The sequence below is a fragment of the Microbacterium sp. NPDC055312 genome, from assembly GCF_053645675.1.
This window is the reverse complement of the sequence record NZ_JBSHMU010000001.1, coordinates 114,646-170,944: the sequence shown is the minus strand read 5'-3', so window position 1 is coordinate 170,944 and position 56,299 is coordinate 114,646. Positions and strand designations below refer to the sequence as shown.

55 protein-coding genes and 1 tRNA gene (2 of these 56 running past the window's edge) are annotated in these 56,299 nt (G+C 69.7%); 18 read left to right on the top strand and 38 right to left on the bottom strand.

All coding sequences use genetic code 11. From position 1 onward, the window contains the following. Positions 1-1,717 carry the 3' portion of a chorismate-binding protein gene (locus ACWIDW_RS00785; RefSeq protein ID WP_454122162.1) on the top strand. Its footprint begins 164 nt before the window's first position, so the window shows 1,717 of its 1,881 coding nt (coding positions 165-1,881); its start codon lies off the left edge, out of view; its stop codon occupies positions 1,715-1,717. Positions 1,718-1,756: 39 nt separating this feature from the next. Here ACWIDW_RS00785 and ACWIDW_RS00780 read toward each other — a convergent pair whose 3' ends face one another. Next, a complete protein-coding gene (locus ACWIDW_RS00780; protein WP_454122160.1) occupies positions 1,757-3,070 on the bottom strand; it encodes a M50 family metallopeptidase in 1,314 nt (437 codons plus the stop codon). Positions 3,071-3,156: 86 nt separating this feature from the next. On the opposite strand from ACWIDW_RS00780, the gene ACWIDW_RS00775 reads away from it, so the two are divergent. Then, entirely contained in the window at positions 3,157-4,767 is a 1,611-nt protein-coding gene (locus tag ACWIDW_RS00775) for a Mur ligase family protein (protein WP_454122158.1), read from the top strand. Positions 4,768-4,795: 28 nt separating this feature from the next. Here ACWIDW_RS00775 and dxr read toward each other — a convergent pair whose 3' ends face one another. Together dxr and ACWIDW_RS00765 are read right to left on the bottom strand one after the other, a co-directional pair. Next, a complete protein-coding gene (gene dxr / locus ACWIDW_RS00770) occupies positions 4,796-5,878 on the bottom strand; it encodes a 1-deoxy-D-xylulose-5-phosphate reductoisomerase (RefSeq protein WP_454122157.1) in 1,083 nt (360 codons plus the stop codon). A 61-nt stretch (positions 5,879-5,939) separates the two neighbouring features. After that, positions 5,940-6,854, bottom strand: coding sequence for an FKBP-type peptidyl-prolyl cis-trans isomerase (locus ACWIDW_RS00765; RefSeq protein ID WP_454122155.1), 915 nt, complete (start codon positions 6,852-6,854; stop codon positions 5,940-5,942). Between the two features lie 161 nt (positions 6,855-7,015). On the opposite strand from ACWIDW_RS00765, the gene ACWIDW_RS00760 reads away from it, so the two are divergent. Continuing rightward, positions 7,016-7,804: a lysophospholipid acyltransferase family protein gene (locus ACWIDW_RS00760; protein WP_454122153.1), complete on the top strand. Its 789-nt coding sequence runs from the start codon at positions 7,016-7,018 to the stop codon at positions 7,802-7,804. A gap of 2 nt (positions 7,805-7,806) precedes the next feature. Here the strand turns inward: ACWIDW_RS00760 and ACWIDW_RS00755 are convergent, their stop codons facing one another. After that, on the bottom strand, positions 7,807-8,295 hold the full coding sequence (locus ACWIDW_RS00755; RefSeq protein WP_454122152.1) for an OsmC family protein: 489 nt from the start codon (positions 8,293-8,295) through the stop codon (positions 7,807-7,809). A 40-nt stretch (positions 8,296-8,335) separates the two neighbouring features. Between ACWIDW_RS00755 and ACWIDW_RS00750 the strand changes: the two genes are divergently transcribed. After that, on the top strand, positions 8,336-9,331 hold the full coding sequence (locus ACWIDW_RS00750; RefSeq protein WP_454122150.1) for an asparaginase: 996 nt from the start codon (positions 8,336-8,338) through the stop codon (positions 9,329-9,331). Between the two features lie 10 nt (positions 9,332-9,341). On the opposite strand, the gene ACWIDW_RS00745 is transcribed toward ACWIDW_RS00750, so the two are convergent. From ACWIDW_RS00745 to prmC, 17 genes are all read right to left on the bottom strand, one after another. Then, on the bottom strand, positions 9,342-12,110 hold the full coding sequence (locus tag ACWIDW_RS00745; RefSeq protein ID WP_454122148.1) for an FtsK/SpoIIIE domain-containing protein: 2,769 nt from the start codon (positions 12,108-12,110) through the stop codon (positions 9,342-9,344). A gap of 58 nt (positions 12,111-12,168) precedes the next feature. Then, a complete protein-coding gene (locus ACWIDW_RS00740; protein WP_454122146.1) occupies positions 12,169-12,993 on the bottom strand; it encodes a PP2C family protein-serine/threonine phosphatase in 825 nt (274 codons plus the stop codon). A 68-nt stretch (positions 12,994-13,061) separates the two neighbouring features. Next, entirely contained in the window at positions 13,062-14,045 is a 984-nt protein-coding gene (locus ACWIDW_RS00735) for an aldo/keto reductase (protein ID WP_454122145.1), read from the bottom strand. 113 nt (positions 14,046-14,158) lie between these two features. Beyond that, a complete protein-coding gene (locus ACWIDW_RS00730) occupies positions 14,159-14,977 on the bottom strand; it encodes a large exoprotein (RefSeq protein WP_454122143.1) in 819 nt (272 codons plus the stop codon). A 121-nt stretch (positions 14,978-15,098) separates the two neighbouring features. After that, on the bottom strand, positions 15,099-15,839 hold the full coding sequence (locus ACWIDW_RS00725; protein ID WP_454122141.1) for a YaaA family protein: 741 nt from the start codon (positions 15,837-15,839) through the stop codon (positions 15,099-15,101). Positions 15,840-15,915: 76 nt separating this feature from the next. Beyond that, positions 15,916-16,176 carry a F0F1 ATP synthase subunit epsilon gene (locus ACWIDW_RS00720; protein ID WP_454122140.1) on the bottom strand — a complete coding sequence of 87 codons (261 nt, stop codon included), beginning with the start codon at positions 16,174-16,176 and terminating at the stop codon, positions 15,916-15,918. 2 nt (positions 16,177-16,178) lie between these two features. Then, the gene (gene atpD, locus ACWIDW_RS00715; RefSeq protein WP_454122138.1) at positions 16,179-17,633 is read right to left on the bottom strand and encodes a F0F1 ATP synthase subunit beta; all 1,455 of its coding nucleotides are present in this window, start codon (positions 17,631-17,633) and stop codon (positions 16,179-16,181) included. Positions 17,634-17,658: 25 nt separating this feature from the next. Further along, entirely contained in the window at positions 17,659-18,552 is an 894-nt protein-coding gene (locus ACWIDW_RS00710) for a F0F1 ATP synthase subunit gamma (protein WP_454122136.1), read from the bottom strand. Between the two features lie 19 nt (positions 18,553-18,571). Further along, complete coding sequence (atpA, locus tag ACWIDW_RS00705; protein WP_454122134.1) at positions 18,572-20,212, bottom strand: F0F1 ATP synthase subunit alpha; 1,641 nt, start codon at positions 20,210-20,212, stop codon at positions 18,572-18,574. 50 nt (positions 20,213-20,262) lie between these two features. Continuing rightward, complete coding sequence (locus tag ACWIDW_RS00700) at positions 20,263-21,051, bottom strand: F0F1 ATP synthase subunit delta (protein ID WP_454122133.1); 789 nt, start codon at positions 21,049-21,051, stop codon at positions 20,263-20,265. Beyond that, entirely contained in the window at positions 21,051-21,593 is a 543-nt protein-coding gene (locus ACWIDW_RS00695) for a F0F1 ATP synthase subunit B (protein WP_452321455.1), read from the bottom strand. Before ACWIDW_RS00695 ends, ACWIDW_RS00700 begins: the two co-directional genes overlap by 1 nt. Before the next feature lie 27 nt (positions 21,594-21,620). Beyond that, positions 21,621-21,857, bottom strand: a complete 237-nt coding sequence (gene atpE, locus ACWIDW_RS00690; RefSeq protein WP_071642243.1) for an ATP synthase F0 subunit C — start codon at positions 21,855-21,857, stop codon at positions 21,621-21,623. Between the two features lie 43 nt (positions 21,858-21,900). Beyond that, positions 21,901-22,641: a F0F1 ATP synthase subunit A gene (gene atpB / locus ACWIDW_RS00685; protein WP_454123224.1), complete on the bottom strand. Its 741-nt coding sequence runs from the start codon at positions 22,639-22,641 to the stop codon at positions 21,901-21,903. Between the two features lie 179 nt (positions 22,642-22,820). After that, the gene (locus ACWIDW_RS00680) at positions 22,821-23,330 is read right to left on the bottom strand and encodes a hypothetical protein (RefSeq protein ID WP_454122131.1); all 510 of its coding nucleotides are present in this window, start codon (positions 23,328-23,330) and stop codon (positions 22,821-22,823) included. Beyond that, the gene (locus ACWIDW_RS00675) at positions 23,327-24,511 is read right to left on the bottom strand and encodes an MraY family glycosyltransferase (RefSeq protein ID WP_454122130.1); all 1,185 of its coding nucleotides are present in this window, start codon (positions 24,509-24,511) and stop codon (positions 23,327-23,329) included. Before ACWIDW_RS00675 ends, ACWIDW_RS00680 begins: the two co-directional genes overlap by 4 nt. After that, on the bottom strand, positions 24,508-25,239 hold the full coding sequence (locus ACWIDW_RS00670; protein ID WP_454122128.1) for an L-threonylcarbamoyladenylate synthase: 732 nt from the start codon (positions 25,237-25,239) through the stop codon (positions 24,508-24,510). Before ACWIDW_RS00670 ends, ACWIDW_RS00675 begins: the two co-directional genes overlap by 4 nt. A gap of 66 nt (positions 25,240-25,305) precedes the next feature. Beyond that, on the bottom strand, positions 25,306-26,163 hold the full coding sequence (gene prmC / locus ACWIDW_RS00665; protein WP_454122126.1) for a peptide chain release factor N(5)-glutamine methyltransferase: 858 nt from the start codon (positions 26,161-26,163) through the stop codon (positions 25,306-25,308). 116 nt (positions 26,164-26,279) lie between these two features. Here prmC and cysK point away from each other — a divergent pair, with 116 nt between their 5' ends. Then, complete coding sequence (cysK, locus tag ACWIDW_RS00660; RefSeq protein ID WP_071642237.1) at positions 26,280-27,218, top strand: cysteine synthase A; 939 nt, start codon at positions 26,280-26,282, stop codon at positions 27,216-27,218. Positions 27,219-27,232: 14 nt separating this feature from the next. Continuing rightward, complete coding sequence (epsC, locus tag ACWIDW_RS00655; protein WP_454122125.1) at positions 27,233-27,796, top strand: serine O-acetyltransferase EpsC; 564 nt, start codon at positions 27,233-27,235, stop codon at positions 27,794-27,796. A 9-nt stretch (positions 27,797-27,805) separates the two neighbouring features. Here the strand turns inward: epsC and prfA are convergent, their stop codons facing one another. The 5 genes from prfA to lysA all read right to left on the bottom strand — a co-directional run bounded on the left by prfA (position 27,806) and on the right by lysA (position 34,985). After that, a complete protein-coding gene (gene prfA / locus ACWIDW_RS00650) occupies positions 27,806-28,882 on the bottom strand; it encodes a peptide chain release factor 1 (RefSeq protein WP_454122123.1) in 1,077 nt (358 codons plus the stop codon). Positions 28,883-28,906: 24 nt separating this feature from the next. Continuing rightward, a complete protein-coding gene (rho, locus tag ACWIDW_RS00645) occupies positions 28,907-31,066 on the bottom strand; it encodes a transcription termination factor Rho (protein ID WP_454122122.1) in 2,160 nt (719 codons plus the stop codon). Positions 31,067-31,233: 167 nt separating this feature from the next. After that, entirely contained in the window at positions 31,234-32,154 is a 921-nt protein-coding gene (thrB, locus tag ACWIDW_RS00640; RefSeq protein ID WP_454123222.1) for a homoserine kinase, read from the bottom strand. 65 nt (positions 32,155-32,219) lie between these two features. Then, on the bottom strand, positions 32,220-33,536 hold the full coding sequence (locus ACWIDW_RS00635) for a homoserine dehydrogenase (RefSeq protein WP_454122120.1): 1,317 nt from the start codon (positions 33,534-33,536) through the stop codon (positions 32,220-32,222). 57 nt (positions 33,537-33,593) lie between these two features. Then, a complete protein-coding gene (gene lysA / locus ACWIDW_RS00630) occupies positions 33,594-34,985 on the bottom strand; it encodes a diaminopimelate decarboxylase (protein ID WP_454122118.1) in 1,392 nt (463 codons plus the stop codon). A 97-nt stretch (positions 34,986-35,082) separates the two neighbouring features. On the opposite strand from lysA, the gene ACWIDW_RS00625 reads away from it, so the two are divergent. Continuing rightward, positions 35,083-36,135 carry a YhjD/YihY/BrkB family envelope integrity protein gene (locus tag ACWIDW_RS00625; protein ID WP_454122117.1) on the top strand — a complete coding sequence of 351 codons (1,053 nt, stop codon included), beginning with the start codon at positions 35,083-35,085 and terminating at the stop codon, positions 36,133-36,135. A gap of 295 nt (positions 36,136-36,430) precedes the next feature. On the opposite strand, the gene ACWIDW_RS00620 is transcribed toward ACWIDW_RS00625, so the two are convergent. From ACWIDW_RS00620 to argS, 3 genes are all read right to left on the bottom strand, one after another. Then, on the bottom strand, positions 36,431-36,739 hold the full coding sequence (locus tag ACWIDW_RS00620; protein ID WP_071640608.1) for a GIY-YIG nuclease family protein: 309 nt from the start codon (positions 36,737-36,739) through the stop codon (positions 36,431-36,433). Positions 36,740-37,022: 283 nt separating this feature from the next. Further along, on the bottom strand, positions 37,023-37,790 hold the full coding sequence (locus tag ACWIDW_RS00615; protein WP_454122115.1) for an LmeA family phospholipid-binding protein: 768 nt from the start codon (positions 37,788-37,790) through the stop codon (positions 37,023-37,025). Between the two features lie 5 nt (positions 37,791-37,795). After that, complete coding sequence (gene argS / locus ACWIDW_RS00610) at positions 37,796-39,460, bottom strand: arginine--tRNA ligase (protein ID WP_454122114.1); 1,665 nt, start codon at positions 39,458-39,460, stop codon at positions 37,796-37,798. A 183-nt stretch (positions 39,461-39,643) separates the two neighbouring features. On the opposite strand from argS, the gene ACWIDW_RS00605 reads away from it, so the two are divergent. Genes ACWIDW_RS00605 through ACWIDW_RS00585 form a run of 5 tightly spaced genes read left to right on the top strand, consistent with a single transcriptional unit; the run spans position 39,644 to position 44,794 of the window. Continuing rightward, complete coding sequence (locus tag ACWIDW_RS00605) at positions 39,644-40,570, top strand: MurR/RpiR family transcriptional regulator (RefSeq protein WP_454122112.1); 927 nt, start codon at positions 39,644-39,646, stop codon at positions 40,568-40,570. 57 nt (positions 40,571-40,627) lie between these two features. Continuing rightward, a complete protein-coding gene (gene ngcE / locus ACWIDW_RS00600) occupies positions 40,628-42,046 on the top strand; it encodes an N-acetylglucosamine/diacetylchitobiose ABC transporter substrate-binding protein (protein ID WP_454122111.1) in 1,419 nt (472 codons plus the stop codon). A gap of 26 nt (positions 42,047-42,072) precedes the next feature. Beyond that, positions 42,073-43,062: a carbohydrate ABC transporter permease gene (locus tag ACWIDW_RS00595; protein WP_454123221.1), complete on the top strand. Its 990-nt coding sequence runs from the start codon at positions 42,073-42,075 to the stop codon at positions 43,060-43,062. Beyond that, complete coding sequence (locus ACWIDW_RS00590) at positions 43,059-43,973, top strand: carbohydrate ABC transporter permease (protein WP_454122109.1); 915 nt, start codon at positions 43,059-43,061, stop codon at positions 43,971-43,973. Before ACWIDW_RS00595 ends, ACWIDW_RS00590 begins: the two co-directional genes overlap by 4 nt. 26 nt (positions 43,974-43,999) lie before the next feature. After that, positions 44,000-44,794 (top strand): SGNH/GDSL hydrolase family protein, encoded by a 795-nt coding sequence (locus tag ACWIDW_RS00585; protein WP_454122107.1) that lies wholly within the window; start codon positions 44,000-44,002, stop codon positions 44,792-44,794. Between the two features lie 11 nt (positions 44,795-44,805). Here ACWIDW_RS00585 and ACWIDW_RS00580 read toward each other — a convergent pair whose 3' ends face one another. From ACWIDW_RS00580 to ACWIDW_RS00550, 7 genes are all read right to left on the bottom strand, one after another. Continuing rightward, the gene (locus ACWIDW_RS00580) at positions 44,806-45,336 is read right to left on the bottom strand and encodes a DUF488 domain-containing protein (RefSeq protein WP_454122106.1); all 531 of its coding nucleotides are present in this window, start codon (positions 45,334-45,336) and stop codon (positions 44,806-44,808) included. 3 nt (positions 45,337-45,339) lie between these two features. Then, complete coding sequence (locus tag ACWIDW_RS00575) at positions 45,340-45,555, bottom strand: hypervirulence associated TUDOR domain-containing protein (protein WP_413633555.1); 216 nt, start codon at positions 45,553-45,555, stop codon at positions 45,340-45,342. 74 nt (positions 45,556-45,629) lie between these two features. Further along, positions 45,630-45,702: transfer RNA gene (locus ACWIDW_RS00570), tRNA-Arg, on the bottom strand. A 66-nt stretch (positions 45,703-45,768) separates the two neighbouring features. After that, positions 45,769-46,155 carry a DUF1304 domain-containing protein gene (locus tag ACWIDW_RS00565; RefSeq protein ID WP_454122104.1) on the bottom strand — a complete coding sequence of 129 codons (387 nt, stop codon included), beginning with the start codon at positions 46,153-46,155 and terminating at the stop codon, positions 45,769-45,771. Positions 46,156-46,235: 80 nt separating this feature from the next. After that, the gene (locus tag ACWIDW_RS00560) at positions 46,236-47,054 is read right to left on the bottom strand and encodes a CPBP family glutamic-type intramembrane protease (RefSeq protein WP_454122103.1); all 819 of its coding nucleotides are present in this window, start codon (positions 47,052-47,054) and stop codon (positions 46,236-46,238) included. Next, complete coding sequence (trmB, locus tag ACWIDW_RS00555) at positions 47,051-47,776, bottom strand: tRNA (guanosine(46)-N7)-methyltransferase TrmB (protein ID WP_454122102.1); 726 nt, start codon at positions 47,774-47,776, stop codon at positions 47,051-47,053. Before trmB ends, ACWIDW_RS00560 begins: the two co-directional genes overlap by 4 nt. A 71-nt stretch (positions 47,777-47,847) precedes the next feature. After that, on the bottom strand, positions 47,848-48,687 hold the full coding sequence (locus tag ACWIDW_RS00550) for a DUF3097 domain-containing protein (RefSeq protein WP_454122100.1): 840 nt from the start codon (positions 48,685-48,687) through the stop codon (positions 47,848-47,850). A gap of 122 nt (positions 48,688-48,809) precedes the next feature. On the opposite strand from ACWIDW_RS00550, the gene ACWIDW_RS00545 reads away from it, so the two are divergent. The 4 genes from ACWIDW_RS00545 to ACWIDW_RS00530 all read left to right on the top strand — a co-directional run bounded on the left by ACWIDW_RS00545 (position 48,810) and on the right by ACWIDW_RS00530 (position 52,939). Continuing rightward, entirely contained in the window at positions 48,810-50,801 is a 1,992-nt protein-coding gene (locus tag ACWIDW_RS00545; RefSeq protein ID WP_454122099.1) for a TPM domain-containing protein, read from the top strand. 72 nt (positions 50,802-50,873) lie between these two features. After that, entirely contained in the window at positions 50,874-51,614 is a 741-nt protein-coding gene (locus tag ACWIDW_RS00540) for a PspA/IM30 family protein (protein WP_454122097.1), read from the top strand. A gap of 57 nt (positions 51,615-51,671) precedes the next feature. Beyond that, positions 51,672-52,478, top strand: a complete 807-nt coding sequence (locus ACWIDW_RS00535) for an arginase family protein (RefSeq protein WP_454122095.1) — start codon at positions 51,672-51,674, stop codon at positions 52,476-52,478. Continuing rightward, entirely contained in the window at positions 52,475-52,939 is a 465-nt protein-coding gene (locus ACWIDW_RS00530) for a Fe-S oxidoreductase (RefSeq protein WP_454122094.1), read from the top strand. Before ACWIDW_RS00535 ends, ACWIDW_RS00530 begins: the two co-directional genes overlap by 4 nt. Here ACWIDW_RS00530 and ACWIDW_RS00525 read toward each other — a convergent pair. Both ACWIDW_RS00525 and ACWIDW_RS00520 read right to left on the bottom strand, forming a co-directional pair. Beyond that, complete coding sequence (locus ACWIDW_RS00525) at positions 52,918-53,379, bottom strand: SIP domain-containing protein (protein ID WP_454122092.1); 462 nt, start codon at positions 53,377-53,379, stop codon at positions 52,918-52,920. The genes ACWIDW_RS00530 and ACWIDW_RS00525 overlap by 22 nt on opposite strands. A gap of 50 nt (positions 53,380-53,429) precedes the next feature. After that, positions 53,430-54,134 (bottom strand): tyrosine-protein phosphatase, encoded by a 705-nt coding sequence (locus tag ACWIDW_RS00520; protein ID WP_454122091.1) that lies wholly within the window; start codon positions 54,132-54,134, stop codon positions 53,430-53,432. Positions 54,135-54,331: 197 nt separating this feature from the next. Between ACWIDW_RS00520 and ACWIDW_RS00515 the strand changes: the two genes are divergently transcribed. Both ACWIDW_RS00515 and ACWIDW_RS00510 read left to right on the top strand, forming a co-directional pair. Then, complete coding sequence (locus ACWIDW_RS00515) at positions 54,332-55,243, top strand: alpha/beta fold hydrolase (protein WP_454122089.1); 912 nt, start codon at positions 54,332-54,334, stop codon at positions 55,241-55,243. 30 nt (positions 55,244-55,273) lie between these two features. Beyond that, positions 55,274-56,299 carry the 5' portion of an ABC transporter substrate-binding protein gene (locus tag ACWIDW_RS00510; protein ID WP_454122087.1) on the top strand. The gene runs 501 nt beyond the window's last position, so only the first 1,026 of its 1,527 coding nucleotides appear in the window; the start codon lies at positions 55,274-55,276; its stop codon lies beyond the right edge, outside the window.

Here is a 56,299-nt window from a genome sequence, read left to right as displayed (position 1 = left end):
GGTGTTCGCCATGGTCCCCTACCGCCAGGTGCGCGAGCGCGGATTCGAGGCGCACGACGACGGCACCCCCCTGCGCTGCCTGCTCGTCACCGAGCACCTTCAGCTCGACCGCGCCGAGCTGATGGATGTGCTCCCCCAGGCCCCGATCGCGCTGAACGACGGCGGGTTCGACATCTCCGACGACGACTATGCCGAGATCGTCGAGCGCGTCATCGCCGACGAGATCGGTCACGGCGAAGGGGCGAACTTCGTGATCCGGCGCGACTATCGCGCGCGATTCGAGGCCGACGACCGCACGGCCGCCCTCACCTGGTTCCGCGCCCTGCTCGCCCACGAGCGCGGGGCGTACTGGACGTTCGCAGTCATCACCCCTGACCAGATCGCCGTCGGGGCCAGCCCCGAGGCGCACGTCGTCGCTCGTGACGGCATCGTCACCATGAATCCGATCTCGGGCACCTTCCGTCACCCGGCGGGCGGCGCGACCCGCGAGTCTCTGACCGAGTTCCTCTCGTCCACCAAGGAGACCGAGGAGCTGTTCATGGTCGTCGACGAAGAGCTCAAGATGATGAGCCAGGTCTGCTCGGACGGCGGCCGGATCACCGGCCCGCATCTGAAGGAGATGTCGCGACTCACCCACACCGAGTACATGCTGCGCGGGCGCAGTCGCCTCGACCCGCGCGACATCCTGCGCGAGACGATGTTCGCCCCCACCGTCACCGGCTCGCCCATGCAGAACGCGTGCGCGGTGATCCGCAGGCACGAGCGGTCCCCCCGCGGGTACTACTCGGGTGTCGCGGCGCTGTTCACCCCGAACGATGAAGGCGGACACGATCTGGACGCGCCGATCCTCATCCGCACGGTCTACCTCCACGGCGGACGGCTGCGCGTGCCCGTCGGCGCCACGCTCGTGCGCCACTCCGACCCGCACGGCGAGGTCAGCGAGACGCACGGCAAGGCGGCAGGTGTGCTGGGCGCGATCGGCGCCATCGAGCGCGACCGCGCGGCCGAGGCTCGAGACGACGATGCGCCGGGTGAGGTGCGGCTCGCCGACGATCCCGAGATCGCCGCTCTGCTGGCATCGCGCAACACCCGCCTCGCGGACTTCTGGATGCAGCCGCAGGATGCCCACCCCGGCGGCCGCTTCGCGGGCCGCCGCGCGCTCGTCGTCGACGCCGAGGACCGTTTCACCACCATGCTCGCCCACCAGCTGCGCCACCTGGGGCTCGAGGTCGAGATCGCCTCGTGGGACGCCGTGACCGACACCGCGATCGACACCGCAGACCTGGTCGTCGCAGGTCCCGGGCCCGGCGATCCCCGCGACACCGCCTCGCCGCGCATCGCGCGCATGCAGCAGGTCGTGGCGCGACGCCGCGACGCGGGAGCCCCGCTGCTCGCCGTGTGCCTGAGCCATCAGATCCTCGCCGACCGGCTCGGCATCGATCTGGTGCCGCTCGATGCCCCTCATCAGGGCGTGCAGAAGACGGTTCCCGTCTTCGGGCAGGACGCGTCAGTCGGCTTCTACAACACCTATACCGCCCGGGTCGTGCCCGGTACGACGGCTGTGCCGGATGCCGAGGTGTCGGCGGATGCCGCCACCGGCGACGTCTACGCGCTGCGCGGCGAGGGCTTCGCGTCGGTGCAGGGACACCTCGAGTCGATCCTGTCACGTGACGGCCTGGAGACGCTGGAGCGGCTCACCGCCCACGCCCTCGCCTGACGCCGGCGGATCGGGCCCGGCAGGCGGAGCCGCGCAGGATCAGCCCAGCAGGCTCATCGGCTTGACGAGGTCGGCCACGATCAGCAGCGCACCCATTCCGATCAGCAGCACGGCGACGACGACGGTCACCGGCACCAGCCGGGTCGCGTCGACGGGCTTCGGGGCGGCACGCCCCGTGATCTTCGCCCAGGTGCGCTTCAGACCCTCCCAGAGCGCGACGACGACGTGCCCGCCGTCGAGCGGCAGCAGCGGGATGAGGTTGAACACGAACAGGGCGATGTTCAACGCCGCGAGCAGGTTCATCAGCACGACGAGGCGGTTCAGCACCGGGGCATCCGTCGCCGCCACCTCACCGGCCAGGCGACCCACCCCGACCACGCTGAGCGGACCGTTCGGGTCGCGCTCGGCTCCCGTCACGAGCGAGACGCCGACGTTCCACAGCTTCTCGGGCAGGTGGATCACGAGGGAGGCGACAGCTCCGGTCTGCTGCATCGCAAGCTCCGGCCCCGTGCCGATCGGCTGCGGCACGTACTCGCTCTGCGCGAAGATGCCCGCGTATCCCACGGTGCGGGTGACCGGCTCACCCTGAGCATCGAGCACCGGCCGGCCCTCGGCATCCACTTCTCCGCGCTGGGCCGCGACCGGAGTGAGGGTCAGATCGACCCGCTTGCCCTCGCGCTCGACGACGACGTCCAGCCGCTCGCCCGGCGAGCGCTGGATGATCGCCGAGACCTCGGCGAAGGTCTGCACCTTCTCGCCTCCGACGCTGACGAGCACGTCGCCGGGTTCGAAACCCGCCTCGGCCGCAGGGGCGGCGGGATCGTCACTCGCGCAGCTCTGCTGCGTCGTGCCGGCGGGCAGAACGCACTCGGTCACCGAGGCGACGGTCGTGCTGGCCTGCTGAATGCCGATTCCGGATGCCATGATCGTGAAGATCGCGATGGCGAGGATGAGGTTCATCGCCGGCCCGCCCAGCATGATGATCACGCGCTTCCAGACCGGCAGGCGGTAGAAGACGCGATCCTCGTCGCCGTCTGCGATCGTCTCGTCGTTGGCGGTGCGGGCATCCTGCACGAGAGAGGCGAACAGGCCCCGGGCGGGGGTGCTCTTCGCCGACGGCGGGTACATGCCCGACATCGAGATGAAGCCGCCGAGCGGCAGCGCCTTCAACCCGTATTCGGTCTCGCCGATCCGCTTCGACCACAGCCGCGGCCCGAAGCCGATCATGTACTGCCCGACGCGCACGCCGAACAGCTTCGCGGGCAGCAGGTGCCCCACCTCGTGCAGCCCGATCGACAGGCCGAGGCCGATCAGCATGAACACGATGCCGCCCAGGTACAGCAGTATCTCCACCCGTCCACGCTAGTGCCAGCGCTGAGGAATCCCCTGGATCTCCGAACGCCGGCAGCCTCCGGGCCGCGTGAGATCATGGACGGGATATGACCACGACATCGCTGCCCCCTGTGCTCCGCCCGGCCGACCCACCCCGTCGTGCGCTGACCGAGCTGGCCGAACGCTTCGCTCGAGACGTCCGCGGTGACATCGCCGGCGTGCAGCTGAGCGGCATCACCCTCGCCACCGCCGACCTGCGTGCGGGCGAGGCCTTCGTCGCCATCCAGGGCGTGAACCGGCATGGCGCCGAGTTCGCGCAGACGGCGGCCGAGAAGGGCGCGGTCGCGGTGATCACCGACGAGGCGGGCGCCGGGATCGCCGGCCCGGCTGGCCTGCCGGTCATCGTCGTGGATGACCCGCGCGGGGTGCTCGGCGCGCTGAGTGCCTGGGTGTACGGCACCGGTGCGGACGACCCGCTGCCGCTGCTGTTCGGCACCACGGGCACCAACGGCAAGACGAGCGTGTCGCACCTGCTGCAGGGCCTGCTGGATCAGATCGGTGTCGTGTCGGGTCTGTCGTCGACTGCAGAGCGGCACATCGCCGGCGAGGTGATCGTCTCGCGCCTGACCACCCCCGAGGCTTCCGAGATGCACGCGCTGCTCGCCCTGATGCGCGAGCGCGAGGTCGAGGCCGTCGCCGTCGAGGTCAGCGCGCAGGCGCTGTCGCGGCACCGCGTCGACGGCATCATGTTCGACGTCGCCGGGTTCACCAATCTCTCGCACGACCACCTCGACGACTACGCCGACATGGAGCAGTACTTCGAGGCGAAGCTGCCGCTGTTCACCCCCGAGCGCTCGCGCCGCGCCGTGGTGAGTGTGGATTCGGCATCCGGATCGATCGTCGTCGAGCGCGCGACCGTGCCCGTCGTCACCGTCGGCACACCCGCGATCGCCGCCGATCCGGATGCCGCCGCCCGCGCCGACTGGGTCGTCTCGGTCGACGACGAGCGTCCCAGCGGCACCGCGTTCACCCTCACCGGCCCTGACGGGCGCACCCTGTCGACCGTCGTGCCCGTCATCGGACCGCACATGGCGGCCAACGCGGGGCTCGCGATCGTCATGCTGCTGGAGGGCGGATACGACTGGGAGCGCATCGTCGGCGCGCTCGACCGCGACGGGCGCATCGTCGCGCATCTGCCCGGGCGCACCCAGTTCATCTCGGGCGAGACCGGTCCCGCGGTGTACGTCGACTTCGCGCACTCCCCCGACGCCTTCGAGAAGACCCTCGCCGCCGTGCGGCGCGTCACCCCGGGCAAGGTGCTCATGCTGTTCGGCGCCGACGGCGACCGCGACGCCACGAAGCGCTTCGACATGGCCCGCACCGCCGTCGAGGGCAGCGACATCCTCGTGATCACGGATCACCACCCTCGGTTCGAGGACGCCGCGTCGATCCGCGCCACCCTCGTCGAAGGCGCCCGTCGCGCGCGACCGGATGCCGAGATCCACGAGGTGTCGCCTCCGGAGGACGCGATCGTGACCGCCGTGGGTCTGGTCGGCGAAGGGGATGCCATTCTCTGGGCGGGACCGGGGCATCAGGACTACCGCGACATCCGCGGCGTCCGCACACCGTACTCGGCCCGCGAGCTCGCCCGTCGCGCGCTCATCGCCGCGGGGTGGCCGGCACCTGACTCGCACTGGCCGGTCCCCTACATCGACTGACGTGCAGAGGTCGCCGGGCGAGCCCTGATCAGGACGCGGCGATCAGGGCGTCCGCCGTGGCGCGCGCCCAGGACTCGGCCTCGTCGAGCGCCTCGATCGTCAGCTTCTCCGGGGCATCGTGCGCGTCGACGACCCGACGCACGGTGTCGACGATGCCGAGGAACGACAGCCGCCCCTCGTGGAACGCGTGCACCGCCTGCTCGTTCGCGGCGTTGTACACCGCGGGGAACGTGCTGCCGGCGCGGCCGACGGCCTTGGCGAGGGCGACGGCGGGGAACGCCTCGTCGTCGAGCGGCTCGAAGGTCCAGCTGGTCGCCGTGCTCCAGTCGAGGGGCCGTCCGACCCCGCCGACGCGATGCGGCCAGTCCAGTCCGAGTGAGATCGGCAGCCGCATGTCGGGCGGAGACGCCTGCGCGATCGTCGAGCCGTCGACGAATTCGACCATCGAGTGCACGATCGACTGCGGATGCACGACAACCTCGATGTCGTCGTACGGCACGTCGAACAGCAGATGCGCCTCGATGACCTCGAGCCCCTTGTTGATGAGCGTGGCGGAGTTCGTGGTGACCATGCGCCCCATGTCCCAGGTGGGGTGTGCCAGGGCCTGAGCAGGGGTGACCTCGGCCAGGTCGGCGCGGGAGCGGCCGCGGAACGGCCCGCCGGATGCCGTGACGACGAGCCTTCTGACCTCGGCGCGCGTGCCGGCGCGCAGCGCCTGCGCGAGCGCCGAGTGCTCCGAGTCGACCGGGACGATCTGGTCGGCAGCCGCTGCCGCGCGCACCAGCTCACCGCCGACGATGAGAGACTCCTTGTTGGCCAGGGCCAGCGTGCGTCCCGCCTCGAGAGCGGCGAGCGTCGAGCCGAGCCCGATCGAGCCGGTGATCGCGTTGAGCACCACATCCGCCTCGACGTCGCGCACCAGCTGCTCGGCCTCGGCCGCGCCGAGAGCGGTGTGCTCGACCTGGAACTGCGCAGCCTGCTCGGCGACCAGTTCGGCGTTGCTGCCCGCCGCGATGCCGACGAGTTCGAAGCGGCGGGGGTGTGCGCGGATCACATCCAGCGCCTGGGTGCCGATGGAGCCTGTGGAGCCGAGGACGATGACGCGACGCATCCCGTCAGCCTATGCGAGAGGGCGGCGACCCTGCCGGATCGCCGCCCTCTCGTTCAGCGCGTCACTGCGCGGCGGGCGCGTGCTGCGTCGCGAGGATGTCGATGACGAAGACGAGCGTCTTGCCACCGAGCTCATGACCCTCGGGGTCCTCGCCGTAGGCGAGCGCCGGCGGGATGACCACGAGCACCTGCGAGCCGACCCTCTGGCCGGCGAGCGCCTGCACGAAGCCGGGCACGTACGTGTTGCCCGGTGCGGCGTAGGGCGCACCCCGCGACCACGAGGAGTCGAAGCTCTCGCCGCTCTCCCAGTCGACGCCGTAGTACTGCAGCAGAGTGGTGTCGCCGTCGGCGACCTCGGGTCCGTCGCCCTGCTTCAGCACCGAGATCTTCAGCTCGCCGGGAGCGTCACCGGTGGGAACGTCGACGTCGGGCTCGCCGTCCTTGGCGAGCGTGACGGTGGGCATGCCGTCGGCGGGTTCCTGCTTCTCGCCCCACGCCGCGGTGGGCACGGTGTCGAGCACGTCGATGATGTACAGCTGCGAATCCGCGCCCTCGGAGGCCGGCAGCGCGAAGGCGACGCGCGTGCCGACCGGGGCGCAGCCGACCGCCTCGGCGAGCGCCTGGTTCGCCAGCGCGTCCTGCGGAAGCAGCTCGCCCTCGGTATACCCGATGTCACCCAGGTGATCACCGGTCTTGGAGTCGAAGGCGCTCATCGCGTAGGCGATGTAGTCGCCGGCCTTGACCTTCTTGCCCTCGCCCTCGGAGATGACGGTGCGCTGCACCTCGTCGACCTTCTGGTCCTTCTCCACGGTGATCTTGGCGGGCTGACCGAACTCGCCGCTGACGTCGACGCTGTCGGTGAGCGCCCCGGGAGAAGCCACCTGCGCGCACACGTCGTCGCTGCCCTTCGAGTCGGGCGACGTCGACGGATTCTTCGCGCCGGAGCATCCGGTGAGCAGAAGTGCGGTGACGGCCACGGTGGACGCAAGGGTGAGGGGGCGCAGACGCAAGATGAGACCTCGGATTCGCGGAACGGGAAGATCTCATCCTGACGCACCCTGCTTTGCCGATGCTGAACGCGCGATCAGGACACCGCGTCATTCCGCGACCGGCATGCACCGGAGGATAAGCTCTCCCGGTGAGTTCTGAGCAGTCGGTCACCCCCGTGGATCCCGGATCGGAGACGTCGGCGCACCCCTCGCCCCGCCGTGCGGGGTTCAAGTACAAGGTGGGGCGGATGATCGCCGGCTCGGTGGCGCGAGTGGTCTACCGGCCCCGCATCGAAGGACGCGAGAACGTCCCGCTGACCGGCGCGGTGATCCTCGCCAGCAACCACCTGTCGTTCATCGATTCGATGGCGATCCCGATCGCCGCTCCCCGACCGGTGCACTTCCTGGCGAAGTCGAGCTACTTCGAGGGCACCGGACTCAAGGGCGCCATCTCGCGCGACTTCTTCACCTCGGTCGGCGCGATCCCGGTGCGCCGCGGCGCAGGGCAGGCCGCGCTCGATGCGCTGGATCAGCAGCGCCAGCTTCTCGACGACGGCCTGGCCGTCGCGCTCTACCCGGAGGGCACGCGCTCGACGGACGGCCGGCTGTACAAGGGACGCACCGGCGTGGCCTTCCTGGCCCTGCAGACCGGCGCTCCGGTCGTGCCCGTGGGCCTCATCGGCACGGACAAGGTGATGCCCAGGGGTGCGAAGATGCCCGTGCTCAGCGAGCGCGTGACGGTGCGCTTCGGCACGCCGATCGATGTGTCCAGGCACGGTCCGGCGACGAGCGGACGAGCCCGCCGACTGGCCACCGACGAGATCATGGCCGCCATCCACGCCCTGAGCGAGCAGGAGCTCGCCGGCGTGTACAACGAGCCGCCGGCGCAGACGCCGATCGAGAAGCTCAAGCAGGTGCTCCCCCACGAGCGCCGCTGAGCTCAGGCGGATTCGGACCCCACCACCACGGTCGCCTCGTGGTGCACCGGGAAGTTCACCGAGTTCGCGATGAAGCACCACTCGTGAGCGGTGTGGTGCGCTTGCTGTGCCGCCTCGAGCATCGACTCGTCGGCGACCCTCACCCGCGGTCGCAGCGTCACCTCGGCGAACGCGCCTGCGCCCCGGCCGTCCTCGCGCATGACCCCCGTGGCCTCGTCGAGGTAGGCGGTCACGACGACCCCGGCCGTGACGCAGGCGTGCAGATACGACAGCAGGTGGCATTCCGACAGCGCCGCCACGAGCAGATCCTCCGGATTCCACCGGGCCGGGTCACCGCGGAACGGCTTGTCTGCCGACGCCAGCAGGTCGGGTTTGCCCGGGATGCCGATCGTGACGTCGCGCGCGTAGTCGCGGTATCCGCTCGTGCCGGTGCCGCGGTTGCCCGTCCAGGTGGTCGTGAGCGCGTAGTGGTGTTCACCGAGGGGAGCCATGGCGCCAGTCTGCCACCGTGCGGCGCATTAGGCTTGTCTGGTGCTCGAGACTCTCACCATCGCTGATGCCGTCGAACTCGCGATCGTGGAGCGCAACGGCTTCGTCGAATCCCGCCATGCGGGCGCCGCGGTCGTGCTCTCCCCCGACGGGGAGGTCATCGCTCAGCACGGCAACGCCGACGCGCTGATCCTGCCGCGCTCCAGCCTGAAGCCACTGCAGGCGATCGCCAGCGTGACCGCCGGCGCAGCTCTGGAGGGCGAACAGCTCGCGCTCGGCACGGCCAGCCACGGCGGCACCGACCGGCACGTCGAGGTCGTGCGCGAGATGCTCGCCGCGGGCGGGCTCAACGAGGACGACCTGGGATGCCCCGCGGCGTGGCCCTCCGACGCGACGGCACGTCGCGACATGATCCGCGACCACGCCGACAAGGCCCGCGTGCGGATGAACTGCTCGGGCAAGCACGCGCTGATGCTCCGCGCCTGCGTGGCGACCGGATGGCCGACCGAGGGCTACCTCGACACCGCACATCCGCTGCAGGTGCACATACGGGATGTCGTCGAGCGCCTCGCCGGCGAGAAGATCGCGCACACGGCGATCGACGGCTGCGGTGCACCGGTGCATGCGATCACTCTGCTGGGCCTCGCCCGGGCGATCCACCGGATCGGCTCGGCATCCGAGCGCTCCCCGTTCGCCCTGCACCGGGTGGCCGGCGCACTCGTGCGCGCGGTGCGCGAGAACCCGTGGACGATCGCCGGCCCCGGCGAGCCGGACACCATCGCCATCGAGACGCTCGGCGTGTTCGCCAAGCACGGCGCCGAGGGCGTGATGGTGATGGTCGCGCCCGACAACACGACCGTGGCGCTGAAGACCCTCGACGGCAGCAGCCGCGCGTCGGCGATCGTCGCCGCGACTCTGCTCGCGCGTGCCGGTGCGCTCACCGAAGCGGATGTCGCCGCGCTCGCGACGGCTCTCCCGCTCGACGTGCTCGGCGGCGGTCACCCGGTCGGCATGATCCGCCCGGGCTCCGGCATCTGACACCGCCGGCTCACATCAGCCGCACCCGCCGCGGCCTGCCACCGGACGCCACCACCCACGCCCGGCCCTCGTGGAGCCGCGCGAACGGCGGGGTGTCGCGCACGCCGGCGAGCTGACGCAGCTCGGTCGCGCACTCGGCAGCGACGACGAGCTCGCCGCCGCTGCGGACGCCTTGCAGCAGCGACCACTGAGCACGCCACTGCTCGGGATCGCCGACGATCACCAGCGGCGCACCGTCGCCATCCCGATCGATCCCCGCCGAGGCGGTCTCCGCGAGGGTCGTCACCCGGAATCCCGGGTGAGCGTGGGCGAGCGCGCTCCGGGTCTCCTCGACGGCCGACGTCACCACACCGGCGAGCGTCTGCCGAGGCCGCCAGCCCTCCGCGCCGCGGCCGCGTCCACCCTCCCGTCGCCCGCTGCCGGTCCTTTTGACGGTCGTCGCTCCGAGACCGGCCGGTTCGCCGCCCGCCGCGACCGCATCGGTCCAGCAGAGCTGCACGTCGCGGCCGTCGACCGCTCCACGCCCAGGCGGCCGATGCGGATCGAACGCGGCGGCCTCGCCGCCGGCGGCGATGTGCTCGACTCGGCTGCTGAGCCGCAGCAGCGCGCGGCGCGGAAGCCCGTCGAGCAGCCGGCCGACCGGGCCCGACGCTCGCGAGGCGGTGATGACCGCACCGGCAGGGTCCCGCACGATGTGCTCCCAGCGGCTCATGAAGAGCTGCGCATGGTCGGCCGGGTACTGCGCGAGCAGAACGTCGAGATCGTCGCAGAGCACCATTCCGTGGCGGCCGGTCGACAGCTCTGCCACGGCATCCCACGCCTCCTCGGCGTCGCTCGGGATGACGACGGCATCCGGTGCCTGGGACTGCACCGTGCGGATCAGCGTGCTCTTGCCCGAGGCCGGGCCACCGAGCACGCCGAGTCCGTCGCCTCGTGCGAGGTGCACCCACGGCTGGCTCTGCTGCTCGGGCTCGTCCGCGCGGCCGAGCACGATGTCGCCGGCCGCGGAGACGCTCCCGCCCGCGGGCACGTCGATCACGCGAGGCAGCGGCGGCAGCCACGGGCTGGCCGGTGCCTCGACCCCGGCCCACCGGAGCGCCACCGCAGCCAGGTCGTGCGGCGCGGTGAGGGCGACGCGCATGGCGTGCGGCTCGTCGTCCTCGGGCCGTCGCACGTACACCAGGCCGCGCGATGCGGGTCCGCCGGGCACGGCGGCGGCAGCATCCGACCCGATCACCAGTCGGCTGTCGGCCGGTTCCGCCACACGCAGGCTCAGCCGCAGCGGGCAGTTCGCCGCCAGGGCATCCCGGATCACACCGCCGGCACGCTGCGTGCCGAGGACGAGATGCATTCCCAGCGCGCGGCCGCGTGCGGCGACGTCCGTGAAGATCTGCGCCAGGTCGGGATGCTCCTGCACGAGAGCGGCGAACTCGTCGACGACGATGACGAGTCGAGCGAGCGCGGGGCACTCGCTCACGTCCCGCGCACCGGCCGACGCCAGGGCCGCCTCCCGGCGCCGCAGTTCGGCGCTGAGGCTTCCCACCCCGCGCCGGGCACCGGCCGCGTCGAGGTCGGTCACGACGGCGACGACGTGCGGCAGGGCGCGCAGCGGGTCGAACGCCGTGCCGCCCTTGAAGTCGATCAGCACGAAGGTCACCTCCTCGGGTGCGTGCGCCACGGCGATCGCGGCGACCCAGCTGATAAGCAGCTCGCTCTTGCCCGTGCCGGTCATGCCGGTGACGATCGCGTGAGGCCCGTCGTCGACGAGGTCGACGAGCACATCGCCCTGCTCCCCTCGCCCGAACCGCGCGCGGAGCCGGCCGTCGCCGCCGGCGGCCGCCTCGAGCTCGCCCAGCGCCACGGCATCCGGCACCTGAGCGTCGTCCTCCGATCTGCTCGCCACTCCGGCCGCGATCAGGGCGATCTGCTGCATCGACACCGCCTCCAGGGCGACATCCCGCAGCCCCTCCACCGTGCGTGCCACCGCCCTGGACGGCGCGACGCACTCCAGCACGGTCGTGACGCCCTCCGGCGGCTCCTCTCCCGGCAGCCGCACGCAGATCATCGCATCCGCCGGCTCGGCTCCGTCGCCGACCCTCAGCCGGAGCCGTGCGCCGCGACGACCGACGTGCGGAAAGCCTCCGAGACCCCAGTCGGCGACGCCGCAACCGTGCAGGCTCAGCTCCGACGGCCCGAACCGCAGGCACAGCTGCGCCACGAGCGCTCTGACGACGGCACTCGCGATCGGGCCCGGAGCACGGACGCACACCCCGCCGCCGAGTTCGACGACGATCGGAGCGTCGGCCAGCTGCTCGGCGCGTTCCCGGAAGGCGCGCGATCGATCGTCGTCGCCGCCCGAGGCGCGCACCCGACTGTCGACGCGGCCCCGCCCGATCACCAGCTCGGTGGCCGAGCTCAGCGGGGTGCGGCCGCGCAGCGGCGGGTCGAGCAGACACCGGGCGGCATCCGGTGAGCGATGCCAGCGCATCCGGTGCTCCTGCGCATGCAGGCGACCGAGCTCGTCTTCGGCGCGCTGCCAGGCAGCGTCGGATTCGCCCTCCGCCCGTCGCCGGGCTCTGCGTCGCGATCGCATGCCGTCCGCGAATGAGGCGAGCAGCATGAGCGGGCCGAGGGCTGCGAAGCACAGCGCGAAGAGCGATCCCGTGATCAACCAGAGCACCACTCCCGCGATGACGGGGACGATCGCGGCGAGCAGCGGGAGCGGTGGCCGCCCGGGCAGCGCGGGAGCTGCGGGCAGGACGATGGTCGTGGCATCCATCCGCCCATCTCAGCTCATCGCGGGGGCGGGATCCGGCCTGTCCACAGGCCGGACCGGCTCACTCCTCGATCGCGGGGTCTGTGGAGGACGACTCGTCTGCGACGGCCAGGGGCTGGGCGGCACCGCCGCTGAAGCGCACGTTGAGGACGATCAGCGTCACGTTGTCGCGTCCGCCGTTCTCCAGCGCGGCGTCGACCATCGCGTTCACCGCCTCGGCGGGGTCGGCGTTCTCACGCAGGAAGTGCAGGATGCCGTAATCGGTGAGCTCTTTGGTGAGACCGTCGGAGCAGATGATGAAGCGGTCGCCGTCGACGACGTCGACCGCGACGTAGTCCGGCGAGACGAGCTCGTTCGCCCCGACCGCGCGCGTGATCACGTTGCTGTAGGGGTGCGCGTCGGCCTCTTCCGGGCTGATCTTTCCCGACGCGATGAGCTCCTGCACGACGGAGTGGTCGGTGGTCACCTGGATCAGGCGGCCGTCACGTTCGAGATACACCCGGGAATCGCCGATGTTCAACGCGATCCAGCGCCAGCCGTCGTCACCGCGGTCGAGGTACACGCCGGTCAGGGTCGTGCCGGTTCCCTCGTCGGTCGTCTCGGGATGCCGGTGGATGTCGTCGACCGCCAGCTGCAGCGCCGCGACGATGCGCTCGTCGTCGATCTGCCCCGAGTCGACCATGTCGGAGAGGCGGTCGACGGTGGCCTGGCTGGCGATCTCGCCGCCGGCGTGCCCGCCCATGCCGTCGGCGACGATGAACAGCGGATACTTCGCGAGGAAGGAGTCCTGGTTGTTCTCGCGGCGTCGCCCTCGGTCGGTCACACCTGCCCAGCTGAGCTCGAGGTCATCGTTGACGCGGAAGGTCTGCGTCGTGGTCTCAGGCACGTGGGCACTCCATCGGGCGGTGGGACGGCCGAACGGCCGCGGGAATCATCATCATCGTAGTGGTGCCGTCACATCCGGTCGGCGGGATCGTCGATCAGCGGGAACAGCGCATCGATCGCGGCCAGATCGGCTGCCGACGGGGTCCACGCGTCGGCGGCCGCCGCATTCGCCTCCACCTGCTCCGGCGTGGTCGCCCCGGCGATGACGCTGGAGACACCCGGCTGCGCCAGCAGCCAGCCGAAGGTGGCCTGCAGCATGGTGATGTCGCGCTGATCGCAGAAGGCCTGGTACTGCTCGAGTGCGTCCCAGGGCGCATCCGCCCAGATCTGCTGACGCGTGCCCATGATCCGGCTGCCTGCCGGCCCGCCCTCGCGGGTGAACTTGCCGGTGAGCAGTCCGTTCTTCAGCGGGAAGAACGGGAAGAAGCCGAGGTCGTAGCGGTTCACCGCCGGCAGCACCTCCCGCTCGGATGCCCGCGCCAGCAGCGAGTAGTGGTTCTGGGCCGAGATGAAACGTCCCGTCGAGCGCGCCCGCGCGGTGAACTCGGCTTCGGCGATCTGCCAGCCGGTGAGGTTCGAATGCCCGTAGTAGCGGATCTTCCCCTCGTCGACGAGTTCGTCGAGCGCGTCGATGGTCTCGGCGATCGGCGTCTGCGGGTCGGGCAGGTGCAGCTGGTACAGGTCGATCCAGTCGGTGCGCAGACGGCGCAGGGAGTGCACGACAGCGTGACGCACGTATCGGCGCGACCCGCGTCCGCCGGGGAAGTCGTAGCCCATATCCCGTTCGTGCCCGAACTTGGTGGCAAGCACCACGCGATCGCGGCGGCCCTCGAGCACCTCGCCCATGAGCTCTTCGCTGCGGCCCGCCTCGGCACCGTACATGTCGGCGGTGTCGAAGAAGAACACCCCGTTCGCGAGGGCCGCGTCGATCACGGCGCGCGTGCCGTCGAGGGTCTCGGTCACGGTTCCCGCGCGACCGAAGTTGTTGCACCCGAGGCCGGCTGCGGAGACGACGAGTCCGGATGCGCCGACGCGACGCTGCGAGGTGACCATGCATCCACACTATCGGGGCGCCGCACGTGCTCGGACCGGCCCGGCGGGTCGGCAGCGTCGCCCGCAGACGCGAGAAGGCCCCCGACGTCCTCGGGGGCCTTCTCGTGATCAGGTCAGGGACGCGGCTGCGTCGGGTCCTCGGGCGAGGCGGGAGGCGCGGGCGGGACCGGCGGGGCGGCCGGAGGTGCGGCCGGCGGCGCCGGGGGCGCCGGCGGGGTGGCCGGAGGGGGCACGGGCGCGCCCGGTGCCGGCGGAACCGGCGCCGAGGGGTCGTACGGCGCGCCGTAGCCGGGCTGGGTCGGCTGACCGTAGCCGGGCTGCGCGGGCGGGGCGTAGCCCTGCGGGGCAGGCGGGGCGTAGCCCTGCGGGGCAGGCGGGGCGTAGCCCTGCGGAGCGCCGTAACCGGTGGCCGGGGCGACGTTCTGGCCAGGCTGCACGGGGACGCCGTCCCAGACGGTCCGGTCGCCGAGGAACCCGTTGCCGGCCCACGGAGCAGGGGCGATGTTCGGGTTCCAGCGCGAGCGGTCGAATGCGGCGATGCCCATCCACACGATGTTCAGCAGCACGAAGAGGATGACCCAGGCCGCTTCCTTCTGCAGCTTCAGCCCGACACGCCAGCCGGCCATCGCGAACAGCGCGGTGAAGACCAGACCGAACAGGCCGCCGATGCCGGTCCACGACAGCAGGATGGTCGCACCCAGGGTGTACAGCACGAGCCACGGGCTCATGTCGCCGAGCTTGAAGAAGATCATCTCCCGGTAGACCGGAACCCAGGCGCGCCATTTGCCGACGACGCCGGCCTTCTCGAAGATCTTCATCATGAAGATCGACGAGACGACGTACATGATCGGGCCGAGGATGAGCAGCAGCACCGTCACCAGCCCGATGATCGCAGCGAAGGCGGTGTAATCGCCGTAGTCGTCGTATCCCATGGATGAACCACTTCTCTCGTCGAGAGGAAGCGGTAGTGCTCCCCCGTGCGGATCTCGTGCACCGCACATGCTAGCGAAGCAGCAGGACGGCGGGCAACGAGCCACCCCGTCGTCGGGGAGATCAGCCGGTGACGACGAGCTCGAGAACGGCGGCGTCCGCGGTCTTCTGCAGCCGGATGCCGTGCTCATCCGCCCACTGCACGAGCGCGCGCACGGAGCTGCCCCTCGGGCGTGTCGTGGCGAGGGCGCGCACGAGCTCGCCCTTGGCCTTCTTGTTGAAGTGGTTCAGGGCCCGCCCTGTATCGGTGACGACCCGCACATACGCCGACGGCACCACCCCGGCGACCGGCCCGAGCGCGACGTACGACTCGCTGCGCAGATCGAGCACGAATCCGGCATCCGCGAGTGCGGCGGACGTCGCCTCCGCCCAGTGCCGGCGCAGCGGGCGGATGCCGGGCAGCGACGTTCCGGCGGCCAGCCGGTATGCCGGGATCTCATCGAGCGCGCCGATCGGTCCGAACGGGGCCGAATGGATCAGCACGTGCTCGCCGAGCCAGCGCCGCGCGACCCTGTCGAGGGAGGGTGCGTCGAGAGCGTCGTAGAGCACGCCCGTGTACCGGTCGATCGCGGCCATCGTGGGCGCCGTGCGCAGCATCCGGTTGTGCGCAATGTCGCCGGACTGCCGGTCGCTCAGCTTCAGCACGCGACGGGCGACCGACTCGTCGGCGCTGAGCGCGATGAGGGCTTCGACGAGCTCGGTGCGATGCGGCGTCAGCGATGGCAGCGCGAGCTCGTCGAGGCGCATCGGGGCGCCGGAGCCACCGGGACGCTTGGTCTCGGACGGGGGCAGAAGGATCTTCATGGTCTCCACACAGACGAAGCGTCCGCTCCGGGTCGTGCGGGGCACGATCCGGAGCGGACGCCGGGTGGTTCTGCGCTCAGGCGATCAGTGCGGCGTTGCCGGCCACGATGGTGAGCGTGTCGCCCTCCATCGAGAGGAAGCCGTCCTGCGCGTTCGCGAGCACCTTGCTGCCGTCTTCCTGAGTGATGCGGACCTCGCCCTGGGCGAGGATGGCCAGCACCGGCTCGTGACCAGACATGATGCCGATCTCGCCCTCGACGGTCCTGGCGACGACCAGCGACGCCTCTCCCGTCCAGACCTCCGCGTCAGCGGAGACGAGGCTAACGTGCAGCGCCATGATCAGGCGTTCTCCTTCTGGATCCTCGCCCATGCCTCTTCGACGTCGGAGATGCCGCCGACGTTGAAGAACGCCTGCTCGGCGACGTGGTCGAAGTCACCGCGGCAGATCGCGTCGAACGACTCGATGGTCTCCTTCAGCGGCACGGTCGAGCCCTCGACGCCGGTGAACTTCTTCGCCATGTAGGTGTTCTGCGAGAGGAACTGCTGGATGCGGCGTGCACGCGACACGACGATCTTGTCCTCTTCGGAGAGCTCGTCGACACCGAGGATGGCGATGATCTCCTGCAGCTCCTTGTTCTTCTGCAGGATCTGCTTCACCGTGGTGGCCACGCGGTAGTGGTCCTCACCCAGGTAGCGCGGGTCCATGATGCGCGACGTCGAGGTGAGCGGGTCGATGGCCGGGTACAGACCCTTCGACGCGATCTCACGTGAGAGCTCGGTCGTGGCGTCGAGGTGCGCGAACGTGGTCGCGGGCGCCGGGTCGGTGTAGTCGTCGGCCGGCACGTAGATCGCCTGCAGCGACGTGATCGAGTGGCCGCGCGTCGAGGTGATGCGCTCCTGCAGGAGGCCCATCTCGTCCGCGAGGTTCGGCTGGTAGCCCACAGCCGAGGGCATGCGGCCCAGCAGCGTGGAGACCTCGGAACCGGCCTGCGTGAAGCGGAAGATGTTGTCGATGAAGAGCAGCACGTCCTGCTTCTGCACATCGCGGAAGTACTCCGCCATGGTCAGCGCCGACAGTGCGACGCGCAGACGCGTCCCCGGCGGCTCGTCCATCTGGCCGAAGACGAGGGCGGTCTTGTCGAAGACGCCCGCCTCCTCCATCTCGTGGATGAGGTCGTTGCCCTCACGGGTGCGCTCACCGACACCGGCGAACACCGACACACCACCGTGGTCCTGGGCGACGCGCTGGATCATCTCCTGGATGAGCACGGTCTTGCCGACACCTGCACCACCGAACAGACCGATCTTTCCACCCTGCACGTAGGGGGTCAGCAGGTCGATCGACTTGATGCCGGTCTCGAACATGGTGGTCTTCGACTCGAGCTGGTCGAAGTTCGGCGCCTTGCGGTGGATCGGCCAGCGCTCGGTGACCTCGATGGTCTCGCCGGGCTCGGCGTTGAGGACCTCGCCGATCACGTTGAAGACCTTGCCCTTGGTCACGTCGCCGACGGGAACCGAGATGGCCTCACCGGTGTCGCGCACCTCCTGGCCGCGGACGATACCGTCCGTCGGCTTCAGGGCGATGGCGCGGACGAGGTCGTCGCCGAGGTGCTGTGCGACCTCGAGCGTGATCTCGGTGGAGTCCTCGCCGATCGTGATGGTGGTCTTGAGTGCGTTGTAGATGTCGGGGATCGAGTCGTGCGGGAACTCGATGTCGACAACCGGACCGTTGACGCGTGCGACGCGTCCGACGACCGCGGTCGCCGGCTGCTCAGCCATGGCGGTGGTGGTCATTTCTCGTCTCTTCTCCTGATGTGTGTCAGCTGGACGACAGGGCGTCGGCGCCGCCGACGATCTCTGCGATCTGCTGGGTGATCTCGGCCTGGCGAGCGTTGTTGCGCAGGCGGGTGTAGTCGGTGATCAGCTTGTCGGCGTTGTCGCTGGCCGACTTCATCGCCTTCTGCGTCGCGGCCTGCTTGGCGGCCGACGACTGGAGGAGGGCGTTGAACACGCGGCTCTGGATGTACACCGGCAGGATCGCGTCGAGCACGGTCTCGGCGTCGGGTTCGAACTCGTAGAGCGGGTACACGGCGGCGGTCGCCGCGTCCTCGGCCTCTTCGATCTCGAGCGGCAGCAGACGAAGAGCGGTGGGCTCCTGCGTCATCATGCTCACGAACCGGTTGTAGACCAGCACGATCTCGTCGACGCCCTCGGAGTCGCCGCCGCGCAGGAAGGCCTCCTGCAGCGTGTGCGCGATCTCCTCGGCGGTGTGGAACGACGGCGTGTCGGTGTCGCCGATCCACTCGGCCGCGGACTCGATCCGGCGGAACTGGAAGTACCCGACGGCCTTGCGACCGACCAGGTAGTACACCGGCTCACGACCGAGCTCGCGCAGCCGCTCGCCCTGCTCGAGCCCCTCGCGGATCACCTGCGAGTTGAACGCGCCGGCGAGGCCGCGGTCACTCGAGAAGATGACGACCGCCGTACGACGGATCGTCTCTGCCTCGCGGGTGAGCGGGTGGTCGACGCTGGAGTGCGTCGCGACGGCGGACACGGCCCTCGTCACGGCCCGCGCGAAGGGGCTGGACGCCTTGACGCGTGCCATCGCCTTCTGAATGCGCGAAGCCGCGATGAGTTCCATCGCCTTCGTGATCTTCTTGGTCGTTTGAGCAGAAGAGATCTTCTGCTTGTAGACCCTGAGTTGAGCGCCCATGAATCAGTACCTCACGCGGTTACCCGCGACGACCCTTGACGATCTTCTCCTGGCTGACGTCACCGGCGTCCTCGGCAGAGACCTGCTCGTTGCCCGGGGTGCCGATCGACTGGCCCTTGCCGCCCTGGAACTCCAGGATGAAGGCGTCGGTCTGCTTGTCGAGCTCTGCGACCGTGGCGTCATCGAGGACGTTGGTCTCGCGCAGCGTGTCGAGGATCGACGTGTTGCGGCGCAGGTAGTCGAGAAGGTCGCGCTCGAAGCGGAGCACGTCCTCGACCTCGATCGAGTCGAGCTTGCCGTTCGTGCCGGCCCAGATCGAGACGACCTGCTCCTCCACGGGGTACGGCGAGTACTGCGGCTGCTTGAGCAGCTCGGTCAGTCGCGCACCGCGGGCGAGCTGACGACGCGATGCCGCGTCGAGGTCGGATGCGAACATCGCGAACGCCTCGAGGGAGCGGTACTGCGCAAGCTCCAGCTTCAGTGTTCCGGAGACCTTCTTGATCGACTTGACCTGAGCGTCACCGCCGACTCGCGAGACCGAGATTCCCACGTCGACCGCAGGACGCTGGTTGGCGTTGAACAGGTCGGACTGCAGGAAGATCTGGCCGTCGGTGATCGAGATCACGTTGGTCGGGATGTACGCCGAGACGTCGTTCGCCTTGGTCTCGATGATCGGCAGACCCGTCATCGAACCCGCGCCGAGCTCGTCGGACAGCTTCGCGCAGCGCTCGAGCAGACGCGAGTGCAGGTAGAAGACGTCACCGGGGTACGCCTCGCGCCCCGGCGGGCGGCGCAGCAGCAGCGACACGGCACGGTAGGCCTCGGCCTGCTTCGACAGGTCGTCGAAGATGATCAGGACGTGCTTGCCGCCGTACATCCAGTGCTGGCCGATGGCCGATCCGGTGTACGGGGCGAGGTACTTGAAGCCGGCCGGGTCGGAAGCGGGAGCCGCGACGATGGTGGTGTACTCCATCGCACCGGCCTCTTCGAGCGCACCGCGGACGCCCGCGATGGTCGAGCCCTTCTGGCCGATCGCGACGTAGATGCAGCGCACCTGCTTGCTGACGTCGCCCGACTCCCAGTTGGCCCGCTGGTTGATGATCGTGTCGATCGCCAGCGCGGTCTTGCCGGTCTGGCGGTCGCCGATGATCAGCTGACGCTGACCGCGGCCGACGGGGATCATGGCGTCGATCGCCTTGACACCGGTCTGCATCGGCTCGTGCACCGACTTGCGCTGCATGACGCCGGGCGCCTGCAGCTCGAGGGCACGGGAGCCCTCGGTCGCGATGGAGCCGAGTCCGTCGATCGGGTTTCCGAGCGGATCGACGACGCGACCCAGGTAGCCGTCGCCGACCGGGACCGAGAGGACCTCGCCGGTGCGGGTGACCTCCTGGCCGGCCTCGATGCCGGTGAAGTCGCCGAGGACGACCACGCCGATCTCGTGCTCGTCGAGGTTCAGTGCCAGGCCCTTCGTGCCGTCCCCGAAGGTGACGAGCTCGTTGGCCATGACGCCCGGCAGTCCTTCGACGTGCGCGATGCCATCGGCTGCGTCGATGACGGTGCCGACCTCGGTCGCCGCGGCGCCGGTGGGCTCGTAGGCGGCGGCGAAGTCCTTCAGCGCGTCACGGATGACGTCGGGGCTGATCGATAGTTCTGCCATTGTCTTCCCTTTGTGTGTCTGGGTGTGCGCGGTTCCCCGCGTCGAGTAGTTCAGCTCGCGAGCTTCTGGCGAAGGTCGGCGAGGCGGGCGGAGATGCTGCCGTCGATGACGTCATCGGCGATCTGCACACGCAGGCCTCCGACGACGGATTCGTCGATCACCTGGTTGATGGAGATCTCGCCGCCGTAGCGACGGGCGAGCGCGTCGCGCAGGCGCGCTTCCTGCGCGGCCGGGATCGGAGCGGCGGTGTACACCGTCGCGACCGAACGGCCGGCCTGTGCGGCGACGATGCGAACCGCGCGGCTGAGCACCTGGCGGACGCGACGCTCACGCGGACGCGGGACCAGGGACGTGGCGATGAGCATGGTCGCGGGTGACACCGCGCCACCGAGCACCCGCTCGACGAGCGCGAGCTTCGCCGCGTCACCGCCGAGACGGCCACCGAGTGCGAGCTCGAGCTCGGGGTTCGCCGCGACGACGCGCGAGAAGCCGAACAGCTCCGTCGCGACGTCGTCACCGGGAGCCGCCGCAGCCGCTGCGCGGATGGCGAGCTCTTCGACACCGTCGACGAGATCGGACACCGACGACCAGCGCTGCGCCGCGACCGTGGTCAGCAGCGAGCGCACCGGAGCCGAGACACCCGCGAACACCGCCGAGACGAGCGCGCTGCGCGCCTCGGCCGGGGCTGCAGGATCGGCGAGCGCGCCGCTCAGCTGAGCCGACTCCCCGATGGCGCGGGCTGCAGCGAAGAGCTCGGCCGCGCTGTCGAGGGTCAGGCCCGACGCTGCGGCAAGCGCGTCCGTCGATGCCGCGAGTGCCTGAGTGGTCGCGCTGCCCATTACTTGGCCTTCTCGAGGTCGGCGAGGAAGCGGTCCACGACGGCCGTCGCACGGGCGTCGTCGCTGAGGGTCTCCCCCACGACGTTGCCGGCGAGGTCGATCGCGAGCGTGCCGACCTCGCTGCGCAGCGAGACGAACGCCGCCTGGCGCTCGGCCTCGATCTGCGAGTGAGCGGCTGCGGTGATGCGGCCGGCCTCGGCGACAGCGGTCTCCTTGGCCTCGGTCACGATCTTCTTGCCGTCCTCACGGGCGGCCTCGCGGATCTCACCGGCCTCGGTGCGGGCCTCGGCGAGCTGGCGGGTGTACTCCTCCAGCGCGGCCTCGGCCTGCTTCTGCGCCTCATCGGCCTTGGCGATGTTGCCTTCGATGGCGGCTGAGCGCTCGTCGAGGATCGCGGTCAGGCGAGGAAGGGCGACCTTCCACACCACGATGAGGATGATGAGGAACCACAGGCCCGACCAGATGATGTCGTACCACGCGGGGATGAGCGGGTTCTGCGCCTCGGTCTCCGCCGCGAGGTTCGTGACAAGAGCGTTCAGCATCCTGTCTCCTTCAGAAGTCGGTGCGGATTACGGGAAGGGGATGAAGGCGACGGCGATGCCGACGAATGCGAGCGCCTCGGTGAAGGCGATGCCGATCCACATGAGGACCTGGAGACGGCCGGCCAGCTCGGGCTGACGGGCGACACCCTCGATGGTCTTGCCGACGACGATGCCCACGCCGATGGCCGGTCCGATGGCTGCGAGGCCGTAGCCGACCGCACCGATGTGACCGTTGATTTCAGCGAGAACCGTAGTAGCGTCCACGGGTTTTTCCTTTCGTTGGGTGGGGCGGCAGTTGCCGACCCGCTCAGTGCTCTTCTGCGACCGCGAGCTGGATGTAGATCGCGGTGAGGACGGTGAAGACGTAGGACTGCAGGACGACGACCAGGATCTCGAAGAGAGTGAAGGCGCCGCCGAAGGCGAGGGTGCCGACGCCGAGCGCCGCCCAGCCGCCACCTGCAGTGAAGAAGAAGAAGTGCGTGGCCGCGAAGCACAGCACGAGGATCATGTGACCGACGACGAGGTTCATCATCAGACGCAGGGTGAGGGTCACCGGGCGGATGATGAAGGTGGAGATGAACTCCAGCGGGGTCACGATGATGTAGACCGGCCACGGCACGCCCGACGGGAAGAGGGAGTTCTTCCAGAACCCGAGCGGGCTCTTCTTCATGCCGGCGTAGATGAAGGTCACGTAGCTGATCACGGCGAGCGTGAGCGGCACGGCGATGATCGCGGTTCCCGGCATGTTCAGGAACGGGATGATGCCGGTGATGTTCATGAACAGGATCATGAAGAACATCGTCACGAGCAGCGGGGCGAACCGCTCGCCGTCCTTGCGGCCGAGCAGGTCGTGGCCGATGCCCGTGCGGACGAAGCCGATTCCCATCTCGACGAGACTCTGGAAGCGACCGGGCACGACGGTCATGCGACGCGTTCCGAGCCACATGATCAGCACGACGGCGATGACCGAGATCAGCTGGATCAGGTGGATGCGGTGCATCGGCACACCGAACACGGTGAACAGGATGTCCGGGAAGAACTCACCCATCGACGGGCCGTGGAATTCACCGTCACCGGCGATCGGACGAAGGGTCAGGGTCGCAACGGGATTCAACAGCGCGGGCTCCAGCTTCGGGTCACCGGCGAGAACCGGGGCGACGAGGGACGTTGTGCATCAGCGCAAGCGCTCGCGAGACGAGCGGCGGGCACGGATAAACACTACCAGATTCATCGGTCGCTCTCGGTCCCGCCGCGCGCATTCCGGGCATCGCCGTCGGGCTCGTCCTCGGGGTTGACGGTCGGCAGATCGATGTCACTGACGTGCGGCAGGCGCATGCGGACGAGCACGAGCGCGTCGACCACCAGGGAGAGCACCACTCCCGCGACGATGGAGAGGAAGAAGACGAGCGGCGAGATCCACGGCTGACCGCTGAGGACGATCATGATCACCAGGAACAGGCCGAGCTTGAGCAGCCAGCCGCCGAGCACGATCGCGAAGAACAGCTGCACGTAGATCGGATCGCCGAACCAGCGGTTCGCGAACAGGATGCTGCCGGCGGTGATCCCAAGGAAGAGGAACGCGAGCAGCACGCCGATCAGGCCGCTCCACAGCCCGCTCGTGCCGTCGACGGCGTATCCGATGCCGGCTGCGGCGAGGGCGAGCACCAGCGCGGCGCCGGCCGACCACGTCAGCGTGCGCCGCAGGATGGGTGTGCTGGAGACGGGGCTCGGGGTCATCGGGGCTCCATGTGCTCGGTGTCGGGTGGGGTCGGATCGGCGGCGGCCGCCGCTCGGCGTCGCACGCTGTGCGGCGTGCGCGTGACGATCAGGCAGGCGACGACGCCCACGACGCCGAACGCGACCGCGGCGAGATACCCGCCCGGCCAGTCCTGTCGTCCGGCGATGTACATCAGCAGCACGGTCAGCGAGATGATCGCCGTCCAGGCGTAGAAGATGAGCACGGCGTCGCGGTGGCGGTGGCCGAGGTCCAGCATCCGATGGTGCAGATGCTTGCGGTCGGGCGAGAAGGGTGATTTGCCGGCACGCATCCGGCGCGACACCGCGAGACCGAAGTCGAGCAGCGGAAGCATCACGATCACCAGCGGAAGCACGATGGGGAGGAACGCGCCGAGCAGCTGCGAGCGGCCGAAGCGCTCGGGGTCGAACGCGTTGACGTCGCCCTGCGTGGTCAGCGCGATCGTCGAGGTCGCCATCAGCAGGCCGAGCACGAGAGCGCCCGAGTCGCCCATGAACAGCTTCGCCGGGCTCCAGTTCAGCGGCAGGAAGCCGAGACAGGCGCCGATGAGCACGGCCGCGAGGAACGTGGCGAGGTTGAAGTAGCTGGTGGCGCCGGAGTCGCGGGTGAGGATGTACGCGTAGACGAAGAACACGCCGTTCGCGATGAGGCAGACTCCCGCGACGAGCCCGTCGAGCCCGTCGATGAAGTTGACCGCGTTCATCACCACGACGATCGCGAACATCGTGATCGCGATGCTCACCCAGCTGGAGACGAGGATCATGTCGCCGACCGGCAGCGAGAGGATCTGCAGTCCGCCGCCGACCGTGATGATGCCCGCGGCGAGGAACTGCGCGGCGAGCTTGATCATCCAGTCCAGGTCGATCAGGTCGTCGACCACGCCGATGACCGCGATCAGCAGCGCCGCGCCGAGGATCGCCCACAGCGTGTTCGGCGGCGACCACATCCGCTCGAAGAACGGGTTGGCCGCGGAGATGAGAACCGCGCTGGCGATGCCGATGAACATGGCGACGCCGCCGAGACGCGGGGTCGGGGTCTTGTGCACATCTCGTTCACGGATGCCCGGATAGAGCTTGAACCTCAGGCTCAGCCGCCACACCGCCCACGACAGCGCGAAGGTGATCGCCGCCGTGAGGATGATCGTGAACAGATACTGCTTCACTCTTCGTCGACCGGGCTCTCGTCGGCCTGCTCGGGCTCGACGTCGCCGGGCCTCTCCTCGGGCTCGAGGAGGTCGCCGAGCACCTCCGACAGCTGCTCCCTGGTCACCGCCCCCTCACGCAGGATGCGCACCATCGGGGTCTCGCCGTCGGGAGCCGCGACGAGCGAGGTGGCGTCGACGATCGTCGAGGGCACGCCGGTCTCGCTGTACCCCTCTTCGAGGTAGACCGCGACGCTGTCGCCGAGCATCGCCTCGGCATCGGAGGCGATGATCGCGGCATCCCGGCCGGACAGGTTCGCGCTCGACACGGCGAGCGGTCCGGTCTCGGCCAGCAGCTCGAGCGCGATGCGACGATCGGGCATCCGCACGGCGACGGTGCCCTGGGTCTCGCCGAGGTCCCAGGTCAGGGACGGCTGGGCGGGCAGCACGATCGTGAGACCGCCGGGCCAGAACGCGTCGACGAGGCTCTGCACGGGTGCAGGCACCGTCTCGACGAGGGCCTTGAGCATGTCCTGCCCGGCGACGAGCACGGGCGGCGGCATGTCGCGGCCGCGGCCCTTCGCGTCGAGCAGTCGCTGCACCGCGGCGGGCGAGAAGGCGTCGGCGGCGATGCCGTACACGGTGTCGGTGGGCAGCACGACGAGCTCGCCCCGGGCGATCGCCTGACGGGCGTGGCGCATGCCGGCGAGGATCTGGGAGTCGTCGCGGCAATCGAAGACAGTTGACATGGCCTCTTAGTCTACGACGGCGTTCTCCGTGCCCACGGGTCGAGGGCGCACGCGCGCCCGCCTCGTTCAGGCCCTCAGGGCCGTCGTCGCGCGGTCACGGCGGGTGAGATCCTGATGCGTCGCCGCTGCGCGCCATCCGTCGGCGGTCAGGATCTCCCGGATGGCGTGGCCCTGCAGCTCGCCGTGCTCGAGCACGAGCAGGCCGCCGCTGTGCAGCAGTTGCTGGGCCCGGGAGCTGATCACGCGCACCACGTCGAGGCCGTCCGCCCCGCCGTACAGTGCCTGTGCCGGGTCGTGCAGGCGCACCTCCGGGTCGCGGGGGATCGCGTCGTCGGGCACGTAGGGCGGGTTCGAGATGACCACGTCCACGGTGCCGCGCAGCTCGTCGAACGCGGTGGCGAGGTCGCCGAGCACCAGGGTCAGGTTGCCCACGCCGCGTGTGTTGCGCTCGGCCCACGCGTGCGCGTCGGCGGACCGCTCCACGGCGTGCACCCTGGCATGCGGCACCTCCGTGGCCATCGCGAGGGCGATGGCTCCGCTGCCGGTGCCGAGGTCGACGCCGATCGGCGGCGCGGACGCGCTCTCCAGGAGCGCGTCGATCGCGAACTGCACGACCGTCTCCGTCTCCGGGCGCGGCACGAAGACTCCCGGGCCCACAGCCAGCTCGAGGTGGCGGAACGCGGCCCGACCGGTGAGATGCTGCAACGGCTCGCGGGCGGCGCGCCGCTCGACGAGGAGGGCCAGTCGCTCGGCATCCGGTTCGGCGATCTCGGCCCCGCGCACCACCGCGGCCTGCAGCTCGCCACGGCCCAGCCCGAGCACGTGTCCGATGAGCAGCTCGGCGTCGACGAGCGGGTCGGGAACACCCGCATCGGCGAGCCGCTGCGCGACGGCGCGCAGCTGCGCCGAGATGAGAAGGGGCATCCTCTCAGCGTAGGCGGTGCGCGCAGCCGGTCACATTCCGTCATCATCCAGGCCACGCCCCGTAGGCTGATCTCGCTGAACTCCCGCACGAGAACTCCGCTCACGAAAGGTCTGCCATGACCGGCATCCACAACGACATCACCAGCACTTTCGGCAACACCCCTCTGGTGCGGCTGAACCATCTGACCGAGGGCCTCGACGCCACCGTTCTCGTCAAGCTCGAGTCGTTCAACCCTGCCTCGAGCGTGAAGGACCGCATCGGCATCGCGATCGTCGACGCCGCGGAGGCGTCGGGCGAGCTGAAGCCCGGCGGCACCATCGTGGAGGCGACCAGCGGCAACACCGGCATCGCCCTGGCGATGGTCGGCGCGGCTCGCGGCTACAAGGTGATCCTCACCATGCCCGCTTCCATGTCGAAGGAGCGCCGCGTGCTGCTGAAGGCGTTCGGCGCGGAGCTCGTGCTGACCGACCCGACGCTCGGCATGAAGGGCGCGATCGAGAAGCTGCAGGAGATCATCGAGTCCACGCCCGGGGCGGTCTGGGCCCGCCAGTTCGAGAACTCCGCGAACCCGCAGATCCACCGCGAGACCACCGCTCAGGAGATCCTCCGCGACACCGACGGGCAGGTCGACATCTTCGTGGCCGGTGTCGGCACCGGCGGCACCATCACCGGCGTCGGCCAGGCGCTCAAGGCCGTCAAGCCCGAGGTCCACGTCGTGGCCGTCGAGCCGACCGACTCCCCCCTGCTCTCGGAGGGACGCACGGGACCCGCCAAGATCCAGGGCATCGGACCGAACTTCGTTCCCGCGATCCTCGATCGCGACGTGATCGACGAGATCATCACGGCCGGCTTCGAGGAGTCTCTCGAGACCTCGCGCGCACTCGCCGCGAAGGAGGGCATCCTCGTCGGCATCTCCGCGGGGGCGGCCGTCGCGCAGGCGCTGAAGATCGCCGCCCGCCCCGAGAGCAAGGGCAAGCAGATCGTGGTCATCGGCTGCGACACCGGAGAGCGCTACCTCTCCACTGCCCTGTTCGAAGACCTGCGCGAGGACTGACCGTCTCTGTGAGCATGCTCTCCCGTGTCCGCGAGGACATCGCGGCCGCCCGCCGACGCGACCCCGCTGCCCGCAGCGGGGTCGAGGTGGCTCTGCTGTACCCCGGACTGCACGCCGTGTGGGGTCATCGCGTGTGGCACGCGCTGTGGCGGCGCGGGCTGCGCTTCGTCGCCCGGATGGGATCGCAGATCACCCGGTGGTTCACCGGCATCGAGATCCACCCGGGGGCGCGCATCGGACGGCGCTTCTTCATCGACCACGGAACAGGCGTCGTGATCGGCGAGACCGCCGAGATCGGGGATGACGTGATGATCTATCACGGCGTCACGCTCGGCGGGCGCACCCGGGATCACGGCAAGCGGCACCCCACGCTCGAGGACGGGGTGTCGGTGGGTGCGGGGGCGAAGATCCTCGGCCCGGTGCGCGTCGGTGCGCGGTCGGTCGTCGGCGCGAACGCGGTGGTCACGAAGGACGCGCCGGCCGACAGCATCCTGGTCGGAGTGCCGGCGAAGCCGCGCAAGCGCACCGAATCCGACGACTCACGGGCGCTGCTGACCGCGCCCGACTACGTGATCTGAGCTCGCCGCTCAGTCGCCGCCGAGGGCGGCGAGCCTGGCCTCCTCGTCGGCGTGGATCGCCGACTCGATGAGCGGATCGAGCGCGCCGTCCATCACCTGGTCGAGGTTGTACGCCTTGTAGCCCGTGCGGTGATCGGCGATGCGGTTCTCGGGGAAGTTGTAGGTGCGGATGCGCTCGGAGCGGTCCATGCCGCGGATCTGCGATCGGCGGGCGTCGGACGCCGCGGCATCCAGCTCCTCCTGCTGTCTCGCGAGCAGCCGGGCGCGCAGGACGCGCATCCCCGCCTCGCGGTTCTGCAGCTGCGACTTCTCGTTCTGCATCGACACGACGATGCCGGTGGGCACGTGCGTGATGCGCACCGCGGAGTCGGTGGTGTTCACCGACTGGCCGCCGGGGCCGGATGAGCGGTAGACGTCGATCTTCAGATCGTTCGCGTCGATCTGGATCTCCTCCGGCTCATCCACCTCGGGGAAGACGAGCACGCCTGTGGTGGAGGTGTGGATGCGTCCCTGCGACTCGGTGGCGGGCACGCGCTGTACGCGGTGCACGCCGCCTTCGTACTTCAGGTGCGCCCAGACGCCCTGCGACGGGTCGGACGAGGAGCCCTTGATCGCGACCTGGACGTCCTTGTAGCCGCCGAGGTCGGATTCGTTGCGCTCGAGCAGCTCGGTCTTCCATCCGCGGTGCGCCGCGTACTGCACGTACATGCGCAGCAGGTCGGCGGCGAACAGTGCCGATTCGGCGCCGCCCTCCCCCGCCTTGATCTCCATGATCACGTCGCGTGCGTCGTCGGGGTCGCGGGGGATCAGCAGCCGCCGCAGCTTCTCCTGCGCCACCCGCAGCTGCTCCTCGAGCGCGGGCACCTCGTCGGCGAAGGCGTCGTCTTCCCTGGCCAGCTCGCGTGCCGCTTCCAGATCGTCGGATGCCGTCATCCACGCCTCGTGCGCGGCGACGATGCGGTTCAGCTCGGCGTAGCGCCGGTTGACCCGCTTGGCGCGCGCGGCGTCGGCGTGCACCGCCGGGTCGGAGAGCTCCTCCTGCACCCGGCGATGCTCCTCGATGAGGGCCTGGACCGATTCGAACACGCCTCTGCTCCGCTCAGCGGTGGATCAGCGGATGCTGTTCTCGTGCGCGTGTGACGATCCCGTCGACGGGGGCGCGGGGATCGACTTCTGCATCTGGAAGAGGAACTCGACGTTCGAGCCGGTCTCCTTGAGCTTGCCGAGCACGACCTCGAGCGCCTGCTGCGTGTCGAGGCCGGCGAGGGCACGACGCAGCTTCCACGTGATCTTGACCTCGTCGGCCGACAGCAGCATCTCCTCGCGACGCGTGCTCGACGCATTGACGTCGACGGCCGGGAAGATGCGCTTGTCGGCGAGCTGACGCGACAGGCGCAGTTCGCTGTTGCCGGTGCCCTTGAACTCCTCGAAGATGACTTCGTCCATCTTCGACCCGGTCTCGACGAGCGCGGTGGCGAGAATGGTCAGCGAGCCGCCGTTCTCGATGTTGCGCGCGGCGCCGAAGAAGCGCTTCGGCGGGTACAGCGCCGCAGCGTCGACGCCGCCGGTGAGCACACGACCCGACGCAGGCGTCGAGATGTTGTACGCGCGGCCGAGACGGGTGATCGAGTCGAGCAGCACGACGACGTCACGCCCCAACTCGACGAGGCGCTTGGCTCGCTCGATGGCGAGCTCGGCGACCGTCGTGTGGTCTTCCGCCGGGCGATCGAAGGTCGACGCGATGACCTCGCCCTTGACCGTGCGCTGCATGTCGGTGACCTCTTCGGGCCGCTCGTCGACGAGCACGACCATGAGGTGCACCTCGGGGTTGTTCTGGGCGATCGCGTTGGCGATCTGCTGCAGCACGATGGTCTTGCCCGCCTTGGGCGGTGCGACGATCAGGCCGCGCTGGCCCTTGCCGATCGGCGCGACCAGGTCGATGATCCGCTGGGTCAGCTTCTCGGGAGCGGTCTCGAGACGCAGTCGCTCCTGCGGGTACAGCGGGGTGAGCTTGCCGAACTCGACCCGGTTCGCCGCATCGTCGGGCGAGAGGCCGTTGATCGAGTCGACCTTGACCAGCGCGTTGTACTTCTGGCGTCCCTGCTGCTCGCCCTCACGCGGCTGCTTGATCGCGCCGACGACCGCGTCGCCCTTGCGCAGGTTGTACTTCTTCACCTGGCCGAGCGAGACGTACACGTCGCTCGAGCCGGCGAGGTAGCCGGTGGTGCGCACGAAGGCGTAGTTGTCGAGCACGTCGAGGATGCCGGCGACGGGGATGAGGACGTCGTCTTCGCCGATCTCGGTCTCGAACTCGTCGACGGTGGTGTTGCCGCCGCCACGGCGCTTGCTGCCGCGCTGCCGGCCGCGGCCCGAGCCGCTCTCATCGTCGGAGTCGCTCTGACCGCCGCCGGTCTGCGCATTCCCACTCTGGCCGCTGCCGTTCTGGCCGCTGCCATTCTTGTCGCCGCCGTTCTTGTCGCCGCGGCCACGGTTGCGGTTGCGGCTGCGGCTGCGGCTGCGACCGGACCCCTCGCCGTCGCTGTCGTTCTCGCCGCCGCCCTGCTCGTTGGCACCGGCGGGCTGCTCGCTCGGAGCGGCCTCGGCGGGCGCTTCGGCAGGAGCAGCTTCGGTCTCGGTGGCCTTCGCGCCACGACGGCCGCGTGCGGGCCGCTTTGCGGAGTCGTGCGCGGCGTCCGCCGCCTGGTCGTCTCCCGCGCCGGCCGTCTGGTCTGCGGGCTCCGACGCCGCAGGGGCGTCGGACGATGCCGCGGGGGCGTCGTCGGACGTTGCCGCCTCGGCGGGAGCATCGCTCTTCTTCGCGCGCGAAGGACGCTTGCGGGCCGGCTTCGCGGGCGCCTCGGCGCCATCCGTCTTCTCCGTCTCGGCGGCGTTCGCCGACGGCGCATCCGCGGGCGCGGACTCGGCGGGGGCCTCGGCAGCCGGCAGGTCGAGCGTCTCGGCGTCGGCCTTCTTGGCGCGGGTGCGACGCGGTGCCTTCGCCTTCGGCTGCTCCTCCGCGGGCGCGGAGCCGGCCGCGGCGGAGTCCGTCACAGGAGCGGAATCCGCTGCCGGAGCGGCCGCAGCGGGCTGAGCTGCCGGGGCGGAGTCGCCTGCCGGGGCGGCTGCGTCGGCGGCGTTCGCATCGGCGGCTGCGGCTGCGGAGGCGGTCGTCGCGCGGCGCGGCGCACGCTTGCGTGCCGGCGCCGGCGTCTCGGTCGCCACCGACTCGGTGGTCGGGGTGTCGTTCTGGGTCTCGGAGAGGTTCTCCACGAGTACTCCCTCATATGTCGTGGGAAGACGAGCAGTCCGAAGTTGCACGCAGCAGATGCCGCGGGCATCACACGCGCCGACGCAGAGCGCCTGCCAGCCAGTACCTGGATGTTCCTGGGGATCGCGTGCGGACTTCGCAGAAGTGCGAAAGGGCGAGAATCACGAAGTTACGTGGTGCCCTCCGCTCGTTCCCTCACTGTACCACCCTGAACGTCGACGGCGAGCATGTGCGCCTGCCACGGAGTGTCCGTCACGGCGTCGGCCAGCTGCACCGCGCGCTGCCTCGCTCCGGGCCCGTCCGCCAGCACCAGCACGCTGGGTCCTGCGCCCGAGACGACCGCCGCGAAGCCCTCAGCGCGCAGCGCCTGCACCAGTCGCAGCGTCTCCGGCATCGCAGGCCCGCGATAGCCCTGGTGCAGCCGGTCGTCCGTCGCGTCGAGCAGCAGTTCGGGGCTCTGCGTGAGCGCGGCGATCAGCAGGGCAGAGCGCGAGACGTTGAACACGGCGTCCTCGCGCGAGACCTGCGGCGGCTGCAGCGAGCGGGCGAGCGAGGTCGACATCGTGAAGCCGGGCACGAACACGAGCGGAGCGACGCCCCGATGCACGAGCAGCTTCTTGTGCTGCGGGCCGCGCTCTCCCGTCCACGCGATCGTGAGACCGCCGAACAGGGCGGGCGCGACGTTGTCGGGATGCCCCTCGAGCTCGGTCGCCAGGCGCAGCAGCGCCTCGTCGTCGAGGTCGACGTCTCCCGCCAGCAGGCCCTTCGCGATCAGGATGCCCGCGGTCACCGCCGCGCCGGACGATCCGAGGCCCCGCCCGTGCGGCACGCCGTTCTCGGCGTGCAGGTGCAGACCCGGCATCCGGCGCCCGACGTCGGCGTAGACGTGGGCGATCGAGCGGACGACGAGGTTGCTCGCATCGGCGGGGATCTCGTCCGCGCCCGACCCGGTCACCTCGATAACGAGGCGCTCGTCGTCGAAGGACGACGCCGTGAGCGTGTCGTACACGCTGAGGGCGAGACCGAGCGTGTCGAATCCGGGGCCGAGGTTGGCGCTGGTCGCCGGCACGGTGACCACGACTGTGCGGATCGCCCCGTCGACGTGCGGCGCCTGGGAGACGACCGGCTCGGCGGGGACGAGGGTGACTCCCACGCTCACTCCCCCTCGACGCGCAGCACCGACACGACCCGCTCGACGACATCGCTCGCCGTCAGGCGGTCGACGGCGGCGCTGAGCGCGCTGTCGGTGGCGCGGTGCGTGCCGATGATCAGCCGCGCGGTCTCGCCGTCGGTGCCGTCGGATGCCGGGATGACGGTCTGCACGAGCGTTGCGACCGACACGCCGCCGTCGCTGAGCACCCCGGCGATGGTGGCGAGGACGCCCGCCTCATCCGACACCTCAAGGGTGATCTGGTAGCGGGTGAGCACATGGCCGATCGACACGATCGGCAGGTTGGCGCGGGTCGATTCGCCGACGCCCGTGCCGCCGGCGATGTGCCGGCGCGCGGCCGAGACGACATCTCCGAGCACGGCGGACGCGGTCTGCACGCCACCGGCTCCGGCGCCGTAGAACATCAGCGAGCCCGCAGCCTCGGCCTCGACGAAGACGGCGTTGTTGGCGCCGTGCACGGCGCCGAGCGGGTGATCGCGCGGAACGAGAGCCGGGTACACCCGCACCGAGATCGATTCGGCTCCGCCGTCGCCGAGACGCTCGCACACGGCGAGCAGCTTGATCACGAACCCGGCCTCGCGGGCCTCCTCGATCATGTCGGCGGTGACGCCCGTGATGCCCTCGCGGTGCACGGCCTCGAGCGGCACGGCGGTGTGGAAGGCGAGGGATGCCAGGATCGCCGCCTTCTGCGCGGCGTCGTAGCCCTCGACGTCGGCGGTGGGATCCGCTTCGGCGTAGCCGAGCCGCTGCGCGTCGGCGAGCACATCGCCGAAGTCGGCGCCCTCGCTGTCCATGCGGTCGAGGATGTAGTTCGTCGTCCCGTTGACGATGCCCATGATGCGCACCACGCGATCGCCGGCCAGCGAGTCGCGCAGCGGCCGGATGATCGGGATCGCCCCGGCGGCGGCGGCTTCGTAGTACACCGAGGCGCCCACCCGCTCGGCCGCTTCGTAGATCTCCGGTCCGTGGGTCGCGAGCAGCGCCTTGTTGGCCGTGACGACATCCGCACCGGAGCCCAGGCCCAGCAGGATGTGCGAGCGCGCCGGCTCGATGCCGCCCATGAGCTCGATGACGATGTCGGACCCGGTGATCAGCGTCTCGGCGTCGGTGGTGAACAGCTCACGAGGCAGGTCGACGTCGCGCGGGGCGTCGACATCGCGCACGGCGATGCCTGCCAGCTCCAGGCGGGCTCCCGCGCGGTCGGCGAGCTCGTCGCCGTGGCGCAGCAGCAGAGACGCCACCTGAGAGCCCACGGCTCCAGCTCCCAGCAGCGCCACGCGAAGTCGTCGGTAGTCAGTCATCTGCGCTCCTCAGCACGGTCGGTCAGGGCTTTCGGTCTGGCCGCGGACGGCCAAGGCTCACTGCGGGATGCCCGCGTCGCGTGCGAGCAGGTCGGCGAGCGACTCGCCGCGCACGATCACACGCGATTCGCCGCCGGAGACGGCGACGATGGGCGGTCGCGGCATGTGGTTGTAGTTGCTCGACAGAGGCGCGCAGTACGCTCCGGTGGCAGGGACGGCGAGCAGATCTCCAGGCGTCAGATCGCCGGGCAGGTACTCGTGGTCGACGACGATGTCACCCGACTCGCAGTGCTTGCCCACTACGCGCACGAGCACCGGGTCGCCCGTTCCGACCCGCGACGCGAGGCGGGCCGAGTACTGTGCGCCGTAGAGGGCGGGGCGGGCGTTGTCGCTCATGCCGCCGTCGACGCTGACGTAGCGTCGCGTCGTCGTCTCGAGGGCGACGTCCTTGACCGTGCCGATCTCGTAGAGGGTCACGCCCGCGTTGCCGATGATCGCCCGGCCCGGTTCGAACGCGAGCGCAGGCACGGGGATGCCACGTGCCGCGCATCCCTCGGCGACAGCCGCGACGATGCCCTCGGCGAGCTCGTCGATGGGCGTCGGATCGTCGACCCGCGTGTAGGCGATGCCGAATCCTCCGCCGAGGTTGAGCTGCGGGATGTCGCCGCCCGCGAGCAGCTCCTGATGCAGGTCGAGCAGGCGTGAGGCGGACTCGCGGAACCCGGACACGCCGAAGATCTGCGAGCCGATGTGGCAGTGCAGACCCGCGAAGACGAGTCCGTCGATCTCGCGGATGCGCGCGACCGCCGCGGGAGCCTGAGCGAGTGGGAAGCCGAACTTCTGATCCTCGTGCGCGGTCGCGAGGAAGTCGTGGGTCTCGGCGTGCACGCCGCTGTTGACGCGCAGCATGACTCGCTGGGACGCATCGGTGCGCGAGACGATCGCGGCGAGGCGCTCGATCTCGATGACGCTGTCGATGATGATGGTGCCGACACCGGCATCCACCGCCCGCTCGAGTTCGGCGACCGACTTGTTGTTGCCGTGGAAGCCCAGCCTGGCCGCATCCGCTCCCCCGGCCAGAGCGACCTCGAGCTCGCCACCGGTGCACACGTCGACGTTCAGGCCCTCGTCGAGCACCCAGCGCACGATCGACGTGTTCAGCAGGGCCTTGCCGGCGTAGTAGATGCGCGCCGTCGTGCCGTGGGCCGCCGCGGCACGCGCGAAAGCGGAACGCAGCGCCGAAGCCCGACGGCGCACCTCGTCTTCGTCGATCACCTGCAGAGGTGTGCCGTATGCGCGGACGAGCTCGCCGATTCCGACGCCCGCGATGCGCAGCTCGCCGTCGGCATCGCGTTCCGCGGACAGCGGCCAGACCCCCTCGACCAGGTCGTTGGCGTCGTCGGGGACGACCAGCCATCCGGGGGCGGGAGAGGAATCAGGGGAATGCACGCAGCGCCAATCGGGTCACGGGGTTCGACCCCTGATTCTAGGACACCGCCGAGTCAACCCCCGTTCACATTCCGATGCACTCAATAGTGTGGTGAAGATGGAGAGGCCGACGAGTTCCGACCCCGGTTCGCCCACCGAGCAGAAGGGGTGGGTGGCGCGGACGTCCGCGACGGTGATCCGCCGGCTGCTGCGGCTGCGCATCGTGCGCGCCGCACTGCTCTACACCGGACGGCGCGGGCCCATGCTCGCCGACGCCGTGACGTACCGGGCGCTGTTCAGCGTGTTCGCCGCCGTGCTGCTCGGCTTCTCGGCCGCGGCGCTGTGGCTCTCGCAGGATGCCGCCGCGTGGACCGCCGTCGTCTCCGCCGTGGACTCGGCGGTGCCCGGGCTCATCACGACGGGCGACAGCAAGGGCATCGTCGATCTCGACGACATCAGGGCGCCGGGCGGCCTGTCGGTCGCGGGCGTGATCTCGCTGATCGGACTCGTCGGCTCCGCACTCGGGGCGATCGGCTCGATGCGCAACGCCGTGCGCACGATCGCCGGAACGGACACCGCGGATGTCGTCTGGTATCTGGTGCTGCTGCGCAGCCTGCTGCTCGCGGTGATCATCGGCGGCACGTTCGTGGCCGCTGCGGGACTCACCTTCGCCGGTGAGCTGATCGTCGGCTGGTTCGCGGGGATGGTGGGAGTCGCGAACGACGCCCCCGCCGTGTTCTGGACGGTGCGCGTGCTGTCCCTGGTCATCGTGTTCGCTCTGGATGCCGTGCTGATCGCCGCGGTGTACCGGATGCTGTCGGGTGTGCGTGCGTCGCGCGGGGTGCTCTGGGGCGGCGCCGCGCTGGGAGGTGTGGGCCTGCTGATCCTGCAGGAGCTGTCGGGACTGTTCGTCGGCGGCGCGAAGGCGAACCCGCTGCTCGCCACATTCGCCTCGCTGCTCGCGCTGCTGCTCTGGCTGAACCTCTCGTCGCAGGTCATCCTGCTGACCAGCGCCCTGATCACGATCTCGCATCGCGAGCAGGGCGATCGGGTGGCGCAACGCTTCGGCGCCGAGACCCTGCCGGAGTTCGCCCTGCGTCGCGCCGAGGACGACGTGCGAGCCGCCACCGCGAACCTGCGCGCGGCGCAGAAGGCCGCCGCCCCCGACTGAGCCGCTGCACGTCTGGGTCCTTGAGCCCGTTGGGCCCCTGAGCCTGCCGAAGGGCCAGACTTCTTGGGTCCCTGAGCCACACCCGAATCCCGACCATCTTGGGCCCCTGAGCCTGCCGAAGGGCCGCCACCCTGGGCCCCAGAGCCCGCCGAAGGGCCTCTCCCCGCCTGAGCCATACCCTCGGACCCTGACCATCTTGGGTCCCTGAGCCTGCCGAAGGGCCAGGCTTCTTGGGTCCCTGAGCCTGCCGAAGGGCCGCCACCTTGGGTCCCAGAGCCTGTCGAAGGGCCGCCACTCACCGATCAGGTGCGTCGCCGTCTGCCGCAGGCCGCGACAGCGCAGGAAGCTCGTCCACCCGGCCTTCGATGAGCGCCAGCTTCTTGCGTCGACTCCAGCCCTGCACCTGCTTCTCCCGAGCGAACGCCGCGTCGACCGTCGGGTAGTCCTCGGCGTACACCAGCCTGACAGGACGTCTCTTTCGAGTGAAGGCAGCGGAATGCACATCATCGAAGTTGTGCGCCCAGACACGCGCGGCGACATCGCCGTTCGTGCTGCCGGTGTAGAAGGCGCCGTCAGCGCACTCGAGGATGTACATCCAAGGCATGAGTCCATGTTCGCGATGTTGCAGGGTCGTCTGTGATTGCTTGTGGATAACCGGCGGCGTCAGCACCTCTGGGCGGGTCGTGGGCGCGGCAGAACAGCTGGGCTCCCCAGGGCGAGGCCGCCCTTCGGCAGGCTCAGGGACCCATAAAGGGCGGCCCTTCAGCAGGATCCAGTCAGGATCCCAAGCGGGCGGCCCTTCGACAGGCTCAGGGACCCAAGATGGGAACCCAGGGGGCGGCCCTTCGACAGGCTCAGGGACCCAAGATGGTCAGGGACCCGAAGGGTCAGGGGCGGGGGCAGGTGCCGGGATCGAGGAGCGTGGAGTCGACCGTGATCCGGCCGTCGGCGGCGATGTCGGCCACGGCCCGGCTGCCCTCGATGCGCAGGCCGGTGAGGGTGATGCCGGCAGGAAGACGATCGGCGATGCAGATGCGCTGGGGCTGGGTGATCACCGCGCCCGCGGCGCCGGCCAGACCGGAGACGGCGTCCAGATCCACCGACGTCCCGTTCAGCATGATCGCGACGGGAGTCAGCAGCAGATCGCCATCGTCGGCTCCCGGAGTGACGGTGAGGCCGACGGGAATCCGGCTGCCGAACAGCTCGAGGTCGGCCTCGACCGTCGCATTGGGCGCGGCCAGCTCGATGCCCGAGATGGGCAGCTGCGACGCGTCGAGCAGTGACGCGAACTCGCCCTGATCGACCGCGACGGTGCCTCGTGCTGCTCCCAGCGCGCCACCCGACACGGGGACGTCGCTCGCGGTGACGCGGGCCGAGCCGGTGATGCCGCCGATCGTCACCTCATCCGAGGCGAGCTTCACCTCGTCGAGAGTGCCCGAGATCAGCTGCGGCAGCAGCACTCCGGGCACCTGCACGTCGAGCTTCTGATCGGCGGGCAGATCGAGGTTCGAGATCACGAGCGAGCGGATCGTGTTCGGCACGACCGCCCGCGCGACGAATTCCCCCGCGGCGACGAGCCCCGCCAGCACCACCACGATGACGAGCACGACCCATGGCCAGCGAGGTCGACGTCTGACGGCGGTCGCGTTCGTCATGCCGTTCACATCCTCTCGGGGGCCGAGACTCCGAGCAGGTCGAGGCCGTTGCGCAGCACCTGTCCGGTGGCGTCGTTCAGCCACAGGCGAGTGCGGTGCACCGTTTCGATCGGGTCGTCGCCCTTCGGGATGACGCGGCAGTTGTCGTACCAGCGGTGGTAGAGACCGGCGAGCTCCTCGAGGTAGCGCGCGATGCGATGCGGCTCGCGCACGTCGGCGGCGAACGCGACCAGACGCGGGAACTCCTGCAGCGCACCCAGCAGAGCACTCTCGGTCTCGTGGGTGAGCAGCTCGGGAGCGAACTCCGAGCGGTCCACGCCCGAATCGGCGGCATTGCGCGCCACGTTGTGCGTACGGGCGTGCGCGTACTGCACGTAGAACACCGGGTTGTCGTTGGTGCGCTTCTGCAGCAGCTCGGGGTCGAGATCGAGCGGCGAATCGGCCGGCGAGCGCTCAAGAGCGTAGCGCAGCGCGTCGGTGCCGATCCACGCGCGCAGATCGTCCATCTCGATGATGTTCCCCGCGCGCTTCGAGAGCCTGGCACCGCGCACCGAGACCAGCTGGCCGATGAGCACGTGGATGTTCTTCTCGGGATCCTCGCCCGCCGCTCCCGCGATCGCCTTCAGCCGGTGCACGTAACCGTGATGGTCGGCGCCGAGCAGGTAGATCTTGTCGCGGAACCCGCGATCACTCTTGTTCAGGTAGTACGCCGCGTCGGCGGCGAAGTACGTGTACTCGCCGTTCGAGCGGCGGATGACCCGGTCCTTGTCGTCGCCGAAGTCGGTGGTGCGCACCCACACGGCGCCCTCCTCGTCGAAGACGTGCCCCTGTGCCCGCAGGCGGTCGACGGCCTGGTCGACGAGGCTGGTGCCCTCGGGGCCGGGCGCGTGCAGCGTCCGCTCCGAGAACCACACGTCGAAGGGCACGTTGAAGGCGTCGAGCGATGCCTTGATCTCAGCCAGCTGATACTCGTACGCCTGATCGCGCGCGATGACCAGCTGCTCCGCCTCGGGAAGAGCGAGCAGCCCGGGGTGTGCGGCGAGCACGCGCTGCGCGAGTTCGCCGATGTACTCGCCGGGATACCCGCCCTCGGGGGTGGGTTCACCGTTGGCTGCCGCGAGGATCGACCGAGCGAAGCGCTCCATCTGCACACCGGCGTCGTTGATGTAGTACTCCCGCACCGCGTCGGCTCCGCTGGCCAGCAGCAGTCGGACGATCGCGTCGCCGAGTGCCGCCCACCGGGTGTGCCCGATGTGCAGCGGTCCCACCGGGTTCGCCGAGACGAACTCGACGTTCACCGAGACGCCCGCCTGCGAGTCGTTCGTGCCGTATGCCGGGCCCTGCTCGACGATCGTCTTCGCCAGTACGCCTGCGGCACCGGCCTCGAGACGGATGTTGATGAATCCGGGACCGGCGATCTCGACGCCCTCGATCCCGTCAGCATCGGCGAGACCGTCGGCGATCCGCTGCGCGAGCTCGCGGGGGTTCGTGCCGAGCCGCTTGGCGAGCCGCATCGCGATGTTCGTCGACCAGTCCCCGTGGTCGCGGTTGCGCGGACGCTCGAGCACGATGTCCGCGACGTCGACGCCGAGCGTCTCATCCGGTCGCAGCATGGCCGCGATCGGCTCGAGGACGGCGAGGACGGCGGCGGAGAGGGCTTCAGGGTTCATAGGGGCTCAAGTCTACGGCTCGCCGTATCTCCGACCGGAACCGGATGAGGCAGTCGCGCCGCAGCGCTTCGTGATTCATTCGTGACGTCGGGGCATTTGACGTTTTCGTCGCATGAGAATAGTTTTCAGTGCAACGGGGACCCCGGACGAGATGCGCTCTCGCCCCCGACGAACCTGGAGGCAATGGTGCCACGGAGCCGCGACATCGCAACCGGCCTGACGATCGCACGGCGCATCGCAGACCGTCGTCGCGCCATGCCTGCCGCGATGAGCCGGATCGCTGACGTCGTCGCCGAGCATCCGGCCGCTCCTGTCGAGATGACCATCACCGAACTCGCCGATCGCGCCGGCACATCCGCTGCCACGGTCACCCGCTTCTGCCGTGCGCTCGGGTTCGACGGGTACACGCAGTTCCGCGTGGGCGTCGCCTCCGAGATCGGACGGGGCGATGCCGACGAGAGCTGGCATGCCGACATGGGTCGCGAGCTGAGTCCCTCCGACGAACCGTCGAAGGTGCTGAACACCCTGGTCGGCCTGCACGTCGAGAGCCTGCAGAGCACGGCGACCGGCCTCGACCTCGACGCTGTCCTGCGGGTCGCGGATGCGATCACCGCCGCCCGTCACGTCGACATCTACGGTGTCGGCGGGAGCGGGGTCATGGCTCGGGAGTTCCAGGGGCGGCTGTACCGCATCGGCGTCAACGCGCACAGCTGGTCGGATGTGCACGACGGTCTCACCAGCGCCGTCCTGCAGGATCAGACGTCGGTCGCGATCGGCATCTCGAGCACCGGCCGCACCGAGGAGACGGTGCAGATGCTCTCCCAGGCGCGCTCAGCAGGGGCGTTCGCCGTCGCGATCACGCACGACATCGATTCGCCCCTCGCCACTCTGGCCGACATCTCGCTCGCCACCGCGGAGCCCACCGCCTATCTGCGCCCGGACGATCTGTCGGTCAAGCACTCGCAGCTGCTCGTGCTCGATCTGCTCTACGTGCTCGCCGCGCAGCAGACGTTCGGTGTGGCCGCGACCCGTCTGGCCGCGAGCGCCATGGCCGTGGCCCCGCACCGCCGCGCCCCGCGCACGCAGCGGTCCGACGCCGCCGCGCCGTGAGCGCACCGAAGACCCCCACCCGAATACCGATTCACACCCACAACGGAAGGTAAAGAGATGGACATCAAAGACGCATCCATCAGCCGTCGCAACCTGCTGCGAGGTGCGGCAGCCGCAGCGCTGCTGCTGCCGTTCAGCGCCACCCTCGCCTCCTGCGCCGCCCCCGGCGGTGGCGGCGGAGACAAGGCACCGGCCGGCGAGGTGACCGCCGACAACCCGTTCGGCGTCGCAGCGAACTCGAAGGTCGACGCCGTGATCTTCAACGGCGGCTATGGAATCGACTACGTCGAGAACTCCGCGAAGCTGATGGAGAAGAACAAGGGACTGGACGGCGTCAGCGTCAAGGTCTCTCCGTCGACCAAGATCGCCACCGAGCTGCAGCCGCGGTTCGTCGGCGGCAACCCGCCGGACCTCATCGACAACTCCGGTGCGAACTCGATCGGCTGGAACACCATCCTCGATCAGCTCGAGGAGCTCGACGACGTGCTCGACGCGAACAACAGCGACGGCGAGAAGATCGCCGACACGGTGTTCTCGGGCGTGAAGGACCCCGGCACCTTCGACGGCAAGTTCGTCGCGCTCAACTACGTGCTGACGGTCTACGGCATCTGGTACTCGTCGAGCCTGTTCGAGCAGAACGGCTGGTCGGTGCCCACCAGCTGGCAGGACCTCAAGGACCTCGGCGCCAAGGCAAAGGAGCAGGGCAAGTACCTGTTCCTGTGGGGCAAGGAAGCGGCGACGTACTACCAGACGATGGTCATCGACTCGGCCGTCGTGCAGGCCGGCGACGATGTGCGCCTGCCGCTGGAGAACCTCGCCGAGGACGCCTGGTCGCACCCCGTGCTGCAGGACATCCTGAACATCTTCTACGAGCTGATCCAGGCCGGGTACGTCAAGCCGGGCGGCTCGGGCACGCAGTTCACCGAGGCACAGGCGCAGTGGAGCAACAGCCAGGAGGCTCTGCTGTACCCGTCGGGCTCGTGGATCGAGAACGAGATGAAGGACCAGACCGCGGACGGCTTCAAGATGAAGGGCATCTCCGAGCTGCCCCTGGACGGCAACCAGACCACGCCCGCGGGTACCGCGCGCGTCGAGGCCGGCGAGCCGTTCATCGTGCCCTCGAAGGCGAAGAACCCCGAGGGCGGCAAGGAGCTGCTGCGCACCATGCTGTCGAAGGAGGCGGCGACCGCCTTCGCGAAGAGCAAGCTGGCCCCGACCGTCGTCAAGGACACCGTCCCGGCCGACGGCTTCGGCTCCACGGCCCTGGTCTCGCAGTCCGAGATCATCGACGCCGCCGACGGCAACGTCTTCACGATCAAGTCGACGAACCTGTACGGCATGAACAGCGACCAGCTGCCGATCTGGAACTCGTTCCTCGACGGCAAGATGGATGTCGCCACCCTCACCAAGCAGCTGCAGGCGCTGGTCGACAAGGTCCGCGAAGACGACTCCGTCAAGAAGATCGAGATCAAGTGACCACTGCTCCCGGTGTCGACGCGGCGCTGGACACCGTCGCCGTGACGGCAGCCCGGGCGGGGCGGCGCAAGCCGCCCCGCCTCGGGCGGCGCCCGCTGACCTTCGACTACGTCTCCTTCCTGCTGGTGTTCCTCGGCCTGCCGGTCGCGGTGTTCGTGATCTTCGTGATCTCGCCGTTCGTGCAGGCCGTGTACTACTCGATGACCAACTGGACCGGCTTCACCGCCGAGATGGACTTCATCGGGGTGAAGAACTTCGTGAAGCTCTTCAACGACGCGACCTTCATGCAGGCGATGGGCAACAACATCCTGCTCGCCATCGTGCTGCCGCTGATCACGCTCACGATCGCGCTCGTCTTCGCGAGCATGATCACCATCGGCGGGCCCAGCAGCGGTCAGGTGCGCGGGCTGCGCGCGTCGAGCTTCTACCGTGTGGTGTCGTTCTTCCCGTACGTCATCCCGGCGATCGTCATCGGCATCCTGTGGAGCATGATCTACACGCCCAGCGGCCTGCTGAACGGCCTGCTCGGTGCGGTCGGCATCGACATGAACGACTTCGCCTGGCTCGGCGACGAGCGCACCGCGATGGGCGCATCCATCTTCGTCATGGCCTGGGGCATGATCGGCTTCTACATGGTGCTGTTCATCGCCGCGATCAAGGGCGTCCCCGCCGAGATCTACGAGGCGGCGCGCATCGACGGCGCGGGCCGGTTCCGCACGACGGTGTCGATCACGCTGCCGCTCATCCGCGACAACGTGCAGACGGCGTACATCTACCTCGGCATCATGGCGCTGGACGCGTACGTGTACATGGTCGCGCTGAACGCGACCGGCGGCCCCGGCAACAGCACCCTCGTGATGAGCCAGTACCTGTTCCGCACGGCTTTCGAGAAGGGCCAGTTCGGCCTCGCCAGCGCCATGGGCGTGGTGCTCGCCGTGATCACACTGATCTTCGCCGCTGTGGTGTTCCTCGTGAACCGCCTCACCGGCGGCAAGGACGACGGAGGCCGAGCATGAGCCAGCAGACCCGGACCCTGATCGCGGTCGACCCGGCCCGCGCGCGCCGCGAGCGCGGCGCAGATCGCAAACCCACTCTGACTCCCGGGGATCGCGCTGTCGGCGTCGTCTCGCACGTGGTGCTCTCCATCTGGGCGATCGTCGTGATCCTGCCCATGCTGTGGACGCTGCTGAGCTCGTTCAAGGCGACGAAGGAGATCTTCGCCTCGCCGTTCGGCCTGCCCGCACAGTGGAACTTCGACAACTACGTGTCGGCGTGGAGCAAGTACAACTTCGGGCAGATGTTCCTGAACACGGTCATCGTCGTCGGCTCGGCGCTCATCCTCGTGATGCTGCTGGGCGCGATGTGCGCGTACGTGCTGGCCCGATTCTCGGTTCCCGGCAGCCGGGTCATCTACTACCTGATGCTCGCCGGACTCACCTTCCCGGTGTTCCTCGCGATCGTGCCGCTGTTCTTCATCCTGCAGGGCATGGGACTGCTGAACACGCTGCCCGGACTGATCATCACCTACGTCGCCTTCGCCCTGCCCTTCACGGTGTTCTTCCTGTTCTCGTTCTTCAAGTCGCTGCCGTACGAGATCCAGGAGGCCGCGTACGTCGATGGCGCGAGCGAGTGGCGCACGTTCTTCCAGGTCATGCTGCCGATGGCCAAGCCCGGACTCGCCGCGGTGGCGATCCTGAACTTCCTCGGACTGTGGAACCAGTTCCTGCTGCCGGTCGCGCTGAACACCGACCAGGCGAAGTACGTGCTCTCGCAGGGCATGGCCGCGTTCGCGTCCGCCGCCGGATACGCAGTGGACTTCGGAGCACTGTTCGCCGCGGTGATCATCACGATCGCCCCGGTGCTGCTGGTGTACATCTTCTTCCAGCGGCAGCTGCAGGGGTCCGTCACCCAGGGAACGTCGAAGTAGCAGCATCCGTCGTTTACGCTCTTCTCATGACCCTGCACCCGCCGACCCGACGGCGCCGCACGGCCCTCGCGATCGGCGGCGCCCTGGCGGTGGCGCTCGCCGTCACCCTGGGCATCACTCGTCCCTGGTCTCCGCCGGCGGAGACCGCCCCGGTCGCCGCGGCGGAGCACGGCATCTCCCCTGTGGCGCTCACGCTCCCCGACGATCCTGAGGTGCTCGTCTTCGGCGACTCGTGGACCTACGGCTCGGCTGCGACCGTGCCCACGAACGGCTACGCCTATCGCCTCGCCCAACTCATCCACGGCGACACGGTCGTGCGCGGGGTGCGCGGCAGCGGCTACCAGCGGCCCGGAGTAGACGGACCGGACTTCCTCACCCGGGTCGGCGAGCTGGAGTCATGGATCGATCCCGACCTGATCATCCTGCAGGGGTCGATCAACGATCGTCTGTCGGACGCGGCGGCGTACCCCGCCGCGGTGAATGCGGTGTGGGATGCCGTGGTCGCCAAGTACCCCGGGGTGCCCATCGTCATCCTGGGACCGGCGCCGCACGAGCTGCCGGTCGGTGCGTCGACGGCACGCATCGACCGCGACCTCGCCGATCTCGCCGCGGCGCGCGGCTGGTGGTACATCTCGCCCGTGCAGGAGGACTGGATCACCGAGGCGAACTACCTGCAGCTGATCGACGTGGGCGCCGGGCGCCGGCATCCGTCGGATGCCGGTCACGCCTACCTGGCTGAGAAGGTCTCGGCGGCGCTGGAGCGCTTCCGCACGGCGCCGGTGACCGCGGCGGACGAGGCGAAGCCGAAGCCCGCCCAGTAGGCCGCGCGGGGTCAGTTGGACCAAGGGTACTCGACCCCACCGCTTCTGAGCACGGCTCCCGGCGTGAGCGTCGCCTCCGCCACCCGGCCGTCGGGCATCAGGTGACCGACCGCGAGGTCGCGCGCCAGCAGGTGGTCAGCGATGATCCGCCGGTGGCAACGCCACCAGACAGCCTCGGAGCACATCACCGCGGTCCGCCCGTCGATGCTGTCGGCGACCGCCAGCAGCTGCTCCATCCCCTCGGCGAAGTCGGCGCCCAGTGCGTAGTCCGCATAGTTGTGGAAGCTGCGGTTGCGCCACATGCCGTTGACCTCATCCGGGATCTGACGCTGCAGGTTGCGGCGTCCGCCGAGCTGTTCGATGCGCAGATACCGGATGTCATGCTCGGGCATCGATGCGGCGAGAGAATCGGCGTTGAACCACGGGTATCGGTTCGAGCCCGGCAGCCGGCGCACGTCGATCAGCGCGCCCACCTCGGCCGCGCGCAGCAGCTCGGTGAACTCGTCCAGAGGGTGGGTGGAATGGCCGACGGTGAGGATCATCGGTCAGTCGTCGAGCAGCGTCAGCGCGCTTCCCTTGTGCGCCGCGACGTGGTCGGTCTTGTCGCTCTTGATCTCGTACTGCGGGTCGTCGTCGCTGGCGCGTCGCGTGCGGCCCATGAACTCGAAATCGGACGTGTGCACCTTCGTGATGCGCCCGCGCACGCGCCCCGCCTCGGAGTTCCAGCTGACGTGCTCTCCGACCTTGTACCTTCTCGTCATCGCCGCGCTCCTCTCGAGGATCCCGCTGCCGAAGACGGGAGAAGACCGCCCGGTGGGCGGTCTTCTCTGATGCGTGCCCCCGACAGGAATCGAACCTGCGACCTACGGTACCGGAAACCGGCGCTCTATCCGCTGAGCTACGGAGGCGTACCGGACGAGCCTACCAGTTGCGGACTCGGTGAAATACACGCGCGCGAGGTCCACGCGCGCAGCTCACAGCATCGAGACGGTCAGTGCGATCACGGCGAGCAGCGGCACTGTGCCCTGCGTCGCAGCGGCTCGCAGCTTCGTGCGGTCCGAGACGACGAGCACCAGCGCGGCGGCGAGCATCATCGCCGTGCCGGCGAGCGCGAGCGTCATGCCTGCCGTGTACCCGCCCAGGATGACGAGGACCACCCCGAGGAACGTCGCGATGGCGAGGAAGAGGTTGTAGAAGCCCTGATTGAACGCGAGAGCGCGCATCGTCTCGGCCTCGGAGGCGCTTCGCACCCCGAAGATCCGTCGTGTGGCCGGATGCGTCCACCGCAGGGATTCCAGCACGAAGATGTAGATGTGAAGGGCGCCGGCGAGCACGGCGAGCACGAGACCTGCGATCCGCATCGCTCGATCCTCCTCCCCCGGGGCGCAGCCCGACAATTCCCGGCATTCCCCGATCCGCCCGCCGGCCCGCCGAGAACGCGTCAGACGAGGAAGAACGGAAGCAGGCCGGGGTTGTGCGCGTGCACGAGCACGACGAACACGACGGCGTCGAAGAGCAGGTGCACGGTCACGACGTAGGCGAGCGAGTGTGTGCGCAGGAAGATCCAGCCCTGCAGCAGCGCGAACGGGATCGTCAGCACCGGCCCCCACTCGCGGTACCCGAGCTCCCAGAGGAACGACACGAACACGACCATCTGCAGCAGGTTCGCGCTCAAGGCCGACATGTGCCGGCGCAGCAGGGCGAAGACGGTGCAGATGAAGAACAGCTCGTCCCAGATGCCGACCGCGCCGACGCCGACGAACAGCCGCGCGATGAGGTCGGGTGTATCGACCACCGGCCAGTTCTGATACACACCGCTGGTGATGAAGTAGAACGGCAGGATCAGCCAGCCGAGCACGAGCACCGCGACGAGCCAGCCCCACTGCCACCGCGTCCAGCTCGTGCGCGCGCGCCAGGGAAAGACGATCGCCCGATCGCGGAACACGAACCGCGACACGAGATACGGCACGAGCACCGCTCCGCCGAGCGCGAGCGTGAAACGCAGCATCGACAGGTTGTCAAGCTGCGCCTCGAGCGAGATGGCGTGCACGATGAGCATGCCGATCCCGATCAGCGACAGATCGCGCGTCAGCGAGGGTGCCGCCGCGGTCACGACGCGCCGTTCGATCAGCGCCGCGATCCCGACCCCGGCCGCGAGCAGCAGCCAGCCGACCCAGGTCCAGCCGAGCACGAAGAACGCCGGGGCTGCGGCGCACACCAGCGCCGCCGGAGGGATGCTGTGCCAGGCGGCCTTCGTCACGCCCGGGGCACCCGGCGGTAGGTGAGGTCGCGGATCTCGCGCCCCTTGGCGATTCCCTTGCGCTCGAAGGCGGTCATGACGCGACCCTCGAAGCGCTCGGCCCATTCCCCGTCGAACGCGCGCTCGAAATCGGGCGCCTCGTCGAGCACCTCACGCATCTGCAGTGCGTAGTCCTCCCAGTCTGTCGCCAGACGCAGCACTCCCCCCGCGGCGATCGCGTGCGCGGCGGTCGCCGGGAAACCGGGCCGGATGAGCCGCCGCTTGGTGTGGCGCTTCTTGTGCCACGGGTCGGAGAAGAAGATCCACACCTCGGATGCCGATCCCTCGGGCAGGTACGTCGAGAGCACCTCCGGAGCGTTCGCCTCGACCAGGCGCAGGTTTCGAACGTCGGCGGCTGCCGCGTCGAGCATGGTGCGCGCCAGCCCAGCCCGGAAGACCTCGACCGCCAGGAAGTCGGTGTCGGGCGCCGCGGACGCGGCCGCGACGATGGCGTGGCCCTGACCGGAGCCGATCTCGACGATCAGCGGCGCCTCGCGCCCGTACTCGGCCGCCACATCGAGCCGCGCTTCGGGGTGCACCGAGGTGAAGGCCACGCCGCGGGGGACGTCGAGCAGATAGAACGGCGCGTGCTGCTCGAACGCCCGCTCCTGCGCCTCGGACATGCGGCCGCTGCGGCGCACGAACGAGACGGGCTCATCACGGAAGGTGCGTGGTTCGGGCATCCCTCCAGCGTACCGGGGCGCTTCGACAGGCTCAGCGACCCGAATGGACGGGATGCCCCGCGAGCGGCCGGTCACTGCGCGGGCGCCGTGACGAAGTCGATCAGCTCCTCGACCCGGCCGAGCAGCGCCGGCTCGAGGTCGCGGTAGGTGGTGACGCGCGCGAGGATCCGCTTCCACGCGTGGGCGATGTCGGCCTGATCGTCGGCCGGCCAGCCGAAGGCGCGGCAGATGCCCGTCTTCCAGTCGGTGCCGCGCGGGATCTCGGGCCATGCCCGAATGCCCATCGCCGCCGGGGTCACGCACTGCCACACGTCGATGTACGGGTGGCCCACGATCTTCAGATGCCGACCGTGCGGGCCGCGCATGATCTGCTCGACGATGCGCGTCTCCTTCGAGCCGGGCACCAGATGGTCGACCAGCACGCCGTAGCGGCGCGTGGCCGACGGCGGCGAGTCTGCGAGCAGCTCGTCGAGCAGATCGAGACCCTTCAGGTACTCGACGACGACACCCTCCACGCGCAGATCCGCTCCCCAGACCTTCTCGACCAGCTCGGCGTCGTGACGCCCCTCGACGAGGATGCGGCTGGGCAGCGCCACCCGAGCCCGGTCGTCGGCGACGGCGAAGGATCCGGATGCCGTGCGGCGGGGCCCCGACTTCTTCGCCGCAGGTGCGACGAGCTTCACCGGCCTGCCGTCGATCATGAATCCTCCGCCCAGCGGGAAGCTGCGCCGGCGACCCTTCCAGTCCTCGAGCTCGACCATCCCCGCCTCGACGCGCGTGACCGCGCCGCAGTAGCCGTCCTGGGCGACCTCGACGACGAGATCCCTGTCGGCGGCGACCTCGGTCGTCGTGGCGAAACCGCGCTGCCGCCAGCCGTCGGCGAGCACGTCGGAGCCGTACATGTCGTCCATGCCCTCCAGCGTATGCGTCTGCGCTGAGGGCGAACGGCGAACCCGCCGTGGGTGCTGTCGCCGGTCGGGCCCAGTGCATAGACTCGTGCCATGGTGCACGTCTGCCAGCCGGAGGGGACGCGATGAGGAATCGGTGGCGAACTGCGGCCGCGGTCCTGCTCGGTGCGCTGCTGGGGGCGCTGTCGCTGAGCACGGCATCCGCGACCGACCCCGGCGAGCTCGACGGGCAGATCACCGATCGCAGCGGCGTCGTCTCCGCCGCTGACCGAGCGGACGCGCAGGCGACGCTCGACAGGCTGCGCGACGAGGCGGGTGTCGACCTCTTCTTCGTGATGGTTCCGCAGTACACCTCGCCGGCCGATCCCGCCGAGTGGACGACCCGCACCGCGCAGGGCAACGGCTTCAGCGACACCCAGTACCTCATCTCGGTCTCGACCGAGGGCCGCAACTACACGATGTACCGCCCCGACGCGGGGCGGATGAGCGTCGAGCAGCGCGACGAGATCCTCGCCGCCATGCGGCCGGATCTGTCGAACAGCGACTTCAGCGGTGCGGTGGTCGCGGGTGCCGATGAGGCGTACGACATCTTCGTGCTCGCCCCGCAGCGCTCCGCGCGTACCGCGCTCATCGTCGGCATCGTCGCGGTGATCATCGCCGTGGTCGTCGTGATCGTGCTGCTCGTGCGCCGCGCTCGCAGGCGCGCGGCGGCGAAGGCCGCGCGACAGGCGCAGCTGGCCGAGCTCGGCAGGCAGGCCAGCATCGCACTGGTGCGCACCGACGACCTGGTGCGCACCAGCGAGCAGGAGATGGAGTACGCTCGCGCTCAGTTCGGCGACGAGGTGATCGAGCCCTTCGTGCTCGCTCTGCAGACATCGCGCACCAACCTCGACGAGGCGTTCTCGCTGCAGCAGAAGCTGGACGATGAGATCCCGGACACCGACGAGCAGCGGATCGAGTGGAACCAGCGCATCCTGCAGCTGTGCTCGGACTCGACGCAGGTGCTCGAGGCGCGCAAGGCGGAGTTCGACGAGCTGCGCGAGCTCGAGCAGAACGCCCCGGCCGCGCTCGAGAACGTGCGCCGTCTTCGTGAGGCGGCGGGCGCCGAGATCGAGCGCGCCGATCGGATCCTCGCCGAGCTCGCCGCGGTCTATGCCGCCTCCGCGATCTCACCCGTCGTCGGCAACACGGCCGAAGCCCGCTCGCGGATGGCGTTCACCGATGAGCGCATCCACGAGGCCGATGCGTTGATCGCGGCCGGCGAGACAGGTGACGCCGCGGTCGCCATCCGTGCGGCCGAGGCCGCCGTGCAGCAGGCCACCCAGCTCGAGGACGCGATCGAGAAGCTGCAGAGTGACCTGCGGGCGGCAGACGACCGGGCTGCCGCGCTGATCTCCGAGCTGAACGCCGACGTGCAGACCGCTCGCTCCCTGCCCGATTCCCAGGGCGGCATCGCTGCGGCCGTGGCCGGCACCCTGCAGGGCATCCAGCGCGCGCAGGCGATGCTCACAGCATCCGGCCGCGAACCTCTCGACGCGCTGCGGACGCTGGAGGCGGCCAACACGTCGATCGACGCGGTGATCCAGCAGGGCCGCGACGAGCAGGCCCGGATCGCACGGGCCGTGAGCATGCTCGGCGATGCCGTGCGGCGGGCAGAGGTGCAGATCTCCACGGCGGAGAGCTTCATCCTCAATCGGCGCGGATCGATCTCGTCGACCGCGCGCACCAGGCTCGCCGAAGCGCAGGCGACGCTCGATCAGGCGCGATCGACCGCACGGGTCGACCCGGTGCAGGCGCTCGCGCTCGCACAGCGGGCGGATGCCCTGGCATCCGAAGCCATCCGGATCGCCCAGAGCGACTACTCCGGGTTCAGCGGCGGCGGTCGCGGGGGCGGCGACACTCTCGGCGCCCTGCTCGGCGGCATCCTCATCGGCCAGGCCACCGGCGGTCACCACGGCGGCGGCTGGGGCGGCGGCTGGGGCTCCGGCGGAGGCGGCTGGAGCGGCGGCGGCAGCAGCGGCGGCGGAGGCTTCTTCGGCGGCGGAGGCGGCGGAGGCTTCTCGGTCGGCGGCTTCGGCGGCAGTTCCGGCAGCAGCGGCGGCGGCGGCGCCTTCTGACACCCCCGCCTCACCCCACGATCCTGATACGACCATCGACCACGACACCCTGAGAACAGCAAAGGAATCAACATGGCCAAGGAATCCATCTTCGGACGCATCTCGACCCTCGTCCGGGCGAACATCAACTCGCTCCTCGACCAGGCCGAGGACCCGCAGAAGATGATCGACCAGCTGGTCCGTGACTACTCGAACAACATCGCCGACGCCGAGTCGGCGATCGCCGAGACGATCGGCAACCTCCGCCTGCTCGAGCGCGACCACGAAGAGGACGTCCGCGCGGCACGCGAATGGGGCAACAAGGCGCTCGCCGCCAGTCGCAAGGCCGACGAGCTGCGCGCGGCCGGCAACACGACCGACGCCGACAAGTTCGACAGCCTCGCGAAGATCGCGCTGCAGCGTCAGATCGGCGAAGAGCGCGAAGCGCAGGCTGCAGAGCCGCAGATCGCCGCGCAGACCGAGATCGTCGAGAAGCTCAAGAGCGGCCTGAACGGCATGAAGGACAAGCTCGGTGAGCTCAAGACGAAGCGCAGCGAGCTGCTGGCCCGCGCGAAGGTCGCCGAGGCGCAGACCAAGGTGCAGGATGCCATCGGCTCGATCAACGTGCTCGACCCGACCAGTGAGCTCGGTCGCTTCGAAGACAAGATCCGCCGTCAGGAGGCCCTCGCCCAGGGCAAGGCCGAGATCGCGGCCTCGTCGCTCGACGCGCAGTTCGAGAGCCTCGAAGACCTCGGTGAGCTGACCGAGGTCGAGGCCCGCCTCGCCGAGCTCAAGTCCGGCGGCACCCCGCGTGCCGCTCTCGAAGCAGAGTGACCCTTGGGGTGGATGCCGCGCACCGGCATCCACCCCGCTTCTCCCCCCGGAGAGAACATGACCCGTTTCCTGATCGTCCCGCAGTGGCAGGGCTCGCCGTCGGCCCGCGCCATGCTGCTCACCGACGGCGCCGCGGCCATCGCCGGCGACCTGCCGCGTCGCGATTCGACCATGCTCGATGTGCCGCTCGAGGCCGGCGACTCGCTGGGCACCGGCATCCGGCGTCTCAGTGCGCTGCTGCGCACGCGCGAGCTCGTCGCCGAGCACGTCGCCGCTGCGAGCGAGCAGACCGTGGTGGTCGGCGGCGACTGCAGCGTGAGCGTCTTCGCCCTGTCTGCCGTAGACACCTCCGACCTGGCCGTGCTGTGGTGCGACGCGCACCCCGACCTGAACGATGCGTCGACCTCGCCGTCCGGGGCGTTCGCCGGGATGGCGCTGCGTGCCGTGATGGGCGAAGGTGAGCCGCAGCTGGCTCTGTCGCCAGGTGTGCCTCCAGAACGGGTCGTGCTGCTCGGCGCGCGCGCCATCGACGACACCGAGCGGGATGTCCTGGACGGGGTGGCGCAGATCTCGCCCGATGGTCTCGGTGACCCCGGCGTCGTCGCCGCCGCTGTGCGCGCGACGGGCGCGAGCCGCGTGTGGGTGCACATCGACGTCGACGTGCTCGACCCGGCGGAGTTCGAGGGCGTGTCTGAGGCAGCCCCGTTCGGTGTGACCGCGAACGACCTCGCCGCCGCGCTGCGGCGACTGCGCGACGAGGTGCCCCTCGCCGGCGCCACGATCGCCGGCTTCGCGCCGCGCAGCCCCGCCGACGCCGTGCTCGATCTCGGCGCGATCCTGCGTCTGATCGGCGCCGTGGCATGACGGACGATTGGCGAGCCGAAGCGGATCGCGCGCTCGCGCGCGGGCGCCGTGTGGACCGGCTTCTGCCGTCGCTGCTGCTGGACTCGCCGATCAGCGGCCTCGGCTACGCGTGGGGAACCGCGGTCGGCTGGGTGTGGGGATCACTGTGGAGCACCGGCCGCGTGCATCGCCGAGAGGGTCTCTGGGTCTTCCGCGGGATGCCCGGCTGGGCTTTCGCCCGCGGCGGTGTCTGCGTGGGCGGATGCTTCCTCACCGGCGACCGCGATCCGTCCGACGCCGTGCTCAGGCATGAGGCCGTGCACAAGCGCCAGTGGCGGCGATACGGGTTCTTGATGCCCGTGCTCTACCTGCTGGCCGGACGGAATCCGCTGCGCAACAGGTTCGAGATCGAGGCCGGGCTGGAGGACGGCGGCTACGTGCCGCGCTCGCGGCAGGTCGGTCAGTCCGAGGCGAGACCGTAGCGCGCCGGAGCGTGGATCGCCTCCGCGGGAACGGCGCCGGCGCTCGTCAGGTGGTCGACGATGTCGGCCGTGCTCAGCCAGCCGCCGAGGAGGATCACCTCGGTGCGCAGGCCGGCGCCGGAGTCGTCGCAGAGCATCTCGTCAGCCCACGCGATCGCGGCGCGACTGAGCGCCTCGCCGGTGGCGCGCGGCTGGACGCCGCGGCGGGCGCGGGGCAGCCAGGTGACGGTCATCCGCGGGGGCGCCGTGATGACCCCGATGTCGGAGGACTCCGGCACCTCGATGAAGACGCGCCCGACTGCGCACATCGGCAGCGTGGCGAGGGCGAGCTCGAGGTCGGCGAGCGATCGCTCGTCGGCCGTGATCAGGTGCTGAACCTGCGGTCGCCGGGATGCCCGTCGTGCGGCGCGGCTGCCGGCATACGTCTGAGTGGTTCCCATGATGGGTCAACTCTACCACCGATGTAGGGTTGCCTAACCTCAGTCGGGCCTCATTCGAGCAGTGCGTCCGCCAGCGCGTGCAGCTCGTCAGCACTCATCCCCGCGTGGCGGAGGTAGGCCGCCACAGAGCCGAAACGGTCATCGATGTCGGCGAGCAGGGATGCCATCACCGGAGCGGGCGACTCGGTCGCGAGCTGCACGGCGTTCGTCGCATCGGGCAGGTTCGCTCGCAGGTACTGCACGATCGCCCGGTTGCGCTCGCGCGGCAGCTGCGACGCGGTGAGCGCGTAGTCGGCGACCACGGCATCCCGGTCTGCGCCCACGGCGCTGAGTGCGAGGGCGACGGTGACGCCGGTGCGGTCCTTGCCGACAGTGCAGTGCACGAGAGTCGGCTCGCCCGCCGCGATGACCCGCACCGCGTCGACCAGTCTGGGGGCCGACTCGTCGATCAGGTGACGGTACATCGCGGTGAGGTCCATGTTCAGGGCGAAGAACGATCCGACCGACCCGAGGAAGAGCGGGATGCGCGTGACGGGGACGCCGGTCAGCGCGGACGGTTCGCGCGCGACCTCGGCGTCGTCACGCAGGTCGATGACGTGTCGCACGCGCTCCGCGAGATCGGCGCCACCCGCAGCCGTGAGGTGCGCGAGGTGGCCGGAGCGCAGGAGCGCGCCGGAGCGGACCCGCGACGAGCCGGCGGGGATGCCGCCGACGTCGCGAAGGTTCGCCACACCGCTCACGGCGAGCACGCTCATGGGCGCACTCGATTCCGGCGCTCGATCATTCCGCCAGCCTACGCGCGCACGACGCGGAGCGCGGGACGATCACGCACGGCGCAAATTCATTTGCGCAAGCACTCTCGCGTGAACAACGCCAATCTGCTCAGTGTTACGGTCACCAGTTGGGCACACTGCTCCGGCATTTCTTCCTGCCGCTGCGACAAGAGCAGAATATGGCCGTGGTCCACGACACCAGCGAATTCCGCTATCTGCCCCGCCAGGCGCAGACCCTCGGCACCGACGTACCCCGCGCCGAGCGTATCGCGATCGACCTTCCCGACGGTCGCGTCCTCAGTGCGCTGCGCTTCGGCGACGGCGACCCCGAGGTGACGCTGCTGCACGGCGCCGGTCTCAACGCCCACACGTGGGACACCGTCGCCCTGCTGCTCGGCCGCCCGGCGATCGCGATCGATCTCGCCGGCCACGGCGACTCCTCCTGGCGCGACGACCTCGACTACTCCCCCGCTGTGCTCGCCGGCGACGTGGCTCACGCTCTCGCCCTGTGGGCGCCGCGCCCGCAGATCCTCGTCGGTCACTCCCTGGGCGGGCTCGCCGCACAGGTCGTCGCCGCTGAGCATCCCGAACGGGTGCGCGAGCTGATCCTGGTCGACATCGTGCCCGGGCTCGACACGGACGCCGCCCCGGCCGTGCTGCGCGAGTTCTACGCGGTCACCGACTTCGCCTCTCGCGACGAGGCGGTCGACCGGGCGCAGGCGTTCGGCCTCGGCGGCAGCCGCGCCGACACCGAGCGCGGAGTCTTCTTCAACACGCGCGTGCGCGACGACGGTCGGGTGGAGTGGAAGCACCACTTCGCGCGCATCATCGGATCGGCGTTCGACTCGCTGAAGGCCGAGCAGGTGGCATCCGGTGTGGCGCCCTGGGCGCAGCTCGCCGCCGTCACCGCCCCCGTCACCCTCGTGCGCGGCGAGCGCGGCTTCCTGCAGGACGCCGATGTCGCCGCGTTCACCGAACATCTTCCCGCAGCCGCTGTCGTCACCGTCGACGCCGGACACAACGTCCAGGAGACAGCCCCCGACTCGCTCGCCGCCATCGTGACCGGCGCGCTGACCCGCGAGACGCGCTGACCGCGCGCCACCATCTCGAGAGGACGCCCCTTGTCTGCTTCCCCCTCCCGGCGATCCGCCGGAATCGCCGCCCTCGGCCTCCTCGCCGTCGGCGCACTCGCGCTCAGCGCCTGCACCCCGGCCGCTGAGCCCACGCCGACGGCAACCGCCACGGCCGATCCCGACGCGACGCTCACCGTCGGACTCGTGCTCGAGCCGACCAACCTCGACATCCGGCACACCAGCGGTGCCGCTCTCGAGCAGGTGCTCGTCGACAACATCTACGAAGGGCTCGTCACCCGCACGCAGGACAACGGCATCGAGGAGCGCCTGGCGAGCGCGTACGAGACGTCACCCGACGGATTGACGTACGAGTTCACCCTCAACGAGGGCATCACCTTCCACGACGGCACCCCCCTGACCTCTGCCGACGTGGTCGCCTCGTACGAGGCGGTCAGGACGGATGCCAGCGTGCAGGGCAACGCGGAGTTCGCCGGCGTCGCCTCGATCGCAGCTCCCGACGCCCAGACGGTGACGATCACGCTGACCGAGCCCGACCAGAACTTCCTGTTCACCCTCACCGGCCCCGCCGGACTGGTGTTCAAGAACGGCGACACGACCGACCTGAAGACCGCCGAGAACGGCACCGGCCCGTTCGTGCTCGACCGCTGGGCGAAGGGCAGCGCCATCACCTTCGATCGGTACGACGAGTACTGGGGAGAGAAGGCGACGATCGGCGAGGTCGTGTTCGAGTACATCCCCGACTTCACCGCGGGAGTGAACGCGGCACTCGACGGCACGCTCGACGTGCTCACCGCCGTCGACCCGAACCTCGTCTCACAGCTCGAGGACACCGGTGATTTCACGATCACGACCGGTCGCACCACCGACAAGGCCACCCTCGCGTTCAACAACCGGCAGGCCCCGCTCGACGACGTCAGGGTGCGCGAGGCGCTGCGACTCGCCGTCGATCACGAGGCGCTCGTCGAGGCGATCGGCGCCGGCCAGACGCTCTACGGCCCCATCCCCGAGCTCGACCCCGGGTACGAGGACCTCAGCGACGTCGCGCCCTACGAT

Bases quoted from the DNA above. Each gene is read 5' to 3' on its own strand.
- atpA (WP_454122134.1), bottom strand. From the start codon at position 20,212: ATGGCAGAACTATCGATCAGCCCCGACGTCATCCGTGACGCGCTGAAG.
- ACWIDW_RS00580 (WP_454122106.1), bottom strand. From the start codon at position 45,336: ATGATCCTCACCGTCGGCCATTCCACCCACCCTCTGGACGAGTTCACC.
- ACWIDW_RS00730 (WP_454122143.1), bottom strand. From the start codon at position 14,977: ATGGGATACGACGACTACGGCGATTACACCGCCTTCGCTGCGATCATC.
- ACWIDW_RS00535 (WP_454122095.1), top strand. From the start codon at position 51,672: ATGACCCGTTTCCTGATCGTCCCGCAGTGGCAGGGCTCGCCGTCGGCC.
- ACWIDW_RS00540 (WP_454122097.1), top strand. From the start codon at position 50,874: ATGGCCAAGGAATCCATCTTCGGACGCATCTCGACCCTCGTCCGGGCG.
- dxr (WP_454122157.1), bottom strand. From the start codon at position 5,878: ATGCGTCGCGTCATCGTCCTCGGCTCCACAGGCTCCATCGGCACCCAG.
- ACWIDW_RS00775 (WP_454122158.1), top strand. From the start codon at position 3,157: ATGACCACGACATCGCTGCCCCCTGTGCTCCGCCCGGCCGACCCACCC.
- trmB (WP_454122102.1), bottom strand. From the start codon at position 47,776: ATGCCCGAACCACGCACCTTCCGTGATGAGCCCGTCTCGTTCGTGCGC.
- ACWIDW_RS00725 (WP_454122141.1), bottom strand. From the start codon at position 15,839: ATGAAGATCCTTCTGCCCCCGTCCGAGACCAAGCGTCCCGGTGGCTCC.
- ACWIDW_RS00565 (WP_454122104.1), bottom strand. From the start codon at position 46,155: ATGCGGATCGCAGGTCTCGTGCTCGCCGTGCTCGCCGGCGCCCTTCAC.
- ACWIDW_RS00700 (WP_454122133.1), bottom strand. From the start codon at position 21,051: ATGGGCAGCGCGACCACTCAGGCACTCGCGGCATCGACGGACGCGCTT.
- prmC (WP_454122126.1), bottom strand. From the start codon at position 26,163: ATGCCCCTTCTCATCTCGGCGCAGCTGCGCGCCGTCGCGCAGCGGCTC.
- ACWIDW_RS00545 (WP_454122099.1), top strand. From the start codon at position 48,810: ATGAGGAATCGGTGGCGAACTGCGGCCGCGGTCCTGCTCGGTGCGCTG.
- ACWIDW_RS00635 (WP_454122120.1), bottom strand. From the start codon at position 33,536: ATGACTGACTACCGACGACTTCGCGTGGCGCTGCTGGGAGCTGGAGCC.
- ACWIDW_RS00605 (WP_454122112.1), top strand. From the start codon at position 39,644: ATGGTGCCACGGAGCCGCGACATCGCAACCGGCCTGACGATCGCACGG.
- ACWIDW_RS00620 (WP_071640608.1), bottom strand. From the start codon at position 36,739: ATGCCTTGGATGTACATCCTCGAGTGCGCTGACGGCGCCTTCTACACC.
- atpB (WP_454123224.1), bottom strand. From the start codon at position 22,641: ATGGGTGAGTTCTTCCCGGACATCCTGTTCACCGTGTTCGGTGTGCCG.
- ACWIDW_RS00515 (WP_454122089.1), top strand. From the start codon at position 54,332: ATGGCCGTGGTCCACGACACCAGCGAATTCCGCTATCTGCCCCGCCAG.
- ACWIDW_RS00680 (WP_454122131.1), bottom strand. From the start codon at position 23,330: ATGACCCCGAGCCCCGTCTCCAGCACACCCATCCTGCGGCGCACGCTG.
- ACWIDW_RS00530 (WP_454122094.1), top strand. From the start codon at position 52,475: ATGACGGACGATTGGCGAGCCGAAGCGGATCGCGCGCTCGCGCGCGGG.
- ACWIDW_RS00755 (WP_454122152.1), bottom strand. From the start codon at position 8,295: ATGGCTCCCCTCGGTGAACACCACTACGCGCTCACGACCACCTGGACG.
- ACWIDW_RS00670 (WP_454122128.1), bottom strand. From the start codon at position 25,239: ATGTCAACTGTCTTCGATTGCCGCGACGACTCCCAGATCCTCGCCGGC.
- ACWIDW_RS00695 (WP_452321455.1), bottom strand. From the start codon at position 21,593: ATGCTGAACGCTCTTGTCACGAACCTCGCGGCGGAGACCGAGGCGCAG.
- ACWIDW_RS00520 (WP_454122091.1), bottom strand. From the start codon at position 54,134: ATGAGCGTGCTCGCCGTGAGCGGTGTGGCGAACCTTCGCGACGTCGGC.
- ACWIDW_RS00615 (WP_454122115.1), bottom strand. From the start codon at position 37,790: ATGACGAACGCGACCGCCGTCAGACGTCGACCTCGCTGGCCATGGGTC.
- epsC (WP_454122125.1), top strand. From the start codon at position 27,233: ATGCTCTCCCGTGTCCGCGAGGACATCGCGGCCGCCCGCCGACGCGAC.
- ACWIDW_RS00625 (WP_454122117.1), top strand. From the start codon at position 35,083: ATGGAGAGGCCGACGAGTTCCGACCCCGGTTCGCCCACCGAGCAGAAG.
- ngcE (WP_454122111.1), top strand. From the start codon at position 40,628: ATGGACATCAAAGACGCATCCATCAGCCGTCGCAACCTGCTGCGAGGT.
- ACWIDW_RS00585 (WP_454122107.1), top strand. From the start codon at position 44,000: ATGACCCTGCACCCGCCGACCCGACGGCGCCGCACGGCCCTCGCGATC.
- ACWIDW_RS00575 (WP_413633555.1), bottom strand. From the start codon at position 45,555: ATGACGAGAAGGTACAAGGTCGGAGAGCACGTCAGCTGGAACTCCGAG.
- atpD (WP_454122138.1), bottom strand. From the start codon at position 17,633: ATGACCACCACCGCCATGGCTGAGCAGCCGGCGACCGCGGTCGTCGGA.
- argS (WP_454122114.1), bottom strand. From the start codon at position 39,460: ATGAACCCTGAAGCCCTCTCCGCCGCCGTCCTCGCCGTCCTCGAGCCG.
- ACWIDW_RS00735 (WP_454122145.1), bottom strand. From the start codon at position 14,045: ATGGTCACCTCGCAGCGTCGCGTCGGCGCATCCGGACTCGTCGTCTCC.
- ACWIDW_RS00710 (WP_454122136.1), bottom strand. From the start codon at position 18,552: ATGGGCGCTCAACTCAGGGTCTACAAGCAGAAGATCTCTTCTGCTCAA.
- cysK (WP_071642237.1), top strand. From the start codon at position 26,280: ATGACCGGCATCCACAACGACATCACCAGCACTTTCGGCAACACCCCT.
- ACWIDW_RS00720 (WP_454122140.1), bottom strand. From the start codon at position 16,176: ATGGCGCTGCACGTTAGCCTCGTCTCCGCTGACGCGGAGGTCTGGACG.
- ACWIDW_RS00745 (WP_454122148.1), bottom strand. From the start codon at position 12,110: ATGGATGCCACGACCATCGTCCTGCCCGCAGCTCCCGCGCTGCCCGGG.
- ACWIDW_RS00550 (WP_454122100.1), bottom strand. From the start codon at position 48,687: ATGGACGACATGTACGGCTCCGACGTGCTCGCCGACGGCTGGCGGCAG.
- ACWIDW_RS00590 (WP_454122109.1), top strand. From the start codon at position 43,059: ATGAGCCAGCAGACCCGGACCCTGATCGCGGTCGACCCGGCCCGCGCG.
- ACWIDW_RS00525 (WP_454122092.1), bottom strand. From the start codon at position 53,379: ATGGGAACCACTCAGACGTATGCCGGCAGCCGCGCCGCACGACGGGCA.